This window comes from Oxalobacter paraformigenes (assembly GCF_000158475.2).
Lineage (GTDB): Bacteria > Pseudomonadota > Gammaproteobacteria > Burkholderiales > Burkholderiaceae_D > Oxalobacter > Oxalobacter paraformigenes.
Window position 1 is genome coordinate 1,648,828 of the sequence record NZ_KI392031.1, and the last position, 57,671, is coordinate 1,706,498.

The following is a 57,671-nucleotide window of genomic DNA, read 5'->3' on the forward strand; positions in this document are numbered from 1 at the left end:
AGGCGTCCTGACGCTCAGGAATCACGCCACCGGATTCTTCAATTGCCCGTTGAACCAATTTGAGATCAATGTATTTATCCTCGATATTGCGGCGGGTATTGACGGTTTCCTCATCAACCTTTTTCATGGCCTGATGAATTCTGTCGGCGATAGCACTATCCGGCCTATTTATGTCTTCTCCCGAAAAAGCATTTTTACGAGAAAACGCAATGGATTCAGGGTCTTGTGGTATATTATCTTCACCAACCCCGGCTCCAGTGTCATTGCGGGTGCGCGAAGCAATGGCATCTGTAGGTAAATCAGTGGCTCTACCCGCGGATTTACCGTCCGGGGTTTTTTCATATCCTGTTACTACCCATGCATTACTTCCAGAATACTTCGTCAACCATGTAACATGGCCTTGTGTTTCCAGCCCTACACGTGTACTTCTCCCGATCTCACTACGAGAAAATTCCTTGCCTTTTGCAATGACTTCAACAATATCATGCAGTAACTGAACAGCCTCCGATCTTGAGAATCCATCTTTACGTTGTCGCGCTTCCAGAACATGAGCAATTCCCATTGCCCCTCTTGTCCGGCCGTTATCCGTTGTTCTGCCTGTTGACCCCCAAACAAAGTCCACCCAGCCAAGCCCGTTCCTGAACATGGCCCGATGTACCGTTGTCTTGTCCAGCAATGCCCTGTTCATTGCTTCTTTGCCGCGTGCGATATTGGCTTCAACCGACTTCATGGCAGAGAGGGAAAATTTGGCATACACATCAACGGCAGTTGCGGCATTGACGTTCTTTCCAGACCTGACAAACAACTCTGCCTTGTGCAGCGCCATCAGTGCTTCCGCGTCCGTTCTCGATTCCAGTTTGTTGGCCAGATTGCCGAGACCGATTGCTCGCAATAACTTCTGGATCGCATAAACCAGTTTCTTGACGCCGGTGACTTTCTGGCCTTTTTCGGCCATATCGGTCAAGGCTTCCTCTATCGCCCTGCGCTTTCGCCACAACCGGAATTGTTCGTCCGTCCATTTTCCGTTTGTTTTTTCTCTGACGTCTCTGATAAGATCAAGATTATCTTTTATCCACTTTCTTGCTGATTCCTGAACGTTTTTATTATGGACAAGGATACTGTCAAGTTCGGACGCGAGCCGATCCCCGAAAAAACCGTTGAGGCCATAGTGTCCGATTACCTCATGGGCAAAGGTACTTTTTGCATCCTCCGCAGTCGCGATATTTCCGGAAACAAGATAACACCGCCCGCTCCGGTACGCCCCCTTGGCATCATCGGGCGCATCAAACGGCAGATCAGACGCTTTTTCCACCACGACTAATTCAGGCGCATTCCGGTATTCCTTTGCCAGTTCGTCTGCGATACGCTGGATTTCTTCGATACCAATATGATCTGTCGCGGCCGCGTTGTCGCCATGCCCTGCATCGGTTGTGGTTTCTGCTCGTTCGCTTCGTGAAAACAGCGCGATTCCCTGTTCTGTTTCCTGCGAATTCAACTTTTCGAAATGCCTGTCAAGAATATTTTTCGCACTCGACATGGCAGTAGGCGTCAATTGCCGCTGCCAAGCATTGTTGGCCGGGCTCCATTTCCATCCTGATTTTTTCAGATCCGTAATAACATCCTGATCCGGTCTTGCATCAAAAAGGATTCGAAGACGATTGTCTGCCGGAACGCTGACGATTTCCGCACCTTGATATGCAGATTTCGTGGCAAGCGCATCTGCTGTTTTTTTCGCAAGTTCCGGCAATTTCCATATTCTGTGCCGGTCAGTGAATACGTTCTTGTTTTTAATGTGCTCAAGCGCCTTGCCAAGAAGTTCCACTTTGCCGTTTCTTGCCAGCGTTTCAATTCGCCCGAACAGGTTTTCTTTCATGTGCGTCGCATCAAGTTCCCGTTTCAGGTCGCGCCATTCGTTTTCACTTGTGATCTCCTGCGGTGTGCCTGTCCTGATTTTTTTCAGGATCGCCGCTTTGGCTTTATCGCTGAATGCAGTAAGCTCTTCCAGTGCAGAATATTTACGATCCAGCATTTTGTTATTCCGTCTGACGTTAAATTTTGCTGGCCCTGTCACCATAGGAGACGCCGTATTTGATGTGGCGTTCAAAAGTTTCAGCGAACGTTGGAGATATCCTTTTTTGAAACGGTTCATCTCGTCGTTCAGGATAGCTTCCTGTTCCGGCGACTGAACCTGTTTTTTCAATTCGTCATAGATGTTATTGACTGTATCGGCATAATCTGTTCGGAATGCTTCGCCTCGTTTTTCGGGAGACATGCTTGACCAATAGTACGCCTGATAAGCTCTTTCTTTAGAAATGTCATCAATACTAGCGGGCACAAAAGATTTGTCCGTTTCGATTTGTTCAGAGGTCTCTGGAAGAGAAACGGCGTTTTCCTGCTCATTCGTTTCCGGTAACGAAACATCATTTTTTGCATTTTCGTTACCTTGTTTTTCCTGCTTTGTTGTGATGGCCGGTTCCTGTTGCGGTTGCGCGTTTTCTTGGGAGAGTAATTCGTTCTCCGCCTCGGCGAAATCCATCTCCGGCGGTCTTGATGTGGCATCCAGAATCGCATTGACGTCCGTATCCAGTCCGGCCTGCTTCAGGGCCCGCCTCGCTGGGAGCAAGGTCATACCGTCATCCGACACAACCCCTTCAGGCAGTTTGGAAATCTCTTCATCCGTCCAACCAAGGTCCTTTGTCAACACTTCACGTTGTATCCCGCCATTGGCAATAATCACATCCAGCGGATTGTCTGACACGTTTTGTTCTGGTTCCGCTACGGGTTTGACGGTTTCTGCTACGGGTTCCTGTTTTTTTTCGACAGGTTCCGTCTGAACCTGTGTAAGGGTTTCCGGGGAACCTGCAACAGGTTCGGCGGAACGGGTGGACAGGTTTTCGGGAATCTGTACAGGGGATTGCGTTTTTTCAAACAATCCTGCCGGCAGATTGACTTCCTGCGGTTCGACGTACTGTCCCTGTACCTGACGAGTTTGTACTTTCTGTTCGTTCTGCTGGCGGATTTTTGCCAGTTCGGAGAGAACCTGCTGAATAACGTTCTTTTCCGCTGCCGCCTGTGTTTGCTGTTGCGCCCCGATGTTTGTGCCAACGTGCGACGCTCCGCCGGTCAATGTGCCGAGAAGCCCGCCATATCCGCCCCGTTTCGACATTTCATTGAAACTGGCCTCGCCATTGGTGCCAAACAGATTTCCCAGATAGTTTCCGGATTCTTCAATAAATTCCTGCGCACCTTCTTTTGCTGCCGACTTGCCAAGATTTTTCGCATAATCCCTAAAACCATTGGCGGCCTGCCCCGGCCCGTTGAGCAGGCGTCTGGCGATTTGACCTTCCGCGCCGCCCTCGGTCAGTCCTCCGGCAATCAGTGAAATCAGGCCGGATATACCGGCTCCCGCATAACGTTCACCGAGAGACTGTTTCATCATTTCGTCGTCGCTGAACGTATCTGATGCATTCATCAAGGCATTGGCAGCCTGCGAAGCTCCGAAGCCGATACCGGACGCATGGCTCGCCATCCAGGGCGCGACCTTGCCAAGCGCCGGGACATACTTCGCCAATGCAGGCGCCGACTGCGCCAGTTTTCCTGCACCCAGTGCCGCGCCGGTCGGCAAGGCCATTGTCCCCAAATTACGGATGGCATCATACGCCAATGCTCTTGGATTGTTTGCTGCCGCCACAAGCACATCAAACAAATTTGATTCCTTTTCTTGCTGAACAGCATTGATATTGTCAAGCTGGCGATTGAGTTCATCCGAGCCGAAAGACTGCTGTAATGCCTGCTGTCCTTCGTTCATGGCCGTTACCGCATTATCCAGAAGCCCGCCCGTCAAAAGATTTGCCGCGCTGACGCCGGTACTGGCCGCCGTATAGGGAATGGCAATCGCCGTTGCTGCTGCATCCTGAAGCACAGACGGGATGGAAACCGGGTTGTTGATCTCGTCAGGCGTATAGTCATGAAACCCTGTATCCGCTGCCGTCGTAATCGCATCAATCGCGCTGACAGGACGGGACGAAGCGTAGGCAGGCTGTGCCATAGCTGCCTTGGCAATCGTATCGACAATAGGGTTATTCCGGACGGAATTGGCTTCGTAGTCTTCCGACAACCCTGTGCCGAATATGGCCGTTGCAGGGTCAAGATCGTAGGTGTACTCCCCTTTTGGCAGATCGTCGAAAAGCTGGGAAGCGTTCTTTTTGGGCAGATATTTAAGAATGTCCATCAATAATCCTCTCCCGTCCATTTCTTGAATTGCCGTTTCGCTGCGCCTTCATTGGTGCCCTTCATTATTGCCTCTGTTGTGGCTTGACGAATTTCGTTTATCGTGAAGCGACCATGCGGGGTATCAATAAGCCTTTCACCTCTACCACTAGAACTTCTCCCTGAACGTCCTGCATTTCCTCGAGAGTAACGTTCCGGGTTTTCTGTCCGGCCTGTTACGTATCGGGTATCTGCTTCCAGTTTCTGACGCTTGTACGGAATCAGGCCGGTTTCCGCCCTGTGCAGAACAGTTATGCAGCTGGCAGAAACGGCAATATGCCGAACCGGCGAAGTATGACCGATATGGACGACGAAATTCCTTTTTAGACTTCAGTTATGACGAACAAAAATGAAAGCGTTGAAGAGACAATCACAGCAAATCATGCGGCCAAAATTCTTGGAATCAGCTTGAGAGCAGCTTATGAATTGGCGGCACCGAAAGGGCCCGTTCCATGTTACCGATATGGGAAAAAATGTGTTCGCTTTAACACCAAGGATATTTTGGAATATAAAGAATCATGCCGGTTTACTACGACAAAAGAAATAAACGCTGGCGGTTTACCTTCAATCAGGTTATCAATAGAAACCGAATCCGAATCACTAAGCTACTTCCAAAAACGTGGAATCGCAATCAGGCGAAGGAGTTTGATCAAAAAGAAACCGCCCGTCTGTTCGGCGCAGCAACAGGAACAATCAAACAGAAACACCTGATCAGCCAGGCTGTTGTGTTGTATTGTCAGTACAAATGTCCTGACCTTAAAGGCGGCCTCGAAATTGAAAAAGAATTGGCTCGTTTGTTCGGTTACTACGAAGGAAAGTATATTGAAGAATTGGCAGATGTGGCTCGTGATTATCGCGAAGCAGAACAAAGCCGAGTAAAACCAGCAACCATTAAAAACAAATTGTCATATCTCCGTGCAGCTTGTAACTATGCTCATAAATTTCATAAATTTGAAGCCCCTCCTCCTATTGAACTGCCCAAAGTCAAAAACGAACGCCAGTCATTTATCGATCGGCGTGAAATGATCATGCTTTCCAGAAGCTTCAGGGGGCTGGGTGCAGAAAGAGAAGCGCGGGCTCTTGTAAGAATAGCTTTTTATTCTGGCATGCGGCTTGGTGAAATGATGTCTATCGGGCGAAAATCGGCGTTACTTGACGACGGTTTTAACCTGATTGATACCAAGAACGGAGAAGATCGGTATGTGCCGATGCATCCGAAGATCACGACCGCAGTAAAGTACCTGCCAATAAGCTATTCAAAAAAATGGATGCAAGTACTGATCCGGCGCGCTATGGATAACGTAGGTTTGAAAGAAATACGATTGCATGATTTGAGACACTCGACTGCAACCAGTTTGATCAATTCAGAAAAGGATTTGTACCTTGTAAAAGACTTACTCGGTCATAAAGATATCCGGACGACACAGCGTTATAGCCATGTACTGAAAAAGACTTTGCAGGATTTTGTGAGAAAGATTAAGTAAGAATGGCAAAAAAGTGCACACACCAAACAAGAAAGAGCACTTTTCAAATAAATAAAAAATCGTGTAACTTGTTGATTTTATGGCGGAAAGGGTGGGATTTGAACCCACGATACGGTATAACCGTATACCGGATTTCGAGTCCGGCGCATTCGACCACTCTGCCACCTTTCCGTTTTTGAATCGCGAGCGCGTTAAGCTTGTAATTATAGCAGGAATCGCCCGGGATACATAACTTATTATCCTTCCGGTTTGATCCTTCCTTCCATGCCTGGCTTATAATAGTTCTTTCACCTTTTCATTTGAACAGACATACCGCAATGGCAAAAATCTACATCAAGAATGCCGAACAGATAGAGGGTATCCGTAAAGCGAGCCAACTGGCGGCCGAAGTGCTCGACTATATCGCTCCTTTTGTCAAACCCGGGGTCAGCACAGGCGAACTGGACAAACTGTGCCACGAATTCATTACGGATCACGGCGCCATCCCCGCTCCCCTGAATTACTGTCCTCCCGGCTACACTCCTTATCCCAAAGCGACCTGCATTTCTCTAAACGATGTGGTGTGTCACGGAATTCCCAATTTTAACAAGCTGTTGAAAAAAGGCGATACCTTAAATATCGATATCACCGTCATCAAGGATGGTTACTACGGCGATACCAGCCGTATGTATTTTGCCGGCGAGCCTTCCATCATGGCAAAGCGGCTTTCCAAAATCACGTACGAGTGTATGTGGCTCGGGATTAATGAAGTCAAACCGGGGGCACATTTCGGGGATATCGGTTACGTTATCCAGCAGTATGCCGAAGCGGCCGGTTACAGTGTTGTTCGCGAATTTTGCGGCCACGGCGTCGGCATTGAATTTCATGAAGAACCGCAGGTTCTGCATTACGGACGTCAGGGAACGCTTGATGAACTGAAACCGGGCATGATTTTCACGATCGAACCGATGATTAATGCGGGCGGAAAGACCATCCGTTCGATGCCCGACGGCTGGACGATAAGAACCAAAGACCGCAGTCTGTCGGCACAATGGGAACATACTGTTCTGGTCACAGATACAGGCTATGAAATCCTGACGGTATCGCCTGATATGCCATCCCCCCCCAATTTCATCCAGAAAAACCGTTAAACCACAGTGGCAGACAATACCGACAATTCCCTGAAAAGCCGTTTGATCGCCGTACGGGAAGCTGCCATCGAAAACTTCATGGCAAATCCGCATCCCCAGCGGCTGCTCAAGACCTTGTGCAGAAACGTCGATAGCGTTCTGATCGAGGCCTGGCATAAAACCGGTCTGGCAACCGAACACGTCCTTATTGCCGTAGGTGGTTACGGTCGCGGGGAACTGTATCCCCATTCGGATGTGGATGTCCTGATATTGCTGGACAAAGCTCCGGACAGCGTTTTGCAAAAGAAACTCGAATCGCTCGTCCAGCTTTTCTGGACACTGGGTGTGACCATCGGACACAGCGTCAGAACCATTGAAGAATGTCTGGAAGAATCGGCACACGACATTACCGTCCAGACCAGTCTTCTGGAAGCGCGTTACATTACCGGAAACCGTCGCCTGTTCAGAAGAATGAAAGAACGCTATGCCGCGCAGATGGATGCGCAGGCTTTCTTCGTGGCCAAAATGCTGGAAACCCGGCAGCGTCATGTCAAACTCGGCGATACCCCCTACAGTCTTGAACCGAATTGCAAGGAAAGCCCGGGCGGATTGCGCGACTTGCAGGTCATTCTGTGGGCAGCCAAGGCGGCGAAACTGGGCAATTCCTGGAATGAACTGGCCCAGCGCGGTCTTGTCACTCCGGCCGAAGCACGGCAATTGAGAAAAAAGGAAAGAGCGTTCAAGGATATCCGGATACGTTTGCATATTCAGGCCCGGCGTTGCGAAGACCGGCTTCTGTTTGATCTCCAGATACCCATTGCCGAAACTTTCAGGTTCAGAAAGAACGGGCAGCCGATGGACAAGCGCACCGCAAGTGAATACATGATGCAACGCTATTACCGGGCAGCCCACACTGTCACCCAGCTTAACATCATTCTCCTGCAAAATATGCAGGCGCGTCTTTTTCCGAAACCTCATCTTCCGGTCCGCATCAACGACCGCTTCAATGAAGTCAATAACCTGGTCGATATCACGGACGAGAACGTCTTTCTGGCTCATCCGTCTTCCATGCTGGAAGTTTTCTATTTGCTGTCGCAGCGTTCAGACCTGAAAAACATGACAGCCCGCACGCTCAGGGCCATGTGGCATGCCCGCATACACATCGATCGCACCTTCAGAAACGACTCGACCAACCAGTCGTTTTTCCTTCGCATCCTAAAGTCGCCGCGCTTTGCCGCCCGGGCGTTGCGACACATGAATGAACTGGGCATTCTGGGCCGGTATCTGCCCAGTTTTGGAAAAATCGTCGGCCAGATGCAACACGATCTTTTCCATCAATATACGGTTGACCAGCATATCCTGACGGTTGTCGCCAACCTGCACCGCTTTTCGCTTGCCGAATACGCTCATGAAAATCCGCTCTGCAGCCAGTTGATGACCAGTTTCGACAAGCCCTGGCTGCTGTATGTGGCCGCCCTGTTTCACGACATTGCCAAGGGGCGCGGAGGCGATCATTCCGTACTGGGCATGAATGATGCGAAACGCTTCTGCAAACAACACCGTTTGAGTCCGGACGATAGCGAACTCATCATTTTTCTCGTACGGGAACATCTGACCCTCTCGCAAGTGGCGCAGAAAAAAGACTTGTCCGATCCGGCAGTTATCCGGCATTTCGCCGAACAAGTCAGAGACGAACGTCGCCTGACTGCCCTGTATCTTCTGACGGTTGCCGACATTCGCGGTACCAATCCCCAGATATGGAATGCCTGGAAAAGCAAACTGCTGGAAGACCTGTTCCATCTGACATTGCGTGTACTGGGCGGCGAAGAAATCTCGGTTGATCACGAACTGAAAAAACGCCAGAAAGAAGCGCTGGCGACACTCCGGCTGTACGGCCTGCCGAAAGAGGCCCATGAAGCGTTCTGGAAACAGCTGGACATCGTTTATTTCCTGCGTCACGACGCTTCCGACATCGCCTGGCAAACCCGGACGCTTTACTGGCGCGCCAATTCATCCGAACCTGTGGTCAAATGCCGGCTTTCCCCGATAGGCGAAGGATTGCAGGTCACTGTTTACATGCTGGATCGGGCCGATCTGTTCGCCCGTATCTGCAGTTACTTCGACCGGAAAAATTTCAGCATTTTAGACGCCAAAATCCACACAACGATCCACGATTATGCGCTGGATACTTTTCTGGTAACCCGACAGGGATTTGAAAAAAACTACCGCGATATCATTACGCTGGTCGAGCATGAACTGACGGAACTGCTGAAATCGCCCAATGCGCTTCCCGCACCTTCCAAACCCCGGCTTTCGCGCAAATCCCGTTCTTTTCCGATTTCGCCGTCTCTTGACCTGAGACCGGACGCCAGTGGAAACTGTTTCGTCCTGTCCATTACGGCCAATGACCGGACAGGCCTTCTTTACGCCATTGCCCAGGTGTTCAGCCGCTATAAAGTCAATCTTCATACCGCCAAAATCATGACGCTTGGCGAACGCATCGAGGATGTATTCCTGATCGACAGCGAAATGCTTCAACATCCACGCGTCCAGATCCAGTTCGAAACGGATATGATCGACGTATTGAAAGTCAATTGAATGGTATCCAATCATGATGAGTGAACCGGTTCGCCTCTCCAAACGCATGTCTGAACTCGGCATCTGTTCACGGCGGGAAGCCGACGAATGGATTGAACGGGGATGGGTGAAAGTCGATGGAAAAACCGTTTCCCAACTGGGCAGCAAAGTCTTGCCGCATCAGAAAATTTCCATTGAAAAACAGGCGTCGCAGGAACAGGCCAGACGCGTCACCATACTGATCAACAAGCCGGTCGGTTACGTGAGCGGACAGGCAGAAGACGGTTACAAGCCGGCTGTTTCGCTCATCAGTGAAGCAACCCGCTGGAAAGGCGATCCCTCGAAAGAAAAATTCAAACCCTCGCAATTGCGCAGTCTGGTACCGGCGGGCCGGCTCGACATTGATTCGGTGGGATTGCTGGTGTTGACGCAGGATGGCCGGATCGCCAAACGACTCATCGGCGAAAACTCGGCCACGGACAAGGAGTATCTGGTCCGTGTCAAATACCTGAAACCGGGCAAACTGCCGGAGAACGATCTTCAGCTTTTGAGGCACGGCCTGAAACTGGACGGTAAGCCCCTGTTGCCGGCCAAAGTCAACTGGCAAAATGATGATCAGTTACGGTTTGTTCTGCGGGAAGGGAAAAAAAGACAGATCCGGAGGATGTGCGAGGCGGTCGGTCTGAAAGTAATCGGTTTGAAAAGAATCCGTATCGGCCAGATCAAACTGGGCGATTTGCCGCCAGGTCAATGGCGCTATTTGCGTCCGGAAGAAAAGTTCTGATTCTGCGGAAGAAAAAGCCGGCTTTTATCCGCAGAATCGCCCTGCTTCACGCTTCGTCGTCTTCGTCGAAAGCATCGGAAAAACCGAACATGTCCAGATCAAGCATCCGCATGGGATAAAGAATGCCGTCCAGATGATCGCACTCGTGCTGGACAACCCGCGCATGGAAACCCTCCGCGTCCCGGCTGATCCGCTTACCGAACTGGTCGAACCCTTCATAGTGGATTCTTGCCCATCTCGGAACGACCCCTCTCATGCCCGGAATGGACAGACAGCCTTCCCAGCCTTCGTCGATCTCATCCGTCAACGGTCTGATCACCGGATTGATCAGGACGGTTTCGGGAACCGGCGGCGCCTCGGGATAACGGTTGTTTTCATCGTAACCGAATATCACCACTCTTTTCAGCACCCCGATCTGGGGAGCAGCCAATCCTGCTCCCTGAGCTGCCTGCATGGTTTCGAACATATCCGAAACCAGTTCATCCAGTTCGGGTGTATTGAATTCCCGGACCGGTTCGGATTCCCTCAACAAACGGGAATGTCCCATCTTCAGAATTTTTCGTACAGTCATGCTATTTTTTTTCCGTCAAATGCATATCTTCAAGAAAACGCCTGAAATCGTCTTGTACTTCCGGATGTTTCAAACCCATCGTGACCGTCGCCTTGAGATAGCCCACCTTGGAACCGCAATCGAAGCGTTGACCCTCGAAATGATAGGCGTACACATCTTCTTTTTCAATCAGTCTGGCGATTCCATCGGTTAACTGGATCTCGCCTCCCGTTCCGCTCTCCAGTCTTTCAAGGCAATTGAAAATTTCCGGACGGAGAATGTATCGCCCGACAACCGCCAGCGTGGAAGGCGCTTTTTCAGGAGATGGCTTTTCGACAATGGCGTTGATAAATCCGAGACCGGCGCGATGGGGAGTCGTATCGACAATGCCGTATTGCCCCGTGTCTTTCCGCTCTACTTTCTGGACAGCCAGAATACTCCTGGATTCTGCTTCATACAGTTGAACCATCTGCTGCAAAACAGTCGGACGGTCCTCTTCTACCGTCATGAAATCGTCCGCCAGCAAAACGGCGAAAGGGTCGTTGCCGACGACAGGACGCGCACATAAAACGGCATGGCCCAAGCCTAAAGGCTCAATTTGCCGGATATAAATGCAATTGACCTGTTTGGGAAGAATATTCCGGATATGCTCCAGCAATCGGGTTTTGCCCGCCGCTTCCAGTTCGGTCTCCAGCTCATAAGCCTTGTCGAAATGATCCTCGATCGCCCGTTTGTTTCGGCCGGTAATGAAAATCAGTTCGTTTATTCCGGCAGAAACCGCTTCTTCCACGGCATATTGAATGAGCGGTTTGTCGACAATGGGGAGCATTTCTTTCGGCTGGGCTTTGGTCGCTGGCAGGAAACGACTGCCGAAACCGGCAACAGGAAAAACGGCTTTAGTTATCTTTGTCATGTTTCACCAATTGCACAAACGCCTCTTCATCAAGAATACGGATTCCCAGTTCCTGCGCTTTGGCCAGCTTGCTGCCAGGCTCGCTTCCCGCCAGAACGTAATCGGTCTTTTTGGAAACGGAATTGCTGACCTTTCCGCCCAGATTCCTGATTATTTCAGCCGCCGCCTCCCGCGTCAATGAAGAGAGCGTTCCCGTCAATACAAATTTCCGGTCTTGCAAGGGTAATGCCGGGGGCTTTTCTTTCATGGCTCGTTCAGGCCAGTGAACACCATCGTTCTGCAATTTCCCGATCAGTTCACGATTGCGTACATCATCAAAAAACTGTCGGATCGATAACGCGACAACCGGCCCGATATCGTCCACTTCCAGCAATTGCTCTTCCGTCGCATTCATCAAATCCTGAAGATTGCCGAAATGCTCCGCCAGAGAACGTGCCGTGGTTTCACCGACGTGGCGTATGCCCAGTGCGTAAAGGAAACGCGACAGGGTCGTCTCCCGCGATCTTCCCAGTTCGTCCAGCAAATTGGACGCCGATTTGTCAGCCATGCGATCCAGTCCGGAAAGGGTCTCAAGGTCCAGCCGGTACAGGTCGGCGGCATCGTTAATGATTTGCCTGTCTACAAGTTGATCAATCAGCTGTTCACCCAATCCCTCGATATTCATGGCCTTGCGTGAAGCGAACAGCTGCAATCCACCCTTTTTCTGGGCGGCACACTTGATCCAGCCTCCGGAACAACGGGCGATAGCTTCGTCTTCCGGCCGTACAATCGGCGATCCGCAAACGGGACACAAAGCGGGCATGACAAATTCGCGCGCATCAGCCGGCCGCTTTTCAGGAACGGAAGCGATAACTTCCGGAATGACATCGCCCGCTCTTCTGACAATCACGGTATCGCCGATCCGGACATCTTTTCGACGAACCTCATCTTCATTGTGAAGCGTGGCATTGGTAACCGTAACGCCGCCGACAAACACCGGCTTTAGCCGTGCAACCGGGGTAATCGCGCCGGTACGCCCGACCTGTACATTGATATCAGTCACTTCGGTCAGGACTTCCTGTGCCGGAAATTTATGGGCCAGGGCAAAACGGGGCGCTCGCGAGATAAATCCAAGTTTTTGCTGCTCGGACAAGCGATTGACCTTATAAACGACCCCGTCTATTTCGTATGGCAAAGCATCCCGCCGCGCCTCGATAGCCTGGAAAAAACCCATCAGGCCCTTGAAACCCCGCACCACTTTTCTTTCTTCGCAAACAGGGATACCCAGCTGGACAAACCAGTTGAGAAGCCGGTTCTGCGTTTCCGGCAAAGGCGCTCCGTCCAGTTCCCCGATACCGTAAGCGAAAAATTTCAATTGGCGCGACGCGGTGATTTGGGAATCCAGCTGACGCAGGCTGCCGGCAGCGGCGTTCCTTGGATTGACGAACTCCTTTTGCCCGCTTTCCCGCTGGCGCCGGTTCAGATCCTGAAAATCTTTTTTGAACATCAATACTTCACCCCTGACTTCCAGCACCTCGGGCGGAGCCAGCTCGGACAAATGAAGCGGAACGGAACGGATAGTCCGGATATTGGCGGTAATGTTTTCCCCGGACATTCCATCTCCCCGTGTCGCTGCCTGAACCAGTACCCCTTTTTCATACCGCAAACTGACAGCCAGACCGTCAAATTTCAGTTCCGCCTCGTATTCCACCTGGGCGATACCCAGTTCCTCGCCAAGCCGCCTGTCGAACGCTTCCACTTCCTCATCGGTCAAGCCGTTTTGAAGAGACAACATGGGAAGCCTGTGCTCAACCTTGTCGAACTGCGCAAGCGGAGCGCCACCGACCCGTTGCGTCGGCGAACCGGGCACGACCAGCTCGGGATAAGCCGCTTCCAGTTCCTGCAATTCTCTAAAGACCCTGTCATACTCCGCATCGGGCACAACAGGCGCATCGAGCACATAATAGGCATAATTGTATCGCTCTATTTCACTGCGCAACTTCGCAGCCCGGCTTTCCGGCGTGTCGCCCTTTTCATTACCGCCAAACAATTCAGTCTGCATGATCAGTTAAACAGCCTCAAGGCACGCGCCGAACCGGCCGGTATCGAATATTCCTGCATTTCCCGGTAAAAATCGTTCACCTGTCCGGCAATTTCTTCAAGAAAACGGTCGGTCAGCAATTGATTGCCATCGTCGACCAGAGCGCCGTCAAGACGTATGCACAGCGCCTTTCCGCACTGGATCATCTGGCTGAATCCCTCTTTTTCCGGTGCAACGCACGGAACGTCCATCAGCAAGGTCAGACGTGTCGCCGTTTCAGAAGCCGGCAATTCATTTGTCGAGAGAGTGAAAAGGACGCCTCCATTTTCCTTGTCCCGCATAACGAACTGTCCATCCGGGCGGGATTCAAACCCCTGTTTTTCAAGAGCGGTATTCAAGGTGACCTTCTGCCAGGGAGCACCGTTACTGCATATACTGATGCCCAGTTTTGCATCGTGATCTGAAACGAACTGGTACAGTCGCCGGGCCTTTTCCATCACCTCGGCCATTTCGGGAACGTCGGGTTCGGCTCCGATTGCGTCGGCAATCTGGCGCAAGCGCAACAGCAATTCCGAAAATTCGATCTCGTTCAATGCGCCGTTACGGTTGGCAATCTGGATGCAAGCCTCAATCTGGCGATAACTGTTTCCGGGCACGATAGTTTGCCAGTTCTTTTCCCCTTCGTCCCCCTCCTGCCATCCCAGAAAACGAACCGGTTTGTTTCCTGTATAGCGCAAGGACTGAAGATGAGGCAGTATTTTCTCGGCCCGGAAACTCTCTTCCGGATTAAACGGGATCGTCAGTTCGATCAGTTCGTCAACCGGCACATCCGGCACTTTGATCGGAATGACGTCATCGGCCGTTTCGTTCCCGTCGTTGTCTGTCAGAACCAGCCGGGGTTCGCTTCCGGCAAATCCGGGAGGCTCTTCGGAAACGCTGGCATTACCCAGCACAGGTTCGCGGCGTTCCGGCTTGCCGTCAGCCTGATCCGTTTTCATCAGGACATCATCGACAGGATCGGAAAAAGCCCGTTCGACATGTTTCCGCGCCCGGTATTCCTGCCATTTGTTATAGGCAATGACACCGATGACAATCGCTATCCCTATTCCGATCAAGCTTATCTGTAAATCAGTCATGCTTTTAAAACCTCATCTGAAAATTTTTCAGCGTCGTTAATGTCCACCGTGACAATTCGGGAAACCCCCTGTTCCTGCATGGTTACCCCAACAAGTTCTTCCGCCATTTCCATAGCGATCCGGTTATGCGAAATAAACAGGAACTGGGTCTCTCCTGACATTTTGGTGACCATATTGCTGAAACGTTCCGTATTGGCGTCATCCAGAGGCGCATCCACCTCATCGAGCAGGCAGAAAGGCGCAGGATTCAGCTGAAACAACGAAAAAACCAATGCTATCGCGGTTAGCGCTTTTTCTCCACCCGACAGCAGGTGAATTGTGGCATTTTTTTTACCGGGAGGCTGAGCCATGATTTGCACGCCGGAATCCAGAATTTCACTGCCCGTCATCAACAATTGCGCGTGACCGCCGCCAAACAGCATCGGAAACAGTTCGTTCAAGGATTTGTTGACCTGATCGAAGGTATTTTTCAACAAGTCCCGCGTTTCCCTGTCAATCCGTTTTATCGCATCTTCCAGCGTCGTCGTGGCATCGCTCAAATCCTGATATTGTTCCTGAAGATACCCCTGCCTGCGCTCGCCTTCTTCCAATTCGATGGCCGCTCCCAGATTGACCGGCCCCAGTTTTTCGATTTCAGCCGACAAACGGTCGATTTCCGACTGGAAAACCGACGGCTTTGCTGAGTGTGGCAACCATTTTGCCAATTCATCCACATCTGCGGCGACCTCCGCCAGTTTCCGGTCGTACTGTTCGGCATCCAGACGTGCTGCCTGTTCTTTCAATTGCAAGGAGACTATTTTATCTCTTTGCGGCTGCAAAGCTCTTTCCAGTTGAAGCCTTTGTTCAAGCGAAGTTCGCAATTGTTGAGCCAGATCATCCAGATTCTGCCTCAATTTTGTCATCGCTTCCTCCTGGGCCACACGCCTGTCCAGCAGGGTCTGGAGATTGTCCTGAGCCGCCTTGTCGTCCAGTTCCTGAAGCTCAAGCTGTCCCTGATCCAGGTTGCCGGATACCGTCGCAATCTGTTTTTCTGCCGTTTCGATCTGCCGTTCAAGTTCTGCAAGGCGCTTCATGAGCGATTCTTTTTCAAATGCCGCCTGTTCTACCTTGCGCTCCGCCTGACGCAGTTCTTCCCGGAAAATTTTCAGCTTTTCTTCTTCACCGACCGTTACATCCCGAAAATCCTCTTCCTTTTGCTGCCACTCACCCAGCAGCCGGTCCATTTCTTCGAGCCTTTTTTCTTCTTCACACAGGGCGACTTCTTTCTCGCGCCTTGCCTCCTCCAATTCATTCAGATCGTTCTCGACCCGGGTGGTCTGTTCTCTGTAAAGCCGTTCCGCCTCTTCCGCTTTCAGAATCGACAAGCGGATATCGTGGATACGATGCGTCATACTGCCTGCCTGATTGCGCCATTCCTGTAGCTGGGCATGCACTTCGTTCAGCTCTGTCTCGACCTGTTTGAGCTGCGCCAGCGCGGCAGACCGTTCGGTCTGCCGCCTCTTTTGCAACTGTTCGAGTCTTTCGATCTCCTGCTGCCGTGAAAAAAACCCCTCTGTTTCGGATTCGACGGTAAACAGACGCACACTTTTCCGGTCGATCAGGTGTCCTTCAGGGACAACATAACAGGCACCTGCCGGCAACCTTTCCCTTTCAAGCAAGGCAGCCTCAAGACTGTCGGAAATATAAACATAACACAGCCAGTTTCTCAGCACTTCCGACAAATACGGTTTATCGCAACGGACCAGCTCGGCAAGCGACACCGGACCATCTGCCTTCCTGTCGTCTGCAACCGAAAACGTCGTATCACCAGCTGTAAAAAAACAGACCCTGGCAGGCAAGTCCTCTTTCGAAAACGATCTTGCCCAATCCAGAGAAGACAATTCAAATGCCCCTATTCTTTCCGCCAGAACCGTTTCCAGCGCTCTTTCCCATTTGGCATCAATATGAATGAACTGCCACAGGGGCGGGAAATCCGCCAGCTCATGCCTGTCCAGCCAATCCTGCCATTTTCCCCGCGTCCGGGTTTTATCCTGCAACTGTTTCAAGGCCGACAAACGGGCTTCACCTTGCATACAAAGAGTCGTGTACTCATCCAGCTGTCCACGCATGACACGGCATGTTTCTTCCAGTTCCGGAATCTGCTCCTCTTTGAATTCTTTCTTCAAACGCAGCTCTTCAAGCTCGTATTCCTGCCCGGCCAGCTCTTCCCGCATCGACGCCAGCGCATCCGCATCCGGTTCTGGCATCTCCTTTTGTTGCCGAAACAGTTTTTCCTGCCGTATCTGGAGATCGGCCAGTGAAGCGGTCAGGTTTTTATGACTGTTGGACGAAACGGCAATTTGCTGCCGGATCTGCAAAATACGATCGTGAATCTCTTGCGCCTGTTCACGAACCGAATCCAGACTGTTTTCACGTTCCGGCAATTCGTCAATCCGGTGCAGGTAGTCCTCCTGTGCGGCTTCGCTATCCAGGCTGATCCCGGCAAGCGCCTCTTTTGCGCTCGCGAACTCTTCGGAAAAAGCCGCGATCTGCCCCGACCATTGATCTTTCTGGTTTCGGTAGGCAAGCATCTGCGCCTGCAATCTTTTTTTTGTTTCAATCACGTACCGGATCTGCGCTTCAAGACTGCCTATTTCCGCATTGGTCTGGTAAAGCTCGCCTTGCGCACCATGCAGTTTCCGGTTTGCACTGTCATGCGTTTCCCTCAATCTTTCAAGCTCTGCCTCACATTTGAACAGGCTGGCAGTCATTGCCTCGAGTTCGGTTTTCGCTGCCTCTGTCTTTTGCATCAGCTCCGTTTGTTCCCTGACGCTCATTTGCTTCTGCATCAGCCAAAGCAATTTCTGCTGCCTGTCCCGCGCTTCGGTCAGGTTGCGATACTGTCTGGCCAGATCGGCCTGAAACCGGAGCTTTTCCAGATTCTGTTCCAGTTCATGCAGAATATCGGAAACCCGGTTCAGGTTTTCACGGGTATCAAGCAAGCGGTTTTCTGTTTCGCGACGTCTTTCACGATACTTCGAAACGCCTGCCGCCTCTTCAAGAAAAACCCGCAGCTCTTCCGGCCGCGATTCGATAATACGGGCGATCATGCCCTGTCCGATAATCGCATAGGCTCGCGGGCCCAAACCGGTTCCCAGAAAAATATCCTGGACGTCCCTGCGTCGTACTGGAACATTATTGATGAAATAGGTTGAACCGCCCTCACGCGTCAGAACCCGTCTGACGGCCAGTTCGCCATATTTTCCCCACTGGCCGCCGATTCTTCCATCGCTATTGTCGAAAGTCAGCTCGACAGACGCTCTTCCGGAAGGCTTGCGCTGTGCAGTTCCATTGAAAATAACATCCTTCATCGATTCGCCGCGGAGTTCGGACGCACGCGACTCGCCCAGAACCCAGCGAACGGCATCGATAATATTCGATTTGCCGCAACCGTTCGGGCCGACGACACCAACCAGTTTTCCTCCGATCTGAATGGTCGTGGGATCGACGAACGATTTGAAACCCGACAATTTTATGGACTTTAACTGCACAAATAAAAATACCCTTTCATAAAGCCATAATCATATCATTCGCCTATTCGTGAATTGGTAAAAAAGCGTGATTTCATCTGCCAGACTTCCGGCTGCTTTCTTCTTTCGGGTAAAAGTGCAATTACCGGAGATAACTATTTGCCTTTGCTCAGCTTTTTACATTTTTTCGGTTTTTGTCACGCCGCTTTTTTTGTATACTTGGAACATCTTTCAAAGGAGTCTTGCCATGCACAAAATCCTGAGTGGACTGCTGTCGCTGATCATTTTATGCGTCTTTACGGCACCTCTCGGGCTGGCGGCCACCAAAAAGCGGGTAAAACTTCCTTCAAAAAAACAGCAGCAAAAACCGTGCCATCCGGAAAAAAAGGAAAAAGCACACCGGTCGCCCGACAAAAAGCCGTTCCTTCAAAAAGGAAAAATGCCCGGATCGTTTCAACCCGCCATGCAAAAAAACCGTCCAAAAGAGTAGTCACGCTGGATCGGCGTACCTCACACAACCGTTCGCGTGCCGCTTACCGAAAAGTGTCTCTGAGACGGTCGGTTCCCGTTGTGCCCCGCTACTCTTTCGGTGATCTGGCCGGTCTCAAAAACACGTATGATCCCCTGTCGCTGAAATCCAATGCGGCGCTTGTACTGGACGAGTCCAATCTCGAAATCCTCTTTGAAAAAAACTCCGATATCGCCTTGCCGATGGCTTCCATCACGAAGCTGATGACAGCGCTGGTTGTCGTCGAATCCATGCAGGACATGAATGAAATTCTTGAAATCACTGAAGAAGATGTGGATGTACAGAAACACACAAGTTCGCGTCTTCGGGTCGGAACAAAAATGACGCGCGCCAATCTGTTGCATCTGGCTTTGATGAGTTCGGAAAACCGGGCTGCGGCAGCATTGGGCCGCAATTATCCCGGCGGGATTTCCGCTTTTGTCAATGCCATGAATATCAAGGCACAGGTACTGGGCATGTCCGATTCCCGTTATGTTGATTCCAGCGGACTATCCAGCGGAAATATCGCCAGCGCCCGTGATCTGGCCAAGCTCGTGATGGCCGCTGCCCAATATCCGATCCTCAGAAAATATTCGACCGATACTTATTACTCTATAGACGACGGATTGCGCGAAATGCATTATGGCAACACCAACGGACTGGTTCATAACCCCGAATGGCATATCCGCTTGCAGAAAACCGGCTATATTTCCGAAGCTGGCCAGTGCTTGGTCATGCAAGCGGTCATCAATGGACGTCCGATCGTCATGGTATTTCTCGATTCCAAGGGAAAAGGAGCCCGCCTGGCGGACGCCCAGCGTATCCGGAGCTGGCTGACGCAATCTGAAACATCCATCACTGAACCCCGGGTCTGATTTTTTCGACAAAAAAGCCGGCTGTTTACGCCGGCTTTTTTCATGGTTACGGGACAGAATTCAGGCTTTAAAAGGATGGCGCAAAACCAGTGTCTCTTCCCGGTCGGGACCTGTCGAGACCATATCGACCGGCTTGCCGACCAGTTCTTCGATACGTCTGATATAAGCCTGTGCATTCTGCGGCAAGGCTTCCATCGACTTGGTACCGATCGTGTTTTCCTTCCACCCTGGCATTTCCTCGTAAATGGGTTCGCAACGTGCCGCATCTTCTGCATTGGACGGAAAAATGGAAATGTCCTTCCCATCCATTTTATAGCCGACGCAGATCTTGATGGTGTCCAGACCGTCCAGCACGTCCAGCTTGGTCAGGCACAGGCCGCTCAAGCCGTTCAACTGCGCGGAACGACGCAACAACGCCGCATCGAACCAGCCGCAGCGGCGTGGACGTCCCGTCACGGTACCGAATTCCATACCGACAACGGAAAGATGTTTTCCCACGCCTTCGTTTGTCGAGAGTTCCGAAGGGAAAGGGCCGGAACCGACGCGGGTGGTATAAACCTTGGTAATACCAAGAATGTAATTGAGCATGCCCGGCCCGATACCCGCTCCCGCCGAGGCATTCCCTGCCACGCAATTGCTGGAAGTGACATACGGATAAGTGCCGTGATCGACATCGAGCATACTGCCCTGTGCGCCTTCAAAGAGCAGGTTCGCCCCGGATTCATACGCCCTGTTCAGGGCTGACGATACATCGGCAATCAACGGCCTGATACGGGGAACGACTGCCAGAGCATCTGCCAGCGTCTTCTGGTAATCAACCGGTTCAACCTTGAGATAGTTTTCCAGTACGAAATTATGGTAATCCATATTCCGCTTCAGTTTTTCCGCAAAAAGGTCCGGATTCAACAGATCGGCAACACGAATGGCGCGACGCGCCACCTTGTCTTCGTAAGCCGGCCCGATGCCTTTTCCGGTCGTGCCGATTTTCGCGTCCCCGCGACGCAATTCACGGGCCAGATCCAAAGCGGTGTGATAAGGCAGGATCAAGGGACAGGCTTCCGAGATTTTGAGCCGTGAAACCACTTCAATACCGACCGCTTCCAGCTTGTCGATTTCCCGTAACAGATCCGGAATGGAAAGCACACATCCGTTACCGATATAACAGGCGACGCCGGGCCGCATGATTCCCGAAGGAATCAGCTGCAATGCCGTCTTCTGGCCGCCGATTACCAGCGTATGCCCTGCATTGTGGCCGCCCTGGAACCGGACAACTCCCTGCGCATGATCCGTCAACCAGTCGACGACTTTTCCTTTTCCTTCATCGCCCCATTGAGTTCCGACTACTATTACGTTTCTGGCCATATTTCCACTCATTCGTTACCTGCCGTTTTCAGTATCCAGTCACCGTTGTCCGCTTCCTGAACCAGGAAACGATCGCAAACAAACTCGTCATGCTCGGATCGTGAATTCGGCAATTCATAAACAACAATTTCGCCCGACTGTCTCAGTTCCCCGATTTTCCGACACAACTTTTCATCGTCGCTCCAGGGCGCAAGAATGACATGACGCTTTTCGGCTGCGGGAAGCACTCTCGCCAGTTCTCTCAAATCCATCGAGAAACCGGTTGCCGGACGTGAACGCCCGAACGCTTCCGCGACATGATCGTACCGGCCGCCCCGCGCAATGGCATTTGGCAACCCGGGCACGTAAGCGGCGAACATGACGCCGCTATGATAATGATAGCCATGCATGTCGGCAAGGTCGATTGTAACCCTGTCGCATTCAGCCTGACCAGCCAGATATTCCAGTTCAGCCAGCGCCTTTGCAATGCCTTCGGTATCCGGCAGTATTTTTTTCGCTTCTTTCAGTATCTCCACATCGCCATACATACTGGGCAATGCCAGCAACGCGGTGCGTGTATCTTCATGAAAGCCTTTCGTCAGCTCGATCAACCCCGGCATATCTTTCGTTTCCAGCAAATCGAACAGCTGCGCTTCAAATATCTGGGCCAGCGGATCGCTTGCGATCAAGGCTTTTAACACGCCAACATGGCTCAGGTCGAGACAAACCCCGGAAATGCCTGCCGCTTTCAGGGAAGCCAATGCAAGACTCTGGATTTCCGCATCGGCCTCGATGCCGGGGTAACCGAATATTTCAGCCCCGATCTGCAAAGGTTCCCGTGTCGCCTGCAAACCTGAAGGACGTGTGTGAAGAATGCTGCCGGCATAACACAGCCGGGTCACTGTATTGCGATTCAAAAGATGGGCGTCGATCCGGGCAACCTGTGTGGTCATATCCGCACGAATGCCCATGGTACGGCCCGACAACTGGTCAATCAGCTTGAAGGTATAAATTTCGGTGTCCTGCCCCACGCCGGTCAGTAACGACTCCAGATATTCGAGCATGGGAGGAATGACGAGTTCGTAACCGTAGGAACGGAATTCATCGAGAATTTTTCGCCGCAGATCTTCCATCTTGCGTGCCTCGGAAGGCAAAACGTCAGCGATAAATTCCGGTAAAAGCCAGTTAGGCATGATTCAAATTCAGCAAAAAAGTTAAATGATAATACAGGGAGCCGCTAAAGGAGGCACAAAAAACCTAGTGCGCCCCTCCGGGATGTTTCATGTAACGGAAAAATTCGGAAGTGGGATCCACCACGAGAACATCTTTCTTGTCCTTGAAACTTTCCTTGTAGGCTTCAAGACTGCGATAAAAACGATAGAACTCCGGATTTTTGCTGAAGGCACTGGCGTAAATACGCGAAGCCTTGGCATCGCCCTCACCTTTTATCTTTTCCGCATCGCGGAAGGCTTCGGCAAGGATAACCGTTCTCTGCTTGTCGGCATCGGCCCTGATTTTTTCGGATTCGGCTTCGCCAATCGATCGCAGTTCATTGGCCACGCGCGTCCGTTCCGACTTCATTCTTTCAAAGACGGAACTGTTAATCTGGTCGACATAATCGACCCGTTTAAGACGCACATCGATGATTTCCACACCGATATGCCTGGTTTCATTCGCCATCTTGTTTTTGACGGCCGACATCAACCGATTCCGGTCGCCGGCAATGACTTCACTCACCGTCCGTTTGGTGATTTCGTCGTTTAAAGCCGCCTTGACGATTTGCGCCATCCGATCCTGCGTTCTTTGCTCATCTCCGCCGAAGCTGATATAAAACAGGCGAGGATCGACAATCCGCCATTTAACATAGGAATCGACCAGAATATTCATCTTTTCAGCTGTAATAATCCGATCCGGCTCATGCGTTTCTGTTGAAAGAATCCGCTTGTCAAGAAAAAGCGCATTCTGAAAAGGAGCGGGCAATTTGAAATACAGGCCAGGCTCATCAATGATTTCCTTGACCTCTCCCATCGCAAAAACGATAGCGTATTGCCGCTGATCCACCACAAAAATCCCGGTCCCAACCGTCAGGGCCATCACCGCAAAGATAAAAAATCCGATAACGTAACGCATTATCTTCCTCCTCTTACGCGATCTTCGCGGGCCCGCTCTTTCTCACCCCCACGTGCCGAAGCGGAAGAGTCGGACGAAGAAGCGGATTGCGAGCCGTTTCTTTCGGAATCCGGGGATCCCGTTTGCGCAATCAGCCTGTCCAAAGGCAAATACAGCAGGTTATTGCCTGTTTTGGCGTCGACCATCATTTTGGTGGTATTGGCAAAAATCTGCTGCATCGTTTCCAGATACATCCTGTCCCGCGTCACAGCAGGCGCTTTCTGGTATTCGGCAACAATCTGTCTGAACCGGGAAGCGTCACCCTCGGCATTGGCGACAACCTTGTGCCGGTATGCCTCGGCTTCTTCTTTCAGACGTGCTGCTGCTCCACGCGCTCTCGGGATCACATCGTTGGCATAGGCCTGTCCTTCGTTTTTCAGCCGTTCACGATCCTGTCCCGCCTTGACGGCATCGTCAAAAGCCGCCTGAACCTGTTCAGGCGGTTGCACACCCTGCATCGTCACATTGGTAACAAGCACTCCCGAACGGTACTGGTCAAAAATTTCCTGCATGATTTTCTGCGCGTCCATAGCGATCTGGTCGCGCCCTTCATACAGGACAAAATCCATTTTTTTGCCGCCGACTACTTCGCGGATAGCCGATTCCGCAACCTGTCTGACCATGTCTTCCTGATCGCGGTTGTTAAAGACCCAATCGGCCGCATCTTTCAGTTTGTATTGAACGGCAAACTGGATATCGACAATGTTTTCGTCGTTTGTCAGCATCAGGGCTTCTTCGAGCTTTTTGTTCCTGAGATTGTTACGGTACCCCACCTCGACAGTCCGCACCTGCGAGACATTGACGACTTCATGGCTTTGTATCGGCCAGGGTATCCGCCAGTTGATGCCGGACGGCGCAAAACGGCTGAAACGGCCGAAAGTCATGACAACGCCCGTTTGTCCCTCCTGAACAGAATAAAAGCCGGTTCCCAACCAGAACACGGTCGCGATGAGCAGGATCAGGCCAAGCGCGATCTTGAGGCCGCGAGGACGCGCTTCCCTGTCGCCAAATGGATCGTCGTCATCCTTGTTCGGATCTTCAGGATCTTCAGGTTTCTGGTCTTTTTTTCTTTTCCAGCGAAAAAGACGGTTTAAACGACGATTGAAATCCTTCCACATTTTTTCGACGTCAGGCGGTTGCTCCCGGTCGAAACCGTGGCCGTGGCCGAACAGATCGTCACACAGTGGATCCGGCTTGCTTGAATCGGGTAACGGTGAAAACAACATTCTCAAAATTATGTGAAATGGTTCAAATCAATTACTGGCAATATCGGAATGATTGTCAGATCCATCTCTTTCATCCATATCACCGGAACGGGAAATCTTCTGGTCCTTCGCGTATTCAGCAATGGCACTTCTCAGCAAATCAAGGCCTTCGCCCGTTCTCGCGCTGACAAATACCCGACTGATTTTACCATACTCATCCCGCTCTAAAGCGGGTTTTAAACCTGCCGCATCAATCTTGTTCCAGATGAGCAGTTGCGGCACATCCCGGGCCCCGATTTCTTCCAGGACGGTATTGACCTCATCAATTTGCTCGTTTCTCATGGGATTGGCGGCATCGACGACATGCAGCAACAGATCGGCATGTATGGTTTCTTCCAGAGTGGCCCGAAAAGCGGCTACCAGTTGATGGGGCAATTCACGGATGAACCCGACGGTATCGGATACCACCACATTACCTACGGATTCCAGATAAATGCGCCTTGAAGTCGTATCCAGCGTCGCAAACAACTGATCGGCTGCATAAGTGCCGGCTTTGGTCATGGCATTAAATAGCGTGGATTTGCCTGCATTCGTGTAACCCACCAGTGAAAGCGAAAACACCTGATTCCGGTTACGCGACCGTCGTTGCGTTTCGCGCTGGCGCTGCAACTTTCCCAGTCTGGTTCGGAGCATGCGCACTCTCTCGCCAATCAGACGCCGGTCGGTCTCCAGCTGGGTTTCCCCGGGACCCCGCAAACCGATACCCCCCTTTTGTCTTTCCAGATGGGTCCAGCCCCTGACCAGCCGCGTCATCAGATGCTGCAATTGCGCCAGTTCCACCTGAACCTTGCCTTCATGACTCTTCGCCCGCTGGGCAAAAATATCCAGAATCAGACTGGTCCGGTCAACAACCCCGATATCCAGCCGCTTCTCGAGATTGCGTTGCTGTGCGGGAGAGAGCGCATGATTGAAAATAACAAGCCCGGCATTGTACAAATGAACGGCCTGAACAATCTCATCCACTTTCCCGCTTCCGACATAAAAAGCGGCATCGGGGCTGGACCGTTTGCCTGTCACGGTAAAAACGGGTTCCGCACCTGCCGATCGGGCAAGCAAGGATAGTTCCCCGACACTCGCAGCAAAATCGCCTTTTCCGAAATCGACTCCGACAAGAATGGCTTTTGTCATTTCAACAACCCGTTCCGGAAGGCATCAGGCATTTTCCTCATCCGCATTCAGGTTGATGGCTCTGGAAGGCACAACGGTCGAAATGGCGTGCTTGTAAACCATTTGGGTAACGCTGTTACGCAGCAATACGACATACTGGTCAAAAGATTCGACCTGTCCCTGCAATTTGATCCCGTTGATCAGATAAATGGAAACAGGAATATGTTCCTTGCGCAGAATGTTCAAAAAAGGATCCTGCAGCATTTGTCCCTTGTTCGCACTCATGTTTGACTCCATTGAATAATAGTTTTAATTGGTTACTGGAGACGAAATCCGGTTTAGTGTACCGTAGAAGGCACTCCTGAAACAGGTCAACTATACCTTATTTATGGCATCTGGATATGACCTGTTTCAGTTTGGGTCGATTATTTCGCAAATGGATTCTTGCCGGATCTGAATTCGATACGCAAAGGTGTTCCGGTCAGGGAAAACGCATCCCGGAAATGTTTTTCCAGATAACGCTTGTAATCGTCGCCGACATTTTCCAGACTGTTTCCGTGGATGACGATAATGGGCGGATTCTGGCCGCCCTGATGGGCATATCGCAATTTGGGCCGGATGGAACCCTGCCGGCGTGGCGGCGCCTGATGTTCGACCGCTTCCTCCAGCACACGCGTCAGACGTGGCGTCGAAAGTTTGGCCATTGCGGCAGCATAGGCGGCATCGACCGACCGCATGAGGGCGCCGATCCCGGTTGCTTTCAGAGCCGATACATAATGGAACTTCGCAAAAGAAAGAAAATGCAGTTTTCGTTCGACTTCGGCTTTGACTTCCCGGCGTTTGTCCGGCGGCAAACCGTCCCATTTATTGATGCCGACAACCAGCGCTCTTCCGCTTTCCAGAACAAAACCGGCAATATGGGCATCCTGTTCCGAAATATCCTGTTGCGCATCCAAAAGCAGAAGCACGACATTCGCTTCGGAGATAGCCTGCAAGGTTTTGACGACTGAAAACTTTTCAATCGCCTGAAAAACTTTTCCCCGTTTCCGGAGACCTGCGGTATCGACCAGTGTGTAGTGCTTGCCGTCCCGCTCGAAAGGAATCTCGATGGCATCGCGTGTTGTTCCCGGCAAATCAAAAGCAATGACCCGCTCCTCTCCCAAAAGCGCATTGATCATGGTGGATTTGCCGACATTGGGACGACCGACGACAGCCAGCCTGACAGGCCTCTGTTCTCCTGCAATCCCGTCTTCCGTCTCGGCAGGCGCATACGGCACCTTTCCAAGCGCTTCTTCAAGCAGGGTATGTACCCCGTCGCCGTGTGCAGACGAAATGACCAGAGGATCGCCCAGCCCAAGTTCATAGAAATCCGCCACGACAGCAGTATATTTCATGCCTTCGGCCTTGTTGACGACAAGAATGACAGGACGCCCGCATTTGCGGAGATAATCGGTGATTGCCTTGTCGTGCGGCGTGATTCCCTGGCGTCCATCAACCATAAACACGACAACGTCCGACTCGGCAACGGCCTGTTTCGTCTGTTTGGCCATTTCCTGCAGGACACCTTCTTTCACAACCGGTTCGAAACCGCCCGTATCAATCACCAGAAAAGGACGGTCTCCCATTCTTCCTTCCCCGTAATGCCTGTCCCGGGTCAAACCGGGATAATCGGCGACCAGCGCGGCCCTCGAACGGGTGAGCCGGTTAAATAAAGTGGACTTGCCGACATTGGGACGGCCGACCAGGGCAATGACAGGTTTCATTTCTTAATCCAGGGTAAATGCCTGCAACGATCCGGCACGCGTTTGAACAATCAGCCTGTCGCCAACCACAATGGGCGTTGCGGAAATAGCCGATCCATCCGTTTCGATCCGCGCATCGAACGAACCGTCGTAACGCGACAGGAAATGGACAAATCCCTGCCCGTCCCCTGTCGCAACCGTGGAACCGAAAGGCACAGGCGTTGTCAGGTCGCGATAGGTCATTTTGTCATTTCGCCAGACACTTTGCCCGCGAAAATTGGAGAAAGCGTAAACCTTGTCATCTGCATCAACCGCATAAACATGCTCTTCATCGATACTGACACCGACCTTGCTGGAAAAATTCTTGACCCAGAACGTCGAGCCTGACACCACATCGAAACAGCCGATACGGCCCTGATAGGCCGTGACACAGACGCCCTGTCCGTAAATCGCCGGGACACCCGACATATCGGCTATGCGTTCGAGTTCAGTTGCCCCTCGCGCGTCGCCAATAGGAATTTCCCAGCGTATAGCCCCGTTGTTCAACATCATCGAAAGCATTCTGCCACCGGGCAACGAAACGATCGCTGTCGGTCCGACTGTCGCTATTCCCGGAGATGAACGCAACATCAGGGAAGGCGCGCGGTGCGCCACCATCCACTTCCGTTCACCTGTATCGACATCATAGGCGGCTATCTTGTTGTCCATGCTCCGGACCACGACGAGACCGTGTGCGATAACGGGAGCGGCCAGCACTTCTGTTGAAACCGGGGCTTTCCATTTTTCCTGTCCATCGGAATCCAGAGCGATCAAAACGCCTTTGACACCGGCAACCACCACTGTAGTGCCATCACTGGCGACCCCGGCCGTCAAGTCCATATCGACATTTTTGCGCCAGATTTCATTGCCGGTTGAGGCGTCGACTTTGACAACCGTCCCATCTGCGGCCGCGCTGTAAATGGCGTCGTAAGTATAGGCCGGTGAAAACACATAATTCCCCGACGAACCGACATTGGCCGACCAGACACGATGAGGGGTTTTCGAGGGCGTGAACTGGGCAAGCGCGGCAGGCGGATGGCGTGGCGCCGGTTTTGAAAACCAGTTGAACATGCTGCATCCCGCCAGCGGCAACAACAGGGCCGCACTGGACAGGACAACGATTGATCGTAACAGTTTCTTCACAAATCTATCCTTTGGATTCTGATGGAACACCGATTTCTTCCAGTTTGAGCTGAATCAGTTGCTTGCCCGGATCGTCCGGCAAAGCTTTTTCCAGTGCAGTTTGGTAAGCGATACGGGCTTCGGCCAGTTTGTTTTGCGCGACCAGAAAATCTCCTTTCCTGTCTTCCGCGAGACTGGCAAACGGTTCCGGGAAGCTGACGGAAAGCAGTTTCATGCCTTCGTCGTACGCTTTCTCATCAAGCAGGATTCCAGCCAGACGGATACGCGCGATCGCCTTATAACCATCCTGTTTACCGTTATCGACGATCCATTTCAGTTGCGACTTGGCGGTATCGGCATCCTTTTCCTCGTAAGCCATCCTGGCGGCGACGAGGGTTACCATGGGCGCGTAAGCCGTGCCCCCGAATTTTTCCTGGGTGTCTTTGGCAACTCGCAATGCCCTTTCACTGTCGCCGGACAGAACGGCACTCTGCATCTCGTAATATAACTGGGAAGCCTGCGCCGTCTGTTTGCGCTGGTAATATCCCCAATACGCGTAAACAGCATAACAGCCCAATACGATAATCAGGACCCAGGTAATCCAGTTCCCGTGTTTCTTCCACCATGCCTTGATGGATTCCAGTTGTTCCTGTTCTTCTAGATCGTAAGCCATGTCTGATGAATTAATGAATACAATGATCGTGCGAAGGATGATTCTCTCCACACCCGCATTCGCCGACAATCTGATCGACCAGATAATCGGCTACTTTTTCAAACGGGACACTTGTCTGATTGTTCCCCGCGTTTTCCGCCCGCAACGCCTTGACACTGGCCTGTCCGCTGCTGATTTCGTCTTCTCCGATCAGAATCGCGAATGTCGCACCGCTTTCATCCGCCCGTTTCATTTGCGCCTTGAAACTGCCTCCGGAATTTAACGAGGCACAGTACAGAATGACATCCAGTCCGGTGTTTCTCAGCGCTTCGGCCAGAACCGTCGCCTCCAGCAGAGCGTCTTCGCCCTGATGGGCAATGAACACATCCGCCTTTTTTGACGAGTCGATGCCGCCTTTGGCCTTCATGAGTTCGATCAGCCGCTCGACGCCCATGGCAAATCCGCACGACGGCGTAAATTTGCCGCCGAACATTTCGAAAAGTGGATCGTACCGGCCGCCGCCGCAAACTGTTCCCTGCGCGCCCAGTTCTTCACTGATCCATTCGAAAACCGTCCGGTTGTAATAATCCATCCCCCTGACCAGTCTCGGGTTAATCGTAAAAGGAATATTGTTCCTTCGCAAAATCTTTTTTACCCCTTCAAAGTGATCGAGCGATTCCCTGTCCAGATAATCGAGCAGTTTCGGAGCGGCATTGACCATATCCTGCATGTGCGGATTTTTCGTGTCCAGGATGCGCAAGGGATTACTGTACAACCTTCTTTGGGCATCCTCATCCAGCACGTCCTTGTGCCGTTCGAAATAGGCGATCAGATCGGCACGGTGCCGGTTGCGTTCTTCTGCGTTACCGATGGAATTGAGTTCAAGGCGGATGTTGTCGAGTCCGAGATCGTCCCACAGTCGCTGGCAAAGCAGAATCAGTTCGGCGTCGATATCCGGCCCCGGAAAACCGACCGCTTCCGCCCCGATCTGGTGAAACTGCCGGTAACGTCCCCGCTGCGGGCGTTCATGCCGAAACATGGGGCCGGTATACCACAGGCGCTTTGAACCGTTATAAGTAAGATTATGTTCGAGAACGGCCCTGACGACACCGGCTGTACATTCCGGTCGTAATGTCAGCTGATCGCCGTTTAACGAATCCTCGAAAGAATACATTTCCTTTTCAACAATATCGGTCACAGCGCCTAAACCACGAGCGAACAGGGAAGTTTCCTCGACAATCGGCGTTCTGATGCGCTCGTAGCCGTAACTTTTCAATACCGACTCGACAGTGTTTTCCAGCAACTCCCAGACAGGAGACTCATCGGGAAGAATGTCGTTCATTCCCCTGATGCCCAGTATTTTCCTGATTTTTTTTGCCTTGTTTTCTTCAGACATGCTTGTAAATTACCTGTTTTTCTTCAAAAAACCTTACGGTTTGCTCCCGTAATGGGACTCGACATACTTCAGGATAATTTCCTGAAACTGTCCCTCAATGTTTTCACCGCGCAAGGTGGTTTTCTTTTCGCCGTCCTCAAAAACGGGAACGGCAGGCAATTCTCCATTGCCTGGCAAACTGATACCGATATTGGCGTGACGCGATTCACCCGGGCCATTCACGATACATCCCATCACAGCCACACTCATTGTTTCGACGCCGGGGAAGCGATCCTTCCAGAGCGGCATTTGCGCACGCAGATAATCCTGTGTACTGTTGGCCAGTTTCTGAAACAGGCCGGACGAAGTACGGCCGCATCCCGGACACGACACGACCACAGGGGCGAAATTACGCATCCCCATCGTTTGCAGCAATTCCTGCGCCACGACGATTTCTTTCGTTCTGGCTTCACCGGGCCCGGGAGTCAGTGAAATGCGGATTGTATCGCCAATCCCTTCCTGCAACAACACGGACAGGGCGGCAACGGAAGCCACAATGCCCTTGCTGCCGACACCGGCCTCCGTCAGGCCAAGATGCAGCGCATAAGGACATCGTCGAGACAATTCCCGGTACACGGCGATCAAATCCTGCACACCGGACACTTTACAGGACAAGACAATGCGGTCTTGCCCCAATCCCAGCTCTACAGCACGGTCGGCGCTCCCGATAGCGGAAGAAATCAAGGCTTCATACATGACGCTCTGAACCGGCCAGGGTTGCCTGCGCTCTGCATTTTCATTCATGAGCCGTTCGAGCAAACCCTGATCGAGACTTCCCCAGTTGACCCCGATACGGACAGGTTTGTCATAACGGCAAGCGACGGCAATCATGTCGGCAAAATGGGCGTCCTTTTTCGCGCCCTGTCCGACATTTCCCGGATTGATCCGGTATTTGGAAAGCGCTCTGGCACAATCCGGAAACCGCGTCAGCAGCAAATGCCCGTTATAGTGAAAATCGCCTGCCAGCGGCACATCGTATCCCAGTGAATCGAGCCGGTCGCGAATCAGTGGTACCGCTTTTGCCGCCTCGGAAGTATTGACTGTCAGGCGCACCAGTTCGGAACCGGCTCTTGCCAGCTCCGCGACTTGACGAGCGGTCGCTTCCACATCCGACGTATCGGTATTGGTCATCGATTGCACAACGACAGGCGCTCCCTGTCCGATCAGAACGGTGTTTTTCCCGTTTTTCACGGTCACGCCATACGTCTGTTTCCGCTGCATTCTCCCGGCTATTACCGGCTCATTCTGGAAATTCATGAGACTTACTTCAAACTTATTCTGGCTACCGAATTAACGGTACGCGGCGCCAGATCGACAGGCGCGCCCCTGAACTCCATAGTTACCCCCGGCGCATAGCCGACAATAACCGTAACCGGTTCGTTAATGTCGAGCTGACGTTGCTCTCCCGGCTTTCCCATATATTCCGTGATAACGGAACCGTCCTTTTTCTGAACCTGTACCCAGGATTTTTCCCGGAAATTCATCGTCAGCAAAGACGACTTCGTTGCCGCAGCCGACGAGACGTCTTTTATAGGCTCCGGTTTCACAACAGCCGGCAAAGGCACGGCGCCATTATCCTGACCGGTCGCAGTCTGTGAATTGGCAGGTATGGCCGCCTTCATCCCTTCGGTATTCAGGGCGGCAGACTGCGTTATCTGTCCGGCATTCTTGTCAGAAACCGGCTCCTGGACACCCGTAACCGGTTTGGTTTCCAGAGAAGGCAGGATTGCCGTTTTCGTTACCGTTGTTTCAGGCGTCTCTTTTTTGCTGAAACGCCCGTCAAGGGAAAACAGTTTCATATTCCAGGCAACGACCGCCACGATAACGACAACAACAAGCAATATAAGGAACTTGCCCGTCAAGTTCCGTTTTTTCCGGAAGGGCATCTGCGTCTGCGCGAAGAGTTCGGGTGTTTTCTTTACAGACGCCTTGACCTGTACAGGCGATGGAGACGCTTTCTTTTCGGCGAATTGTGCAACGAGCGGCTCGGGATCCATTCGCAGGACACGCGCGTACGCCCGGACAAACCCTCTGGAAATGGCAACACCGTGCAAAGCGTCGTAATTGTCCGTTTCCAGATAGTGAACCTGACGCAACGTCATTTTCAGACGGGCTGCAATCTGTTCCTCGGTGATACCCGCCTCGATCCGTTTCGCCGCCAATATGGCGCCGGGTTTTTTTTCGGAAGCCTCATTAGGAACATCCGGTTTTTCGGTTACCTTTACTTTTTCCTGAACGGTTGACGCAGAATCTTTTCCAGTTTGGGTGGAATCTTTTTCCATATCATTGCTGTGTTCATTGTCCATTTAAAACCCCATCATAGAAAAAAACGCTCTCGTCAATCCTGAGAAAGTTCAAACCGGTATGACAGACAGGCACCATTCTTTCAAAACCGATTCAACAGTTGTTTCGAAACCGGTAATTTTCAACAAGCGCTTCAGGATCAATACCGCTTTCCGCCATGCGTTCCCGGACTCTTGTCCTGTCCCGCACATCGCCTGCCAGCAAGCCGCAAGCCGCTTCAATGTCTTCCCCTCTCGTTTTCCTGACCGTCGTTACGATACCGGCATCCAGCAGAATTTTGGCAAAAGCGGAAATACGCGCATCGCTGGAGCGTTTCAGTCCGGGCATGGGAATGGAATTGAACGGGATCAGATTCAGCTTGCATGATACCGGATCGGAACCGTGTTTAACCAGTTCAACCAGTTCTTTTGCGTGCTCATCCGTATCATTTATACCATCTAACATGCAATATTCGAAAGTAATGAAATCGCGCGGCGCATATTCCAGATAACGACGGCAGGCAGCCATCAGTTCAGATAGCGGATGCTTGCGATTCAAAGGCACCAGCATGTCCCGCAATTTGTCGCTGGGCGCGTGAAGTGAAACCGCCAGAGCGACAGGACACTCTTTGGCCAGCCTGTCGATCATGGGAACGACTCCGCTTGTGGAAACCGTCACCCGCCTTCTCGAAAGACCGTAGGCATTGTCGTCCAGCATCAGTTTCAAGGCGTTGACGCTGGCGTCGAAATTGAAAAGGGGCTCGCCCATCCCCATCATGACGACATTGGAAATCTGTCTCTCGGATTGGTTGGCCGCCATATTTTTCGACCGGCGTATGGCAAATTCAGCCATCCACAGCTGCCCAATAATTTCATCCGTCGTCAGATTGCGGCTGAATCCCTGTTTACCTGTTGAACAGAACAGGCAATTGACGGCACATCCCGCTTGAGTCGAAACACAAAGGGTTCCACGGTTATCTTCAGGAATATAGACTGTTTCGATGGCATTGCCTTCGCCGACATCAAGCAGCCATTTCCGCGTTCCGTCCGCCGACAGATGATCTTTGAGTACCTTCGGGGCCCTTACTTCAGCGCATCCCTCCAGTTTTCCGCGAAGTGACTTTGCCAGGTCCGTCATCCCGGCAAAATCGCTCACGCCGGACTGATGAATCCAGCGTTGCAACTGTTTCGCACGAAACGGTTTCTCATTCAAGGTCTTGCAATATTCAACGAGTTGAACAGGAGTGAACCCCAATAAATTTGTTCGTGCGTCAGACATGTCAATACCCGGTGCTGTTTCCTGCGGCCGTTTCGACCGGACGCAGGAAAAAAGATATCAGCGAGCGCAAACTTGCATGGAAGGGAAGAAATAGGCAATTTCGACAGCGGCGGTTTCAGGCGCATCCGAACCGTGAACGGCATTGGCGTCAATCGAATCGGCAAAATCGGCACGGATCGTTCCCTTGTCCGCTTTTTTCGGATCGGTCGCCCCCATCAGTTCGCGGTTCTTGGCAATGGCATTTTCGCCTTCAAGAACCTGAACCATAACCGGGCCGGAAATCATGAACTCGACCAGATCCTTAAAGAAAGGACGATCTTTATGAACAGCGTAAAAGCCTTCAGCGTCGGCACGGGACAACTGAAGCATGCGCGCCGCCACAATTTTCAGGCCGGCTTCTTCAAAGCGGCTGTAAATTTTTCCGATTACATTCTTGGCGACTGCATCCGGTTTGACGATTGACAAGGTACGTTCGACTGCCATTTTATAAAACTCCAATAATAAAATAGAAAACTTGAAAAAAGACCAGTTTTTCATTTTAGCATGGATGACTGTCAAAATAAGCGACAAACCTCGCGCCCGTTTTCTCTGCGTCAGCATTTACCTTTCGTTAACAGGCTGGACTGTCCTGTAAGAAATCATATTATTTCTCTGTATCAGCAGGACTGCCGTTTTTTTCCGGTCTATTTTCGAGACCAGATCCTGAAAACTGTTCCGGTTGGCAACATCCGCATTGTTGAGACGCAAAATAACATCGCCCTTGCGAATACCGCTGGCAACAGCGGGGTTTTCAGCCTTTGTCACCAGAACTCCCTGTTTCACTCCCAGCTGTTTCTTTTGTGCCGCGGTCAAATCCGATACTGTCAGCCCCAAAACTTTCGAGGACAGCATGGAACCGCCTTCCCTGTCCGCTTGGGGCACGCGCGCAGACTGGACATCGGCTTGCATGACCGAAACTGTCACCGGCAACGAGAGTGTTTTTCCCTTTCTCCAGACAGACAGTCTGACGGTTTTACCCGGTGGCGTATCGCCCACCAGACGCGGGAGTTCGGAAATTTTCTCAATGGATTGTTCGTTGAACTTCAAAATGATATCTCCCGCTTCCAGTCCGGCTTTTTCAGCCGGCGAACCGCTTTCGACATGAACGACCAGCACTCCCTGTTTATCCGGCAAATTCAATGCCTTGGCCGTTTCACCCGAAACTTCTCCCACCTGAATTCCCAACTGTCCGCGGGTGACCTTGCCGCTTTTTTTCAGTTGCTCGGAAACACGGAGCGCTTCGTCAATAGGAATGGCAAAAGAAATACCCATGTATCCGCCGGAACGGCTGTAAATCTGCGAATTGATGCCGACTGCTTCTCCCGCCATATTGATGAGCGGGCCGCCGGAATTTCCCGGATTGACGGCGACATCCGTCTGGATCAGCGGCAAATAATCTCCGGTATCCCTTGCCTTGGCGGAGATAATGCCAGCTGTTACGGTATTTTCAAGGGCGAAAGGCGAGCCGATTGCCAGTACCCACTGCCCTGCCTTGATATCGACCGATTTGCCGGTTTTAAGATAAGGCAAGGCCTTGCCATCGATTTTCAGCAAGGCCACATCCGTCCGTTTATCGGAGCCGACAACTTTTGCCTTGAATTCGCGATTGTCGGTCAGTCTGACAAAAACATCGTCCGCATTGTCGATAACATGGTGATTGGTCAGGACATAACCGTCGGGCGAAATGATAAATCCCGATCCTAACCCCCGTCGTATTTGTTCTTTCTGCCGGGATTGCGCCGGCGGACTATCGGGACGTGGAACGCCAAAGAAGCGGAACAGATATTCCTGAAAATCCTCATCCATTTCGTAAACCGGATTGCGCCTCGACTGTATTTTTTCGACTGTCCGGATATTGACAACGGCAGGCCCCACTTTTTCTACCAGAGCGGTCAGATCCGGCAAACCGTTTACCATCCCGGAAGAAGCTGAAAAAGCCCTGTCAACGGGAAAAAACAGAACAAAAACACTTAACAGCAGAAAGATCAGCTTTGAAAAAGGCAGGAGTAATGGTTTTTTCATAATTCGGCAACTTCAAAAACAACCGGGTTTACAGACTATGGTATCTTCGGTACAGCGACATGCCAAACCGGCAGAATCCGAAATCATTTTAAACGGATTCCGGAATGCGGTTCAATCGCCATAAGAAGATAGCGGATTTTTTCAATCGTTTTCTCAGGAAAAACTGAAGTAAAGGATAGATAAAAGGCAAACAAGCTTATCTGTCCGGCAAATTATTCCGGAAAGACAAGCGGCACATCAAAGAGCTTCCGCTTTATTTTTATGCAATTCGTCATCGGCGGCGATTTTTTCCTCACTATCCCCCCGACATTGCATCCGGCCATATTCGGCTTGCAAACCCAAAAGCAGGTTTTTCCGGAAACTTTCACTCACTTCCGGCACAGGATTGTGCAACCGCAAGTGGCGACCTATTGCCCGGTAAAGTTCCAGCACATGTCCGGTTTCTTCGCGACCCAGCATGCCCTGCGTAAAGGGCCGCTCATCCTCCCGCGCTTCATTATCGTAAAAAGCCGAAATCCATTCTTTTTCCATGTTCCGCTCTCATTCACTTCCGTTTTTATTTTTACCATCTTCTGTCCAGCGTCGTTCCCAGCAAAGGCCTCAATTTTGTCGCAATCGATTCGCGCGCCCGGAAAATACGGCTTCGGACAGTTCCGATAGGACAATCCATAACCGAGGCAATTTCATCGTAACTCAATCCTTCGATTTCCCTTAAAGACAAAGCCATTCTCAAATCGTCCGGCAACTCATCCATGGCAATATTGACAGTCTGCGCAATCTGCTTGGAGGCCAGTACAGACTCGGGCGTATCAATGTCCCGCAGATTTTCTCCCTCATCGTACGATTCCATCTGTTCCGCACTGGCATCCGTTGAAGTCGGAACCCGGCGCCCCTGATTATCGAGAAAATTTTTGGCAGTGTTAATTCCGATCCGGTATAACCATGTGTAGAAAGCCGAATCGCCTCTGAATTGATGCAATGCCCGATATGCCTTGATAAAGGTTTCCTGTACCACATCTTCCGCCTCGGTCTGATTGGTCACCAGCCGCAATACCAGCCTGAACAGCTTGCGCTGGTACTTGGTAACCAATAGATCGAACGCCATTTTGTCTCCCTGTTGAACACGTTCGACAAGTCGCTTGTCTATGTCACGTTCAGTTGTCAAAATTGGATACCTCATATCATGCAACTGTCCGCAACTCCTGTTTGGAGTTACTTTAGCGCAATAAGTTCATAAAATAATCAAAATTTTTTATGAGCGTCGATCCATCTGCATGCCGCATACAGGACCTTGAAATCGTCCGGCTGCATTGAGTCGAAAAAAATGAGGATTCTGGAAACATTTTTCGATTCCGACTCAAGGTTTAACACTATCAACCACGGCCAGATTGTCGAATTTTCCATTAGCGTCCAGACATTGCCATCGTTAAAACCGTTTTTCTTTTCCGACGTATCGAACTCATTCCCCTTATATTCCTTCAAGCGTATTTGTCCGTTGCCGGAAATATCAATTCGAAGCGTTTTTCTCGCTCTCACATAGCCAAAAACCAGCATCAGACCAGCCGTCAGGAAGGCTGGCGTCAGCCATATTCTTCCGTAAAGGACGAATTCGCCCAGGAGGCCTCCCCCCATTGAAACACCTGTCAACAAAAAGAAAACGGCAAAGCCGAGAACAAGAATGGCCTGACACCGCGAAGGCTTTACCCATGCAGACACAGCAATCGTCATGGATTCCGATCCCATTTTGAAAAAACAAAAGCCACATTCACGCAAGTGAATGTGGCCCTGCCAAAACCCTGGAGTCTTAAATCTTGCCGAATATTAATGAACCGTTGGTACCGCCGAAACCGAACGAGTTTTTCAACGCATAATTTATACGCATGTCTCTCGCGGTATTGGCGCAATAGTCCAGATCACATTCGGGATCCTGATTGAAGATATTGATGGTGGGGGGAGCAACCTGATTGTAAACAGCAAGCGCGGTAATGACCGATTCCAGACCGCCCGCGCCACCCAGCAAATGGCCGACCATCGATTTGGACGAACTCATCACCACCTTTCTGGCGTGATCGCCCAACGATCTCTTGACGGCAACCGTTTCCGCCTTGTCGCCCAATGGCGTTGATGTACCGTGAGCGTTAATGTAATCGATCTGATCCGGATTGATTTGGGCATCGTTGATGGCGGCATTCATACATCTGCTTGCGCCACTGCCGTCTTCCAAAGGAGCGGTCATGTGATTGGCATCCGCACTCATGCCGAAACCGACAATTTCAGCATAAATCTTGGCGCCCCGGGCTTTCGCGTGTTCATATTCTTCCAGCACCAGCACACCAGCACCTTCGCCCAACACAAATCCGTCCCTGTCCTTATCCCAGGGTCTGGAAGCGGTGGCAGGATCGTCGTTTCTCGACGAAAGCGCACGCGCTGACGCAAAACCGCCGACCCCCAATGGCGAAACCGTCGATTCCGCTCCGCCGGCAATCATGACATCCGCATCGCCATAGGCAATGATACGGGCGGCAAAACCGATGGAATGCAAACCGGTCGAACAAGCCGTTACGATCGACAGATTAGGCCCTTTCAATCCATAACGGATAGAAAGAAAACCGGAAATCATGTTGATAATCGAAGAAGGAACGAAGAATGGACTGATCCGGCGCGGACCGCGTTTTTCCAGTTCTCCATGAGTCTTTTCGATCATCGGCAACCCGCCGATGCCCGATCCGATATTGACGCCGATACGCTCCGCATTTTCTTCGGTAACGTTCAGGCCACTGTCTTCAATTGCCTGAATACCCGCAGCCATTCCATAATGAATGAAGGTATCCATGTGGCGCGATTCTTTGCCTGGAATATAATCTTCCAGCTGGAAATTCTTCACCTCGCCGGCAAAAGTCGTGCTAAAAGCAGAAGCGTCGAATCGGGTGATGGGTCCAATACCGGATTTACCCGATGTTACTGCATTCCACATATCAGCTACCGTATTGCCTACAGGCGAAATACATCCCAGTCCGGTAATAACGACCCGGCGTTGTCCCATACGGCTCAAGCTGTTCTCCCTGTCTCAGTATGTTTATCAGGACTGCATATTGGCTTTGGCGTAATCGACGGCCTGCTGAACGGTCGTGATTTTTTCAGCCTGTTCGTCCGGAATTTCAATTTCGAATTCGTCTTCAAGCGCCATGACGAGTTCTACAGTATCAAGCGAATCGGCACCCAGATCGTCAACGAAGGACGATTCCAGTTTGATTTCATCTTCGGCAACTCCCAATTGCTCAGCAACGATTTTCTTTACACGTTGTTCGATATCGGACATTTCTTGGCTCCAGTTATTTAAAAAAGACAAATTTTCAGAAAAAGTGCGCGCATTTTAGCAGGTTTGCGCAAAAAAATTCACTGCACAGGTTAAGTTCCGGCTCAAGTGAAAATAATTATAGACAAAAATCCGTTTGCAAACGATCCTTCCGGTTCAGTTCATGAACATGCCGCCGTTTACATGCAACACGGTTCCCGTAATGTAAGCTGCCTGCGGCGACGCCAGAAACGCGGCAGCGGCCGCCACATCCTCGGGACTGCCGAACCGCGACAACGGGATCTGTTTCAGCAAATTCGCCGTGACCTCCTCGCCCAGCGACTTCGTCATATCCGTGTCGATAAATCCGGGCGCAATACAGTTGACGGTAATATTGCGGCTGCCGACTTCCCGCGCCAGCGCACGGCTCATGCTTTCGACACCTGCCTTGGAAGCGGCATAATTCATCTGTCCGGCATTGCCGATAGACCCGACGACCGAGGTAATATTGATGATGCGCCCTTCCTTGGCTCTCATCATGCCGCGCAGGACGGCCCGTGACAGCCTGGCAACGGCAGTCAGGTTGACCGCGATAACCTTGTCCCACTCTTCATCTTTCATGCGCATGGCCAGCTGGTCCTGCGTGATACCGGCATTATTTACAAGAATGTGAATGGCGCCGAATTCTTTCTGGATTTCATCAACGATCTGACGCGAGCGATCGGCATCGCTGACATCCAGAACGACACCTTTTCCGGCATCAGGCCGGATTTCGCCCAGATCTTGCGTAATATGTTCCGCTCCCGCTTCGGAAGTCGCCGTTCCGATGACGGTAGCCCCATGTCTGGCGAGTTCAAGCGCAATCGCATGCCCGATTCCCCGGGAAGCGCCGGTAACCAGTGCAATTTTTCCCTTCAGATTCTGTTCGCTCATTTCAGCGCCTCCAGCATTTTGTCAAGCGAAGCCTGATCGACGATGGCATCGCCGGTCAACGAACCGTTGATCCGTTTGCACAGACCGGCCAGAACCTTGCCGGGTCCGCACTCAACGATATGCGTAATGCCCATATCAGCCATTTTCTCGATCGTTTCAACCCAGCGAACCGGGCTGGCAGCCTGGCGAACCAGTGCATCCTTGATAGCTTGCGGCTCATCCAATATCGCGACATCCACATTGTTGATCAACGGGATTTGCGGCGCAGAGAACGTCAGATCGGCCATATATTCGGCCAGACGATCGGAAGCCGGTTTCAGCAGGGAGGAATGGAAGGGAGCTGACACCGGCAGCATCAGGGCACGTTTGGCACCTTTGGCCTTTGCCGCGTCACAAGCGCGAGCCAATGCCGTCTTGTGACCGGCAATAACGATCTGGGTCGGCGAATTGAAGTTGGCCGGTTCGACCACTTCATTCTGGGCCGCTTCCTGACAGGCTTCTTTCAAGGCCTCGCTTCCCAAACCGATAATGGCCGCCATGCCGCCAATTCCCACAGGAACCGCCTCCTGCATGGCTTTGGCGCGGAACCGGACCAGATTGACGGCATCCCGGAAAGGAATGACGCCGGCGGCAACCAGTGCGGAAAACTCGCCCAGACTGTGGCCGGCAATGACTTCCGGCACCGCTCCACCCGCTGCAATCCAGGCCCGGTAAAAGGCAACGGACGCCGTCAGCATGACAGGCTGGGTATTGGTCGTCAGATCCAGTTCTTCCTTGGGTCCTTCGGCAATCAGTTTGCCCAGATCGAAGCCAAGCGCTTCCGACGCTTCGGCAACTGTTTCCTGTACAACAGCATTGTCTGCAAAGCCGTTCAGCATTCCGACGGCCTGGGAACCTTGTCCCGGAAAAACGAAAGCAAATTTAGGCATGGGTAATCTGTCTCTTCTTTTAATCGTCAAATGGTGAGTGGGTTACATTTTTACCAGAACGGCGCCCCAGGTCAGGCCGCCTCCGATCGCAGCCAGCAGAAGATTCTGTCCTGCCTTGATGCGACCGTCACGGACTCCGGTATCAATAGCCAGCGGAATGGATGCCGCCGACGTATTGCCGTGCTGATCGACGGTGACAATAATTTTTTCAGAGGGAATATCCAGCTTTTTGGCTGAACTTTGCATAATCCGGAGGTTGGCCTGATGCGGAACCATCCAGTCAACATCGGTATTTTTCAGTCCGGCTTTTTCCAGTGCTTCCATGCCGACCTTGTCCAGCCAGGTGACAGCCAGTTTGAAAACTGCCTTGCCATCCATGTAAACGAAGGCCTTGCCTTCAATGGCGCCGTTGTTCAGCTTGCCCGGCAAACTCAGAATATCGCCATAGTGACCATCGGCATGCAGTGCCGTGGACAGGATACCCGGCTCGTCGGAGGCTGACAAAACAACCGCGCCGGCACCGTCACCGAACAGAACGCACGTCGTCCTGTCCTGGTAATCGATAATGCGCGAATAGGTTTCCGCACCGACGACCAGTACTTTCCGGTAAACGCCTGCCCGGATAAAACTGTCGGCGACCGACAAGGCGTACAGAAAGCCGCTGCACACCGCCTGCATGTCGAATGCCGCGCAATTGCTGGTAATGCCCAGTTTCTTTTGCACCATGCAGGCCGTACTCGGAAAACCGCCCAAAAAATCGGGAGTCGATGTCGCCACAATAATCAATTCGATATCGTTGGCTTCGCACTTTGCCATCTCCAGCGCCTTCCCTGCCGCCTTGGCCCCCAGATCACTGGAATTGACGCCCTGATCCGCGTAATGCCGGGCCAATATGCCGCTGCGGGTTCTGATCCATTCATCTGAAGTTTCGACTCCCCTTTCCGCCAGCATGGCCGCCAGTTCATCGTTGGTAACACGTTTTGGGGGCAGATAGCTGCCGGTACCGATTATTTTGCCGTAGATGGTCATACTGTTTCTTGTTCCTGTATCCCGTTTTCTTTTTTGATTTTTTCCGCTGCCTGATGATCCTTTGAATTCTGAAGCAATTCCGCCATGGTGGTCGATATTCTCAACAGGACGGAACGTTTCACGGCCTCATGCGCACGCTTGATAGCACATTCGTAGGCGTATGCATCCGCGCTGCCATGGCTTTTGAACACCAGTCCGCGCAACCCAAGCATGCAAGCGCCATTGAATCTCGAGGGATTGAGGCGCTGCCGGATCGTTTTCAGGGCTTTTCCCGCAAGCAGCGCACCCAGACCGTTCAAAAGACTGCTTCTGAATTCAGATACCAGTACATTCCGGAAAAAACGTCCCAGCCCTTCAATCGCCTTGAGCGTCACGTTGCCGGTAAACCCGTCACAGACAACGACATCGCACGTTCCCTCGAATATATCGTTGCCTTCCACATTGCCACAGAAATTAAGTGTACCATTCTCGTGTTCGGTATGGAGCAACTCACCGGCTTTTTTTACCACCTCGTTTCCCTTGATGGATTCCGTACCGACATTTAAAAGCCCTATTTTCGGACGTGGATTCCCCTCGATATTGGCAAACAGGGCTGACCCCATCAAAGCGAACTGATGCAGGTGTTCCGCCGCACAATCCACGTTGGCGCCCAGATCCAGGACATAGGTGGGGCCGTTTTTCTGATTCGGCAAAATGGCGCAAATAGCGGGACGGTCAACCCCAGGCATGGTTTTCAGAAGATAACGTGAAATAGCCATCAGGGCACCGGTATTGCCGGCGGAAACACAGGCATCGGCTTCCCCGTTTCTTACCATCTGAATGGCAACACGCATCGACGAATCCTTTTTCCTCCGCAGGGCGATTTCAATCGGATCGTCCATCCGGACGACCTCGGAAGCGTTTCTGACGGTGATGCGAGGATGATTTTCGGCCCTGTTTTTCTTCAGTTCCGCTTCGATCAGATCCTTTTGCCCGACAAGAATAAGTTGTGCAGCCCTTTCCTGCCCAAGAAAGGCAAGAGACGCCGGAACCGTTACACCCAGCCCGTGATCTCCGCCCATGCAATCAATTGAAATTCTTACAGTTTCTGTTTCGTTCTCAAGCACGCTCAAACCGGATTTTTTGTCCGCCTCCGTACGATACCTAGTCACGCAAAAAAATAGAAATAAAAAAGGCGCCAGGTACTGAACCTATTGCGCCATTGATTTCATCAGCATTCCAAATGCTTACTGATCGTTTTTGGTGTTCAACACTTTTTTGCCACGATAAAAACCGCTAGGGCTGATATGATGGCGGCGATGTTTCTCACCCGACGTCGGCTCGACAGAAAGCTGGACAGTTTCCAGCGAATCGTGCGAACGATGCATACCGCGTTTTGAAGGCGATTTCTTGTTTTGTTGGACTGCCATAATTACTCCTGAATCAAAATTTCGAAAATTCTAACACATCCATTTTGTTATATTGTTACAAAATGGAAATCCATCCCTTTTTTGTTGTCATCTTTTTCTTTTCAGTTCGCTCAAAACCGAAAAAGGCGACTCACGCTTTTCTTTTTGCCCTTCCAGCGACGAATCCGGGCAAACGTCATGCCTGGCAGACAATGGCAAAGCCAAAAGCGCCTCGTCTTCCACCAGATCCATCACCTCCACCTTTCCATCTGTCACAACGACTTCGACAGCCTCTTCATCGTCAAGCGAAGCCTCGATTTCATCCGCCTCTTCTTCCGTTTGGGCAACCATCACAGCAGTAGTGGAATCCAGATCGAAAGCCAGCGAATCCAGACACCGCTGGCACACCAGATTGATATGGCCGGCTACCTTCAGCAAAAGCTGTGGCTTTTGATGACTATTTAGGGAACCCGACACTTTCCAGGCCAGTTCTCCCGATTGGTCGGCGCAAACGGAAACCAGTCTTTTCAGTTCGGATACCGGAATATGCCCTTCAAGGATTTCGTTGTTTTTACAAAACTCGAACGGATCGATCAGACAAGAATTCATAGCCCGGCAGGAGCGTAAAATTCATAATTTTAACAACAATATTCCTTATCCGTCAAAGCTTTAGTACACTATTTCACATTTAAGACACTGATTACCCGATATGACTCCCGATTCTTCCCCACTGCTCATTCTGGCTTCCTCATCCAAATACAGAAAGGAATTGCTCTCCAGACTGGGCTTGCCTTTTGTTACCGCCAGTCCCGATATCGACGAAACGCCTTTTCCGCACGAAAAACCGCATGAAACCGCCCTGCGGCTCGCCTGCCTGAAAGCGCTGGCTATCGGCAGACAGTATCCGGATGCGATCGTTATCGGCTCAGACCAGGTCGCCGAATGTGCAGGAGAGCCTATTGGGAAACCGGGTTCTTTCGAACGGGCATTCGAACAGCTGAAAAAAATGCGCGGCAAAGAAGTGCGTTTTCATACGGCACTATGCGTCCGGAACGGACGTGACAGCCGTCCTGACGACACCCTGCAAAAAAAGACCGTGGAAACCGCGGTTACTTTCCGCAATCTGCCTGATGCGGAGCTTGAAGCCTATCTGAAAACCGAGGAGCCTTACGATTGCGCGGGCAGCGCAAAAAACGAAGCGCTCGGGATCGTTTTGCTTGAAAAAATCGAAAGCGACGATCCAACCGCCCTGACCGGCTTGCCGCTGATCGCCTTGACGACCATGCTGCGCCAGTGCGGGCTGTCCTTCTTTCCACAGGTGTTCCGATGAAGGCCGGCATTTTATATCTGGTTCCCAACACATTGGGCGACGACAGGAGCATTACCGCCTTATCCAGCCTTATCCCGGAATCCGTCGGTAAAATAACCGCCGCACTCGATTATTTCATTGTGGAAAACGCCAAATCCGCACGTGCCCATTTGAAGAGAGTGGCGGAAATTTACCCCTTGAAGCATCCCCTCCAGCAAATCGGAATGGCTGAACTGAATGTCAGAACGGATCGAAAAACGCTTCCGGACTTACTGGATCCGATACTGGCGGGAAAAAACGCGGGCCTGATTTCGGAAGCCGGCGTACCGGCAGTCGCGGATCCAGGCGCCGATCTGGTCAGACTCGCTCATGAAAAAGGCATCGTCGTCAAACCGCTGGTAGGGCCTTCCTCACTCCTGCTTGCCCTGATGGCCAGCGGATTGAATGGGCAAAGCTTCGCTTTCAATGGCTATCTCCCCACTGACCCGGAACAGCGTCAGCATCGCATCCGTTCGCTGGAAAAACGATCCCGCCACGATCGCCAGACCCAGATGTTCATCGAAACCCCATACCGGAATGAAGCGCTGTTGAAAGCGTTGTGCGATTCCTGTCATCCGGATACGCGTCTTTGCGTGGCCACGCATATAACCTTAAGCGATGAATCGGTAGAGACCTTTTCCATATCGTTCTGGAAAAAACGGCTGGAAAAAGGGCAGCTTCCCGACTTCCAGAGGAAACCGACCGTTTTCCTCTTCCTGGCCACTTAAGGCAACATTCCGCTTTGCGCCAGGCGATGGGACAGCTGGAAACCGGACGACTCCGGCAATACTATGCTCACCGGCACTCAGGAATTGCCGCCAATGCCTGTTTCCAGCGTAAAACCGGCTCCGGAATCCTGCTTTAATGCCGAGACCAGGCAAGGCATGGTTTCCTGCAAGGACTCGGCCAGTTTCCATGGCGGATTGACGACAAACATGCCGCTTGAAACAAAACCGAAACCATCCGGCACCGGCGAACCGGTACTTAGGGTGACATCCAGCCACTCCTGTGAGACTGTCTGTTTCAAACGGCTTGCAAACCGGCGCGACTCGGGTCTTTGAAGCAAGGGATACCAGATCAGACAGGTTCCTGTTGAAAACCGTTTTAACGCATCCGACACAACGTCGACGACCTTGCGGTAGTCCGATTTGTCTTCATAAGGAGGGTCGATCAAAATCACTGCCCTTCTGGAAGGAGGAGGCAACAAGGCTTTCAAAGAGGAAAAACCGTCTTTCCTTTCAACCAGTACCCTTTTGCCCCGTTCCGGCCGGGAACGGGTGTTAGACTCTCCCGATTTCAGCAGTCCCCTGAAATTTTCGTCCAGAACACGACACTCCGCCGGATGCCATTCAAACAGACGTAACCGGTCATGACTCCGCAATATCCTTTCGGCAATGTATGGAGAACCCGGATAAAACCGCAGCTTTCCATCCGGATTCATGTCGTAAACGAGCTTCAGATAATCCCTTACCGCTGGGGGCACTGTTTTTTTCCCCCACAGTCTGGCGATACCGGATTGGAACTCGGCGTTTTTTCGCGCCTCGTTTCCCTCCAGCGAATAAACCCCGGCTCCGGAATGGGTATCGATATAAAACAGCGAGGCTTCTTTCCGGATGGCATACAAAAGCACCTGCATCAGTACGACATGTTTCAAAACATCGGCATGATTGCCCGCATGAAAAGCGTGCCGGTAACTGAACATGGCAACCCCTTGGCAAATAAAATGATGAAAGCGGGTATTGTAACGTTCCTTCAATTGAAAATCCGGATGATTCTCCCTAAAACTGTTCAAGAAACAGGTTCGCCGCTCTGGATAAACGTTTCTCTTTCTTCCAAATGATGGCAGAAGCCGATTGAAGCTCGCAACCGGCGATACTCACCCTGTGAAAGTCTTCAGAAGGCCTGACAGACAAAGTCGATTCCGGCAATATGGCCAGACCCAACCCTTTTTCGACAAGAGCCAAAATGGCGGAAATATTGTCGCTTTCGCAGACGATGTTGGTTGCAATACCCTTCGATTTCATTTCATCAACCACCATGTCGTGGCAATAAATACCAGCCTGCCGATGCATCAGTATCAACGGGATATCGGCCAGCTCTTCCAGTACGAGACTGTTCCGGGACGACCAGTTCCTGTCATCCTGGCGGGATACGACAACCCAGGATTCCGTCAATAACGGCTTTGATTCATAAGCGCCTGCCGGAACGGGAAGACGGACTATGCCGAATTCAATCACATCGGATTCAAGGAGCTCAAGAATACGGAAAGTATTGCCTTCTCTCCAGTGGAAACGGACATAAGGATACGCTTCATGAAAACGCCGGATACGTTCGGGAAAATAAAGATTCCCCAATGCAGGAGGGCTGCCGATGGCCAAAATCCCGTTAACGCCGAATTCGACATCTTTTGCCTCATCGGCAGCCGCCCGCAACATTCCCAATATCTGTTCTGCACGCTGATAAAAAACATGCCCGGCCCGTGTCAGTGAAAGGCTGCGTGTTGTCCGGTCAATCAGTTTGACACCGAGTTCTTCTTCCAGAAGCTTGAGCTGATAACTTAACGGAGGCTGCGCAATATGCAGCCGCTGTGCGGCCCGGCTGATTTGTCCCTCTTCGGCAATAGCGCAAAAATACCGTAACTGACGTATATCCATTTAATTCACCATCTATATATTTATAGTATTTATTCTAAACAAAAAAAGTATTTTTTATATAAATATTGCCTGTGTATACTGATATCCATTCCTTTCCATTTTGATCTTTTTGCATAAAACACAGGGAGACGGGGTCATGAAAAAAATCTGTATATTCGGGGCAGGCGCAATCGGCGGCTATCTGGCTGTCGAACTGGCTCTTGCAGGTAATGAAGTCTGCGCTATCGCGCGCGGAGCCCATCTTGAAGCCATCAGAAAAAACGGACTGACACTTTTGATTGGCGGACAAGAGAAAAACGTCAAGTTACCGGCCAGCGACAATCCGGCGGACTTTGGCCCACAGGATTATGTCATCTGCGCGCTGAAAGCGCATCAGTCGCATGAATCCGCTGCCCAGTTCGCTCCCTTGCTGGGACCCGATACGGCCATGGTAACAGCCATGAACGGCATCCCATGGTGGTATTTCTACAAGGAAGGCGGCAAATTTGAAGGACGTCATCTTGAATCGGTCGATGCAGGCGCCAGACAGTGGAATCTTATCGGGCCGGAGCGGGCTATCGGGTGTGTCGTCGATCCGGCCTGTGAAGTTATCGCGCCCGGCGTGATCGAACACCACGAATTCAACCGTTTCATTCTGGGTGAACCGGACGGAAGCGAATCGGAACGCGTGAAAATCCTTTCCGACGTCATGAAAGCGGCCAATTTCGATGCGCCTGTCCGGGACGCCATCCGCTGGAACGTCTGGCTGAAATTATGGGGAAATGTCTGTTTCAATCCGATCAGCGCCCTGACGCATGCCACGCTCGACCAGATTACTTCAGGAGCCTTGCGGGAAGTCTGCAAAAAAGCGATTTACGAAGCGAAAGCCGTGACAGAAGCGCTGAACATTTTCATTCCGGAAGAAATGATAGAAAGACGTCTGAATATTGCCGGCAAAGCAGTCGGTCATAAAATGTCCATGCTTCAGGATCTGGAACGAAACCGTTCCATGGAAATCGACGCGCTTGTCACAGCCGTACAGGAACTGGGACGGCTGACCCATGTACCGACGCCGACCATAGACCTTCTTCTGGCTCTGGTGCAGGAAAGAGGCCGGCAGGCCGGTCTTTACTGATTTTTGCAAGGGACGGATGGTCTTTTCACCCTGTAAAAGATCATCCGTCTTTTTCTCCAGCCCCACCAATCAGGTGTTTCTTGCCGCCTGTTCACCCTCTGTCAAATCCGCTTCTTTTTGATTTATTTGAACTTATTTGCCTTCAACCAAACGAAAATATAGGAAATTTTCCCCGTCAACGCTTGCGGTTCCTATCGCATGCCGATTATCATACGTATGTGCGTCACTGACGCATTTCATCCTTTGAATGAGGCTACATTATGCAAAAATTTCTGGCTGCCTTTTTCGTTATTGCAGGTTTTACGCTTCCCCTGACTTATGGAGCCGCCCAGGCAAAACCCGCAAACAAAACCAAAAGTGTCAAGAAACCGGTCAAGAAGACGGTAAGCAAAACGCAAACTCCCCAGGATTCCCCGCAAGAAGCGGAAGTCGTCAACGTAGCGGGATTGACCGGATCGCAATATAATTGCGAACTCGGCAACAAGTTTACGGTTTACAAAAAATCCGACGATCCGAGTTATATCAATCTGCAGTGGCGAAACAAGATGCACCGTATGCTTCGTACCGCAACCACAACCGGTGCCGACCGTTACGAAGACAGGCAAACCGGACTGGTCTGGATCAATATCCCTGCAAAAAGCATGCTGCTGGATATCAAAAAAGGAAGCCAGTTGGCCAATGAATGCCGTAACCCGGAACAAAGAAAAGCGCTGGCGGCGGCAAAACCGAATTAACCCGTTATTTTGTAACTGTTTTTTGTTTTAGTATGATTAATGGATGGCCCTTGGAGGGCCATTCGTTTTGGAGTTTTCATGTCTCATTTCTTTAAGAATACCGTTAAAACCTTTCCCGTTTCCCCTCGAAAGCAAGGCCATTTTTATTCGATCCCCGCATTGGGAAAAGAACTCGGCCACGATCTGTCCCGTTTGCCGGTTTCCATCCGCATCGTACTTGAATCGGTCTTGCGCAATTGCGACGGCAAAAAAATAACTGAAGAACACGTTCGTCAACTCGCGAACTGGAAACCGCAGGAAGAACGCACCAATGAAATTCCTTTTGTTGTCGCGCGTGTGATCCTGCAAGACTTTACCGGCATTCCTCTTCTGGTCGATCTGGCAGCCATGAGAAATGTGGCAGTCCGTACCGGAAAAAACCCCAAACAGATCGAACCGCTGGTTCCGGTCGATCTGGTCGTCGACCATTCCGTCCAGATTGACCATTTCCGTCAGGAAAATGCGCTTGATCTCAACATGAAACTGGAATTCGATCGCAACCGTGAAAGATACCAGTTCATGAAATGGGGCATGCAGGCTTTCGACACCTTCGGTGTGGTTCCGCCGGGTTTCGGAATCGTCCATCAGGTCAACATGGAATATCTCGCTCGCGGAGTCCACCAGAAAAACGATCCGGAACTCGGTGAAATCTACTATCCCGATACGCTGGTCGGCACCGATTCCCATACGACCATGATTAACGGGGTTGGCGTCGTTGGCTGGGGTGTCGGCGGCATCGAAGCCGAAGCGGGCATGCTTGGCCAGCCGGTCTATTTCCTGACTCCCGACGTTATCGGCATGAATCTGACCGGAAAATTGCGGGAAGGCTGTACCGCCACCGACCTGGTACTGACTATTACCGAACGGTTGCGCAAGGAAAAGGTCGTCGGCAAATTCGTTGAATTTTTTGGAGAAGGCGCCGCTTCGCTCTCTGCCACCGACCGTGCGACAATCGCCAATATGGCGCCGGAATACGGGGCAACCATCGGTTTCTTCCCTGTCGATGATGCCACTATCCGTTATTTCCGGAATACCGGCCGTACCGAAGAAGAAGTCTCTGCACTGGAATCGTATTTCAAGGCGCAACAGCTGTACGGCATTCCGAAGGCCGGCCAGATCGATTACACACGGGTCGTCAATCTCGACCTCGGCAGTGTTACGGCTTCCGTTGCGGGTCCCAGACGGCCGCAAGACCGCATTGAACTCGGCAATCTGAAAAACCGCTTTACCGAACTTTTCAGCCTGCCCGTATCGGAAGGCGGATTCAACAAGCAAGGAACCGATCTCGCCATCTCTTACCGGACTTCCGATGACGTTGAACTGCACAATGGCGACATTCTGATCGCGGCTATTACGTCCTGCACCAACACCAGCAATCCGGCTGTTCTGCTGGCGGCAGGCCTTCTGGCCAAAAAAGCGGTTGAAGCCGGACTCCGTGTTTCGCCCCATATCAAAACCTCTCTCGCGCCCGGATCGAGAATGGTTACCGAATATCTTCAAAAAGCCGGATTATTGCCTTATCTGGAAAAACTCGGTTTCACGGTCGCCGCCTACGGTTGCACAACCTGTATCGGCAATGCCGGCGACCTGACGCCTGCCATGAATGAAGCTATCGCGAAAAACGACGTCGTGGCAGCGGCCGTCCTGTCAGGAAACCGGAACTTCGAGGCCCGCATCCATCCCAACATTCGCGCCAATTTCCTGGCTTCGCCTCCGCTGGTCGTCGCTTACGCCATTGCAGGAAACGTTACCCGCGATCTCACAACGGAACCGCTCGGCAAGGGCAAAGACGGCAACGACATTTATCTGAACGATATCTGGCCAACCTCTCACGAAGTCGCTGAACTTGTTCCGCTGGCACTTGACGCACCGGCTTTCCGGAAAAATTACGGTGATATCAAAACAGCGCCCGGCGAACTCTGGCAAAAAATTTCCGGTTTTGCGACAGGCGACGTTTACGACTGGCCCCAATCGACTTACATTGCCGAACCGCCTTTCTTTAATGACTTTGTCATGGAAGCGGGTCCGGCTTCGGCCCATATCGCGGGAGCGCGCGCGCTGGCGATTTTCGGCGATTCGATTACCACAGATCATATTTCCCCTGCCGGTTCGATTCAGGAAAAAAGTCCGGCCGGGCAATGGCTCCTGGAACATGGCATTTCCAAAGCCAACTTCAATTCCTTCGGTTCGCGTCGCGGCAACCATGAAGTCATGATGCGTGGTACCTTCGGCAATGTCCGCATCAAAAACCTGATGTTGCCTGCAGCGGCAGATGGCGGCCGTCGTGAAGGCGGGTATACCCTGCATCAGCCTGACGGAAAAGAAATGTCGATATTCGATGCCGCCATGCGCTATCAGCAGGAAAAAGTGCCGACCATCGTTATCGGAGGTGAAGAATACGGCACGGGCTCTTCCCGCGACTGGGCAGCCAAAGGAACTCAACTGCTGGGCGTCAAAGCGGTTATCGCACGTTCGTTCGAACGGATTCACCGTTCGAATCTGGTCGGCATGGCGGTTCTTCCGCTCCAGTTTACCGGTAACGATACTGCCGAATCGCTGGGACTGCGTGGCGACGAAACATTCGATCTTTTGGGGCTGGACGACATTCAGCCTCTACAGGAAGCGACGCTCGTCATTCACCGGGCGGACGGCAGTTCCCGAAATGTCCCGTTACTGCTTCGTATCGATACGCCTATCGAAGTGGACTATTTCCGGCACGGCGGTATTCTGCCCTATGTTTTAAGGCAATTGCTCGCCAGCTGATCCATTATAAAAAAGGGGCGGCAAAGCTGTCCCTTTTTTATATCTTTGTGCGTGGAGTGGACGGGAACAAGTCCAAGCGTTTTCTGAAAAATTCTTTCCGCTTTCAGCTTCAGTCCGATTCCCTGCCAATCGGGAAAACGCAACTTTTCCGTTTGTATTTTCAAAGTAATGATGACGTTTTCGACATGGGGTTTCCGTTTTCCGGGTCTTTTATTTGCGTACCGATTGGAACAAAACAGGAATTAAAATTACTTTTTATATTACAGTTATGGTATCCGCTTGCACATTTTGAAAAAGGTTTTCAAATGAACGGCTCATTTGTCCTCAAAACTCCAGCTTTCTTTGCGAAACAGGGTATGAAAACTTTTCTCTACAGCCTGTTTTTCGTCGGGATTTCCTTCTTTTCGGGCGATATTCTCGCAGACGACTTTACTGACGGGGTCCAATCGTATAAGAACGGGCAGTATCAGCAAGCGCTTTCCTCATTCGAACAGGGAGCAAGCAGACAGGATCCCCGTTCGGAATATGCGCTGGGCATTCTTTACCAGAATGGACTGGTCGTAAAAAAAGACGTGGAACGCGGTCTGCAACTGATTACACGATCGGCCAACCGGGGATTTGCCAGAGCCCAGAATTATCTGGGCGTTATGTATTACGAAGGCAACGGAGTCGAACCGAACAGCGATCGGGCATTTGAGTGGTATGGCAAAGCGGCCGTCCAAAATTATCCTGATGCGGAATACAACCTCGGAGTCATGTATGCGCTGGGAAAAGGCACACGACAGGATTTTGGTGAAGCGCTCAAGTGGCTCCGGAAAGCGGCCATGCATCAGTTGCCTGAAGCCCAATATGGATTGGGCGTCATGTATGCAAGAGGTCTCGGCGTCGAAAAAAACCCAGAACAATCCGCTTACTGGTTCGGCAAGGCCGCCAAACAAGGCTATTTGAAAGCCCAGAACAAAATGGGCGTTTTATATACCGAAGGGACAGGCGTTCCCAGGGACGAGGCGAAAGCGTTCCGGTGGTTCACACGTGCCGCTGAAAAAGGCTATGCCAAAGCGCAATACAATCTGGGTATCCTGTACGAAAACGGCAAGGGGACGAATGCCGATAAAACCAAGGCGATCGGCTGGTTCAGAAAAGCGGCCGCCCAGGGCAACGCCGACGCCCAGAAACGGCTGAAGACCCTTAAGGCGACATCGTGATTGACGGCGGCATTTCAGCAAAGGAAAACGGATCAATCCGAAACCGCCAAGGACGATTCCCGATAGTGATAAGCGGCCTTGTCGGACTGCCCTTTTTCTTCGTACAGTTGCGCCAGAATCAGATGCGCTCTGGGAAAAAGGGGGATTCCGGACTTTTGCTTTAGCGTCTCTTCAAGGTAATGACACGCTTTGTCGAAACGTTTTTGCCGATAATACAATTCCCCCAGTGTAAGCGTCCACTGTGCCTGCATCGCATATTTTTCTTTCCAGCTTTCGCAACACGCTATCCGTTTCTCCAAATCGTCGAATTCGCTTTCCGACGAGAATTCGACATAAGCCCGCATCAGGCCGGTATCCCAGTTCTCATTTAGCGAAAGGGTCAATACATCCCGGCTTTTATCGAGCCAGCCGCAAAAATAAAATGCATAGGCCGCACGAATCGCCAGAGAAGGCACTTTCCGGCTATCGACCGGTATGGCATTCCAGACAGCCATAACGGCATTGGCATCCGGCATCGTTTTCGACAACATCCCTTCATAAGCCTGCATTTTCAACTGTTCCGAAACCGCAGGCTGCAAAACACGATGATGATCGAGCGAGTGGACAAGCCTCAACACTTCATCCCAGTCGCCCGCCAGCTGGCTGGCGGCCAGCGACAGTCTTTGCAAATGGACATGACGCGTTCCATTGCTGTTCAAACGTCCGATCACGTCAAGCGCTTCATCGGGCTTGCGTTCGTCAATCAACAGCTCCGCCCGGGTAACCTGACAGGCCATACCGTAAACCGGATCGGTTTCCACCCTGTTCAGAAAGGTATCGCGCCGTTCATAACGTTGCAAGGCATGTGAGGCACGCGCTGCAATCATAGCGGAACAACTCCTGTTTTTTTCCCATTGCATCGCTTTTTCCGCTGCCTGTCCCGACTGGACGAACCGGCCTTCAAACAGAGTTCTCAACGCTTCCTGTAGTGCCTCATTGCTTTCGTTTTCTTTTTTAAGCGTTCGATAAGCGGCAATTTTTGAAGGAAGTTTCCAGGCCATATCAATTGCCTTGAAAACGAGAAACAGCAACACGTAAAAAAGCAGCAGCAACAACAGGAAAAAATTGAGCGATACATCGACACGATAAGGCGGCCAGAAAAAAACGACGTTGCCTGCATTGAAACGAACTAGAACAGCCAGTCCGACTGCCGAAGCGAATAAACCCAGTAAGCAGAGAAAAATGCGCATAACATTCAGTTCTGAAGTCGATAACGCTGTATGGCCGCCAGACTTTCCGTCAGGCCGGTAACCTCTACGGAAATCTCGCTGGCGCCAAGCTGTTCCAGAGTAGTCTTCACCGCTTTTACCGGTTCTGAAGCAGTGTCGAAATAACGGTCGAGAATAGCCAGAGAAGCGTCGATATCGTTTTTGAAAGACAAGGTGGAAGACGATAAAAGAGACAGACGCGACCCCAAAAGACGGAGCTTGAGATTTTCCCGGAGATAATAAGTTTGCAAAGGCGAAAGAATCATGGCCTCCGGGGAATCCACTCTTTGCACCTGTATAAGGCCATGAATTTCACTCCACACATCATCAATCCAGTCATTCCACAAGACAGTCGAGGCATGGACCCAGTCTGCCGGATGGAAAGAAAACCCGATTTGCCTTTTACTGCCGTTCGATTCCCTCTCTTCATGTCGGTCAAGCGGCTTTCCGTCTGAAATCAGAGGCAGTTTATCCACCTCACCGATAACTGCGTCCAGCTTCAGCACCATACCGGTTGTATCGACATGGGGAACCGACCTTAAACGTTCCATGTCTTTGGCAAGCGCAGCGCGCAGGACAATAAACTGCGGCTTCCGCGATTTTGCCAGCAAGCGGTCGGCGTTCTCCAGTGCAATAAGAGCGCCATTGATATTTTTGGACAACAACAACTGCTGATGGGCAGCGGAAAGGACCTGCTCGATTTCCGCCAGCGACCAGTCGTCTTTGCTTTTCGACAGTTCCTGATACATTTGCGAAAGCGATATCTGCTGATTCTGCGTCTCGGCCTGCTGATTTTCCAGAGTGGCTACCTTCGATTGCAAATCGGCTACGGCATCCTGCGTGGTTTTAGCCAGTGTTTTCGCTTCCATACTGATCTCGTCGCCCGTCTGGAGACGGCGCGCGATTTCCGAACGCAACTCTCTCATTTCAATATGCGAGTAAACCAGATGCGCGATAAACAAAAGTCCCGTTATCCCCAATGCCCAGGATAAAAAACGCAGACGCCGCTGCGTTTTCTTCAGCGGTTCCGTGCGGTCCCGGGAGGCTGGATCAGTGGTGGAATTCATCGAATATGGCGCGGAATGGTCGGCATTTACGGCACATTATATCGCTTCATCCTGCCAGCGTTAGCCGGGCAACCGATAGTGGAAAAAAGAACACATTTCCGACAAGAAGATTTTCTGCCGCAGGCACCGGAAAATGATGGGCTGTTCCCTCTCGTGAAAGTCGTTTATTTTTTTATTCTGTTGGCATTTCACGACAGGCTTGCCCGGTTACCGGAAAGAAGCTTTCAGGCAACCGGACTCCGCCGGCTTCATTCAGGGTGCAAAACGGGCCTGTCTGATAAATATCGTACAGATTCTTGCGTGTTTTTTCGGGAAAAAACGCAGGAAAGGTAGGATAACTGCCGAAAAAAGGTATACTCTCTCATTTGTTCAAATGCTTGCAGTGAACAGTACAATTCTGTTTTTACCGCATCGGGCGGTGAAGCCCGTTCACCTGTTTTTTCTTTCTGAACGGCTCGAGATGGCTTGACTGCTATGGACCGGTCTGCGTTTCCATACAAAAGCCCCGATTCCGTTTTTACTATGCTTGAAGAAAAAATAAACGATACATTCTGCAATCCCGAAACCAGCCATTAAAAATGGCCGGTTAATTTGTCTTACTGACCCTATTATCACTATGGCAGATCAGCATCAGGAAATGAGTTCCAATCATCCTCTATCATCCAGACAGGTATCCCCTGAAAAAGAAGACATTCGCATGCTGGGCCGCATGCTCGGCGATGTGATCCGTGAAAAAGAAGGCGAGGCTATTTTCAACCTGGTTGAAAAAGTCCGCCGGACAGCAGTGAGCTTCAGGCGCAATCCCGATCTCTATTCTGCGGATACCCTGAATAACCTGCTCAGGAATCTGAGCCGCAATCAGGCCATTTCCGTTGTCCGCGCCTTTTCCTACTTTTCCCATCTGGCCAACATCGCTGTCGACAAGCACGCGAATCTGGCTTATCGGGCAGCCCGCATCGCAGGCAAGGCGCCTGAAAAGGGCAGTCTCAGCTATGCGCTGAACATGCTCGATCAGTCCGGTGTAGCCGGTGCGGAAATCAAGAAACTGTTACATGAAACCTTTATCTCCCCTGTCCTGACCGCCCATCCAACCGAAGTGCAGCGCAAAAGCACGCTGGACAGCGAACGGGAAATCGCCCGGCTCTTGGCTGAGCACGGTACCGACCTGACGCCGAAAGAACGCAAACACAACACCGAAATGCTGTCTGCCCGCATCGCAGGGCTTTGGCAAACCCGTCTGCTGCGTTATACCCGGCTGTCGGTTGCCGATGAAATCAACAACGCGCTCTCTTATTACCGGATTACTTTCCTGCGCGAATTGCCGGAGCTTTACCACTCGATACAAGAAGAAATCGCCGAACGTTATCCGGAAAGTAGGGACGGTGTGCCCGCGCCCGGTTCGGAAAGCAAATATCTGCAGATGGGCAGCTGGATCGGCGGTGACCGCGACGGCAATCCGAATGTGAACGCCGACACAATGCTGCATGCACTGGAAAGGCAGTCCCATCTGATCATGGAGTTCTATCTGGAAGAAATCCATAATCTGGGCGCTGAACTGTCGATTTCCTCCCTGCTAAACCATGTCAGTCCGGAATTGCAGGAACTGGCCAATACTTCTTCCGACACGTCCCTGCACCGTGTGGACGAACCTTACCGTCGGGCGCTGATCGCCATTTATTCCCGAATGGCTGCCACAGC

General features: G+C 51.5%; 49 protein-coding genes, 1 tRNA gene and 1 pseudogene (2 of these 51 only partly in view). 14 read left to right on the forward strand and 37 right to left on the reverse strand.

Going from position 1 to position 57,671, the window contains the following annotated elements; translation table 11 throughout:
• On the reverse strand, nt 1-4,231 hold the 5' portion of the coding sequence (locus OFAG_RS14485; protein ID WP_020995344.1) for a putative barnase/colicin E5 family endoribonuclease. 1,886 nt of this gene lie to the left of the window's left edge; 4,231 of the gene's 6,117 nt are visible here — the first part of the coding sequence; its start codon is at nt 4,229-4,231; its stop codon lies beyond the left edge, outside the window.
• 374 nt (nt 4,232-4,605) lie between these two features.
• On the opposite strand from OFAG_RS14485, the pseudogene OFAG_RS14565 reads away from it, so the two are divergent.
• Together OFAG_RS14565 and OFAG_RS11995 are read left to right on the forward strand one after the other, a co-directional pair.
• Nucleotides 4,606-4,734: pseudogene (locus OFAG_RS14565) on the forward strand (hypothetical protein); the annotation flags it as partial.
• A gap of 53 nt (nt 4,735-4,787) precedes the next feature.
• On the forward strand, nt 4,788-5,753 hold the full coding sequence (locus OFAG_RS11995) for a tyrosine-type recombinase/integrase (RefSeq protein ID WP_005875699.1): 966 nt from the start codon (nt 4,788-4,790) through the stop codon (nt 5,751-5,753).
• An 80-nt stretch (nt 5,754-5,833) separates the two neighbouring features.
• On the opposite strand, the gene OFAG_RS12000 is transcribed toward OFAG_RS11995, so the two are convergent.
• Nucleotides 5,834-5,924 (reverse strand) — tRNA-Ser (locus OFAG_RS12000).
• A gap of 146 nt (nt 5,925-6,070) precedes the next feature.
• Between OFAG_RS12000 and map the strand changes: the two genes are divergently transcribed.
• From map to OFAG_RS12015, 3 genes are read left to right on the forward strand one after another with little or no spacing between them, the layout of a single operon-like run.
• The gene (gene map, locus OFAG_RS12005) at nt 6,071-6,883 is read left to right on the forward strand and encodes a type I methionyl aminopeptidase (RefSeq protein WP_005875698.1); all 813 of its coding nucleotides are present in this window, start codon (nt 6,071-6,073) and stop codon (nt 6,881-6,883) included.
• A 6-nt stretch (nt 6,884-6,889) separates the two neighbouring features.
• Nucleotides 6,890-9,460 carry a [protein-PII] uridylyltransferase gene (locus OFAG_RS12010; protein WP_005875696.1) on the forward strand — a complete coding sequence of 857 codons (2,571 nt, stop codon included), beginning with the start codon at nt 6,890-6,892 and terminating at the stop codon, nt 9,458-9,460.
• 16 nt (nt 9,461-9,476) lie between these two features.
• Nucleotides 9,477-10,223, forward strand: coding sequence for a pseudouridine synthase (locus OFAG_RS12015; RefSeq protein ID WP_040721466.1), 747 nt, complete (start codon nt 9,477-9,479; stop codon nt 10,221-10,223).
• A 46-nt stretch (nt 10,224-10,269) separates the two neighbouring features.
• Here the strand turns inward: OFAG_RS12015 and def are convergent, their stop codons facing one another.
• The 5 genes from def to smc are packed head-to-tail and all read right to left on the reverse strand — an operon-like array spanning nt 10,270 to nt 18,372.
• Nucleotides 10,270-10,794 carry a peptide deformylase gene (gene def / locus OFAG_RS12020; protein WP_005875692.1) on the reverse strand — a complete coding sequence of 175 codons (525 nt, stop codon included), beginning with the start codon at nt 10,792-10,794 and terminating at the stop codon, nt 10,270-10,272.
• Nucleotide 10,795: 1 nt separating this feature from the next.
• Entirely contained in the window at nt 10,796-11,686 is an 891-nt protein-coding gene (gene galU / locus OFAG_RS12025) for a UTP--glucose-1-phosphate uridylyltransferase GalU (protein ID WP_005875691.1), read from the reverse strand.
• Nucleotides 11,670-13,727, reverse strand: coding sequence for an NAD-dependent DNA ligase LigA (ligA, locus tag OFAG_RS12030; RefSeq protein WP_005875690.1), 2,058 nt, complete (start codon nt 13,725-13,727; stop codon nt 11,670-11,672). Before ligA ends, galU begins: the two co-directional genes overlap by 17 nt.
• A 2-nt stretch (nt 13,728-13,729) precedes the next feature.
• A complete protein-coding gene (locus OFAG_RS12035) occupies nt 13,730-14,842 on the reverse strand; it encodes a cell division protein ZipA C-terminal FtsZ-binding domain-containing protein (RefSeq protein WP_005875689.1) in 1,113 nt (370 codons plus the stop codon).
• A complete protein-coding gene (gene smc, locus OFAG_RS12040) occupies nt 14,839-18,372 on the reverse strand; it encodes a chromosome segregation protein SMC (protein WP_020995345.1) in 3,534 nt (1,177 codons plus the stop codon). The genes OFAG_RS12035 and smc overlap by 4 nt, the downstream gene beginning before the upstream one ends.
• A 348-nt stretch (nt 18,373-18,720) precedes the next feature.
• On the opposite strand from smc, the gene OFAG_RS12045 reads away from it, so the two are divergent.
• Nucleotides 18,721-19,734: a serine hydrolase gene (locus tag OFAG_RS12045; protein ID WP_051347057.1), complete on the forward strand. Its 1,014-nt coding sequence runs from the start codon at nt 18,721-18,723 to the stop codon at nt 19,732-19,734.
• 60 nt (nt 19,735-19,794) lie between these two features.
• Here the strand turns inward: OFAG_RS12045 and OFAG_RS12050 are convergent, their stop codons facing one another.
• The 26 genes from OFAG_RS12050 to OFAG_RS12175 all read right to left on the reverse strand — a co-directional run bounded on the left by OFAG_RS12050 (nt 19,795) and on the right by OFAG_RS12175 (nt 44,411).
• A complete protein-coding gene (locus OFAG_RS12050) occupies nt 19,795-21,108 on the reverse strand; it encodes an adenylosuccinate synthase (protein WP_005875686.1) in 1,314 nt (437 codons plus the stop codon).
• A complete protein-coding gene (locus tag OFAG_RS12055) occupies nt 21,105-22,268 on the reverse strand; it encodes an ATP phosphoribosyltransferase regulatory subunit (RefSeq protein WP_005875685.1) in 1,164 nt (387 codons plus the stop codon). Before OFAG_RS12055 ends, OFAG_RS12050 begins: the two co-directional genes overlap by 4 nt.
• A gap of 64 nt (nt 22,269-22,332) precedes the next feature.
• Nucleotides 22,333-23,205 (reverse strand): protease modulator HflC, encoded by an 873-nt coding sequence (hflC, locus tag OFAG_RS12060; RefSeq protein WP_005875684.1) that lies wholly within the window; start codon nt 23,203-23,205, stop codon nt 22,333-22,335.
• The gene (gene hflK / locus OFAG_RS12065; RefSeq protein ID WP_020995346.1) at nt 23,205-24,470 is read right to left on the reverse strand and encodes an FtsH protease activity modulator HflK; all 1,266 of its coding nucleotides are present in this window, start codon (nt 24,468-24,470) and stop codon (nt 23,205-23,207) included. The genes hflC and hflK overlap by 1 nt, the downstream gene beginning before the upstream one ends.
• Nucleotides 24,471-24,497: 27 nt before the next feature.
• Complete coding sequence (hflX, locus tag OFAG_RS12070; RefSeq protein WP_005875682.1) at nt 24,498-25,637, reverse strand: GTPase HflX; 1,140 nt, start codon at nt 25,635-25,637, stop codon at nt 24,498-24,500.
• A 24-nt stretch (nt 25,638-25,661) separates the two neighbouring features.
• Entirely contained in the window at nt 25,662-25,901 is a 240-nt protein-coding gene (gene hfq / locus OFAG_RS12075; RefSeq protein ID WP_020995347.1) for an RNA chaperone Hfq, read from the reverse strand.
• Between the two features lie 140 nt (nt 25,902-26,041).
• Nucleotides 26,042-27,379: a ribosome biogenesis GTPase Der gene (der, locus tag OFAG_RS12080; RefSeq protein ID WP_005875680.1), complete on the reverse strand. Its 1,338-nt coding sequence runs from the start codon at nt 27,377-27,379 to the stop codon at nt 26,042-26,044.
• 3 nt (nt 27,380-27,382) lie between these two features.
• Complete coding sequence (gene bamB / locus OFAG_RS12085) at nt 27,383-28,540, reverse strand: outer membrane protein assembly factor BamB (protein WP_020995348.1); 1,158 nt, start codon at nt 28,538-28,540, stop codon at nt 27,383-27,385.
• A gap of 4 nt (nt 28,541-28,544) precedes the next feature.
• Entirely contained in the window at nt 28,545-29,192 is a 648-nt protein-coding gene (locus OFAG_RS12090) for a YfgM family protein (protein ID WP_005875678.1), read from the reverse strand.
• Between the two features lie 10 nt (nt 29,193-29,202).
• Nucleotides 29,203-30,567 carry a histidine--tRNA ligase gene (gene hisS, locus OFAG_RS12095; protein ID WP_005875677.1) on the reverse strand — a complete coding sequence of 455 codons (1,365 nt, stop codon included), beginning with the start codon at nt 30,565-30,567 and terminating at the stop codon, nt 29,203-29,205.
• 33 nt (nt 30,568-30,600) lie between these two features.
• Nucleotides 30,601-31,827 (reverse strand): flavodoxin-dependent (E)-4-hydroxy-3-methylbut-2-enyl-diphosphate synthase, encoded by a 1,227-nt coding sequence (ispG, locus tag OFAG_RS12100; RefSeq protein ID WP_390621827.1) that lies wholly within the window; start codon nt 31,825-31,827, stop codon nt 30,601-30,603.
• A gap of 41 nt (nt 31,828-31,868) precedes the next feature.
• On the reverse strand, nt 31,869-32,912 hold the full coding sequence (locus tag OFAG_RS12105) for a RodZ domain-containing protein (protein WP_005875674.1): 1,044 nt from the start codon (nt 32,910-32,912) through the stop codon (nt 31,869-31,871).
• A 91-nt stretch (nt 32,913-33,003) separates the two neighbouring features.
• Complete coding sequence (rlmN, locus tag OFAG_RS12110; protein WP_005875673.1) at nt 33,004-34,167, reverse strand: dual-specificity RNA methyltransferase RlmN; 1,164 nt, start codon at nt 34,165-34,167, stop codon at nt 33,004-33,006.
• Between the two features lie 57 nt (nt 34,168-34,224).
• Complete coding sequence (ndk, locus tag OFAG_RS12115; protein WP_040721474.1) at nt 34,225-34,650, reverse strand: nucleoside-diphosphate kinase; 426 nt, start codon at nt 34,648-34,650, stop codon at nt 34,225-34,227.
• 117 nt (nt 34,651-34,767) lie between these two features.
• Entirely contained in the window at nt 34,768-36,228 is a 1,461-nt protein-coding gene (locus tag OFAG_RS12120) for a DegQ family serine endoprotease (protein WP_005875671.1), read from the reverse strand.
• Nucleotides 36,229-36,465: 237 nt separating this feature from the next.
• Entirely contained in the window at nt 36,466-36,759 is a 294-nt protein-coding gene (locus OFAG_RS12125) for a hypothetical protein (RefSeq protein WP_005875670.1), read from the reverse strand.
• A 31-nt stretch (nt 36,760-36,790) separates the two neighbouring features.
• Nucleotides 36,791-37,408, reverse strand: a complete 618-nt coding sequence (rpoE, locus tag OFAG_RS12130) for an RNA polymerase sigma factor RpoE (protein ID WP_040720655.1) — start codon at nt 37,406-37,408, stop codon at nt 36,791-36,793.
• A 62-nt stretch (nt 37,409-37,470) separates the two neighbouring features.
• The gene (locus OFAG_RS12135) at nt 37,471-37,956 is read right to left on the reverse strand and encodes a protein YgfX (protein WP_020995350.1); all 486 of its coding nucleotides are present in this window, start codon (nt 37,954-37,956) and stop codon (nt 37,471-37,473) included.
• A gap of 76 nt (nt 37,957-38,032) precedes the next feature.
• Nucleotides 38,033-39,280 carry a beta-ketoacyl-ACP synthase II gene (fabF, locus tag OFAG_RS12140; protein WP_005875667.1) on the reverse strand — a complete coding sequence of 416 codons (1,248 nt, stop codon included), beginning with the start codon at nt 39,278-39,280 and terminating at the stop codon, nt 38,033-38,035.
• A 27-nt stretch (nt 39,281-39,307) separates the two neighbouring features.
• Nucleotides 39,308-39,547, reverse strand: coding sequence for an acyl carrier protein (gene acpP, locus OFAG_RS12145; protein WP_005875666.1), 240 nt, complete (start codon nt 39,545-39,547; stop codon nt 39,308-39,310).
• Between the two features lie 153 nt (nt 39,548-39,700).
• On the reverse strand, nt 39,701-40,456 hold the full coding sequence (fabG, locus tag OFAG_RS12150; protein WP_005875665.1) for a 3-oxoacyl-ACP reductase FabG: 756 nt from the start codon (nt 40,454-40,456) through the stop codon (nt 39,701-39,703).
• Nucleotides 40,453-41,385 carry an ACP S-malonyltransferase gene (fabD, locus tag OFAG_RS12155; RefSeq protein WP_005875664.1) on the reverse strand — a complete coding sequence of 311 codons (933 nt, stop codon included), beginning with the start codon at nt 41,383-41,385 and terminating at the stop codon, nt 40,453-40,455. Before fabD ends, fabG begins: the two co-directional genes overlap by 4 nt.
• A gap of 42 nt (nt 41,386-41,427) precedes the next feature.
• Complete coding sequence (locus tag OFAG_RS12160) at nt 41,428-42,414, reverse strand: beta-ketoacyl-ACP synthase III (RefSeq protein WP_005875663.1); 987 nt, start codon at nt 42,412-42,414, stop codon at nt 41,428-41,430.
• Nucleotides 42,411-43,520 carry a phosphate acyltransferase PlsX gene (gene plsX / locus OFAG_RS12165; RefSeq protein WP_261798471.1) on the reverse strand — a complete coding sequence of 370 codons (1,110 nt, stop codon included), beginning with the start codon at nt 43,518-43,520 and terminating at the stop codon, nt 42,411-42,413. Before plsX ends, OFAG_RS12160 begins: the two co-directional genes overlap by 4 nt.
• A gap of 120 nt (nt 43,521-43,640) precedes the next feature.
• Nucleotides 43,641-43,823, reverse strand: a complete 183-nt coding sequence (gene rpmF / locus OFAG_RS12170) for a 50S ribosomal protein L32 (RefSeq protein ID WP_005875661.1) — start codon at nt 43,821-43,823, stop codon at nt 43,641-43,643.
• Nucleotides 43,824-43,910: 87 nt separating this feature from the next.
• Nucleotides 43,911-44,411 (reverse strand): YceD family protein, encoded by a 501-nt coding sequence (locus OFAG_RS12175; RefSeq protein WP_005875660.1) that lies wholly within the window; start codon nt 44,409-44,411, stop codon nt 43,911-43,913.
• A gap of 100 nt (nt 44,412-44,511) precedes the next feature.
• On the opposite strand from OFAG_RS12175, the gene OFAG_RS12180 reads away from it, so the two are divergent.
• Entirely contained in the window at nt 44,512-45,132 is a 621-nt protein-coding gene (locus OFAG_RS12180) for a Maf family nucleotide pyrophosphatase (protein WP_005875659.1), read from the forward strand.
• Nucleotides 45,129-45,878 (forward strand): SAM-dependent methyltransferase, encoded by a 750-nt coding sequence (locus tag OFAG_RS12185; protein ID WP_005875658.1) that lies wholly within the window; start codon nt 45,129-45,131, stop codon nt 45,876-45,878. The genes OFAG_RS12180 and OFAG_RS12185 overlap by 4 nt, the downstream gene beginning before the upstream one ends.
• Nucleotides 45,879-45,955: 77 nt before the next feature.
• Here OFAG_RS12185 and OFAG_RS12190 read toward each other — a convergent pair whose 3' ends face one another.
• Nucleotides 45,956-46,852 carry a 23S rRNA (adenine(2030)-N(6))-methyltransferase RlmJ gene (locus tag OFAG_RS12190; RefSeq protein WP_005875657.1) on the reverse strand — a complete coding sequence of 299 codons (897 nt, stop codon included), beginning with the start codon at nt 46,850-46,852 and terminating at the stop codon, nt 45,956-45,958.
• Between the two features lie 76 nt (nt 46,853-46,928).
• Nucleotides 46,929-47,804: a LysR family transcriptional regulator gene (locus tag OFAG_RS12195; RefSeq protein ID WP_005875655.1), complete on the reverse strand. Its 876-nt coding sequence runs from the start codon at nt 47,802-47,804 to the stop codon at nt 46,929-46,931.
• 136 nt (nt 47,805-47,940) lie between these two features.
• On the opposite strand from OFAG_RS12195, the gene OFAG_RS12200 reads away from it, so the two are divergent.
• From OFAG_RS12200 to OFAG_RS13100, 4 genes are all read left to right on the forward strand, one after another.
• On the forward strand, nt 47,941-48,918 hold the full coding sequence (locus OFAG_RS12200; protein WP_020995352.1) for a 2-dehydropantoate 2-reductase: 978 nt from the start codon (nt 47,941-47,943) through the stop codon (nt 48,916-48,918).
• 260 nt (nt 48,919-49,178) lie between these two features.
• Nucleotides 49,179-49,652 carry a hypothetical protein gene (locus tag OFAG_RS12205; protein WP_005875652.1) on the forward strand — a complete coding sequence of 158 codons (474 nt, stop codon included), beginning with the start codon at nt 49,179-49,181 and terminating at the stop codon, nt 49,650-49,652.
• Between the two features lie 78 nt (nt 49,653-49,730).
• Complete coding sequence (gene acnA, locus OFAG_RS12210) at nt 49,731-52,454, forward strand: aconitate hydratase AcnA (protein ID WP_005875651.1); 2,724 nt, start codon at nt 49,731-49,733, stop codon at nt 52,452-52,454.
• 356 nt (nt 52,455-52,810) lie between these two features.
• Complete coding sequence (locus OFAG_RS13100; RefSeq protein ID WP_147617622.1) at nt 52,811-53,659, forward strand: tetratricopeptide repeat protein; 849 nt, start codon at nt 52,811-52,813, stop codon at nt 53,657-53,659.
• Nucleotides 53,660-53,691: 32 nt separating this feature from the next.
• On the opposite strand, the gene OFAG_RS12220 is transcribed toward OFAG_RS13100, so the two are convergent.
• Both OFAG_RS12220 and OFAG_RS12225 read right to left on the reverse strand, forming a co-directional pair.
• The gene (locus tag OFAG_RS12220; protein ID WP_005875649.1) at nt 53,692-54,888 is read right to left on the reverse strand and encodes a heme biosynthesis HemY N-terminal domain-containing protein; all 1,197 of its coding nucleotides are present in this window, start codon (nt 54,886-54,888) and stop codon (nt 53,692-53,694) included.
• Between the two features lie 5 nt (nt 54,889-54,893).
• Complete coding sequence (locus OFAG_RS12225; protein ID WP_005875648.1) at nt 54,894-55,973, reverse strand: uroporphyrinogen-III C-methyltransferase; 1,080 nt, start codon at nt 55,971-55,973, stop codon at nt 54,894-54,896.
• A gap of 15 nt (nt 55,974-55,988) precedes the next feature.
• Between OFAG_RS12225 and OFAG_RS12230 the strand changes: the two genes are divergently transcribed.
• Both OFAG_RS12230 and ppc read left to right on the forward strand, forming a co-directional pair.
• On the forward strand, nt 55,989-56,306 hold the full coding sequence (locus OFAG_RS12230) for a hypothetical protein (RefSeq protein WP_040720676.1): 318 nt from the start codon (nt 55,989-55,991) through the stop codon (nt 56,304-56,306).
• 283 nt (nt 56,307-56,589) lie between these two features.
• Nucleotides 56,590-57,671, forward strand: the beginning of a protein-coding gene (gene ppc, locus OFAG_RS12235) for a phosphoenolpyruvate carboxylase (protein WP_005875646.1). 1,792 nt of this gene lie beyond the right edge of the window; 1,082 of the gene's 2,874 nt are visible here — the first part of the coding sequence; the start codon lies at nt 56,590-56,592; its stop codon lies off the right edge, out of view.

Bases quoted from the DNA above. Each gene is read 5' to 3' on its own strand.
- OFAG_RS11995 (WP_005875699.1), top strand. From the start codon at position 4,788: ATGCCGGTTTACTACGACAAAAGAAATAAACGCTGGCGGTTTACCTTC.
- map (WP_005875698.1), top strand. From the start codon at position 6,071: ATGGCAAAAATCTACATCAAGAATGCCGAACAGATAGAGGGTATCCGT.
- OFAG_RS12015 (WP_040721466.1), top strand. From the start codon at position 9,477: ATGAGTGAACCGGTTCGCCTCTCCAAACGCATGTCTGAACTCGGCATC.
- def (WP_005875692.1), bottom strand. From the start codon at position 10,794: ATGACTGTACGAAAAATTCTGAAGATGGGACATTCCCGTTTGTTGAGG.
- galU (WP_005875691.1), bottom strand. From the start codon at position 11,686: ATGACAAAGATAACTAAAGCCGTTTTTCCTGTTGCCGGTTTCGGCAGT.
- ligA (WP_005875690.1), bottom strand. From the start codon at position 13,727: ATGCAGACTGAATTGTTTGGCGGTAATGAAAAGGGCGACACGCCGGAA.
- OFAG_RS12035 (WP_005875689.1), bottom strand. From the start codon at position 14,842: ATGACTGATTTACAGATAAGCTTGATCGGAATAGGGATAGCGATTGTC.
- OFAG_RS12050 (WP_005875686.1), bottom strand. From the start codon at position 21,108: ATGAGTGGAAATATGGCCAGAAACGTAATAGTAGTCGGAACTCAATGG.
- OFAG_RS12055 (WP_005875685.1), bottom strand. From the start codon at position 22,268: ATGCCTAACTGGCTTTTACCGGAATTTATCGCTGACGTTTTGCCTTCC.
- hflC (WP_005875684.1), bottom strand. From the start codon at position 23,205: ATGCGTTACGTTATCGGATTTTTTATCTTTGCGGTGATGGCCCTGACG.
- hflK (WP_020995346.1), bottom strand. From the start codon at position 24,470: ATGTTGTTTTCACCGTTACCCGATTCAAGCAAGCCGGATCCACTGTGT.
- hflX (WP_005875682.1), bottom strand. From the start codon at position 25,637: ATGACAAAAGCCATTCTTGTCGGAGTCGATTTCGGAAAAGGCGATTTT.
- hfq (WP_020995347.1), bottom strand. From the start codon at position 25,901: ATGAGTGCGAACAAGGGACAAATGCTGCAGGATCCTTTTTTGAACATT.
- der (WP_005875680.1), bottom strand. From the start codon at position 27,379: ATGAAACCTGTCATTGCCCTGGTCGGCCGTCCCAATGTCGGCAAGTCC.
- OFAG_RS12090 (WP_005875678.1), bottom strand. From the start codon at position 29,192: ATGGCTTACGATCTAGAAGAACAGGAACAACTGGAATCCATCAAGGCA.
- hisS (WP_005875677.1), bottom strand. From the start codon at position 30,567: ATGTCTGAAGAAAACAAGGCAAAAAAAATCAGGAAAATACTGGGCATC.
- ispG (WP_390621827.1), bottom strand. From the start codon at position 31,827: ATGCAGCGGAAACAGACGTATGGCGTGACCGTGAAAAACGGGAAAAAC.
- OFAG_RS12105 (WP_005875674.1), bottom strand. From the start codon at position 32,912: ATGGACAATGAACACAGCAATGATATGGAAAAAGATTCCACCCAAACT.
- rlmN (WP_005875673.1), bottom strand. From the start codon at position 34,167: ATGTCTGACGCACGAACAAATTTATTGGGGTTCACTCCTGTTCAACTC.
- ndk (WP_040721474.1), bottom strand. From the start codon at position 34,650: ATGGCAGTCGAACGTACCTTGTCAATCGTCAAACCGGATGCAGTCGCC.
- OFAG_RS12120 (WP_005875671.1), bottom strand. From the start codon at position 36,228: ATGAAAAAACCATTACTCCTGCCTTTTTCAAAGCTGATCTTTCTGCTG.
- OFAG_RS12125 (WP_005875670.1), bottom strand. From the start codon at position 36,759: ATGGAAAAAGAATGGATTTCGGCTTTTTACGATAATGAAGCGCGGGAG.
- rpoE (WP_040720655.1), bottom strand. From the start codon at position 37,408: ATGAGGTATCCAATTTTGACAACTGAACGTGACATAGACAAGCGACTT.
- OFAG_RS12135 (WP_020995350.1), bottom strand. From the start codon at position 37,956: ATGACGATTGCTGTGTCTGCATGGGTAAAGCCTTCGCGGTGTCAGGCC.
- acpP (WP_005875666.1), bottom strand. From the start codon at position 39,547: ATGTCCGATATCGAACAACGTGTAAAGAAAATCGTTGCTGAGCAATTG.
- fabG (WP_005875665.1), bottom strand. From the start codon at position 40,456: ATGAGCGAACAGAATCTGAAGGGAAAAATTGCACTGGTTACCGGCGCT.
- fabD (WP_005875664.1), bottom strand. From the start codon at position 41,385: ATGCCTAAATTTGCTTTCGTTTTTCCGGGACAAGGTTCCCAGGCCGTC.
- OFAG_RS12160 (WP_005875663.1), bottom strand. From the start codon at position 42,414: ATGACCATCTACGGCAAAATAATCGGTACCGGCAGCTATCTGCCCCCA.
- rpmF (WP_005875661.1), bottom strand. From the start codon at position 43,823: ATGGCAGTCCAACAAAACAAGAAATCGCCTTCAAAACGCGGTATGCAT.
- OFAG_RS12175 (WP_005875660.1), bottom strand. From the start codon at position 44,411: ATGAATTCTTGTCTGATCGATCCGTTCGAGTTTTGTAAAAACAACGAA.
- OFAG_RS12180 (WP_005875659.1), top strand. From the start codon at position 44,512: ATGACTCCCGATTCTTCCCCACTGCTCATTCTGGCTTCCTCATCCAAA.
- OFAG_RS12185 (WP_005875658.1), top strand. From the start codon at position 45,129: ATGAAGGCCGGCATTTTATATCTGGTTCCCAACACATTGGGCGACGAC.
- OFAG_RS12190 (WP_005875657.1), bottom strand. From the start codon at position 46,852: ATGTTCAGTTACCGGCACGCTTTTCATGCGGGCAATCATGCCGATGTT.
- OFAG_RS12195 (WP_005875655.1), bottom strand. From the start codon at position 47,804: ATGGATATACGTCAGTTACGGTATTTTTGCGCTATTGCCGAAGAGGGA.
- OFAG_RS12200 (WP_020995352.1), top strand. From the start codon at position 47,941: ATGAAAAAAATCTGTATATTCGGGGCAGGCGCAATCGGCGGCTATCTG.
- OFAG_RS12205 (WP_005875652.1), top strand. From the start codon at position 49,179: ATGCAAAAATTTCTGGCTGCCTTTTTCGTTATTGCAGGTTTTACGCTT.
- acnA (WP_005875651.1), top strand. From the start codon at position 49,731: ATGTCTCATTTCTTTAAGAATACCGTTAAAACCTTTCCCGTTTCCCCT.
- OFAG_RS13100 (WP_147617622.1), top strand. From the start codon at position 52,811: ATGAAAACTTTTCTCTACAGCCTGTTTTTCGTCGGGATTTCCTTCTTT.
- OFAG_RS12220 (WP_005875649.1), bottom strand. From the start codon at position 54,888: ATGCGCATTTTTCTCTGCTTACTGGGTTTATTCGCTTCGGCAGTCGGA.
- OFAG_RS12225 (WP_005875648.1), bottom strand. From the start codon at position 55,973: ATGAATTCCACCACTGATCCAGCCTCCCGGGACCGCACGGAACCGCTG.
- OFAG_RS12230 (WP_040720676.1), top strand. From the start codon at position 55,989: ATGGTCGGCATTTACGGCACATTATATCGCTTCATCCTGCCAGCGTTA.